Origin of the sequence: Pseudonocardia hispaniensis (genome assembly GCF_042658695.1) — a bacterium.
GTDB classification, from domain to species: Bacteria; Actinomycetota; Actinomycetes; order Mycobacteriales; family Pseudonocardiaceae; genus Pseudonocardia; species Pseudonocardia hispaniensis.
Genome location: NZ_JBHSQW010000007.1, coordinates 36,475 through 93,829, shown reverse-complemented (window position 1 = coordinate 93,829; position 57,355 = coordinate 36,475). Strand labels below are relative to the sequence as shown.

Annotated in this window: 55 protein-coding genes and 1 pseudogene (1 of these 56 cut by a window edge); 16 read left to right on the top strand and 40 right to left on the bottom strand. The window is 72.8% G+C overall.

Features of this window, described 5'->3' with window-relative positions; translation table 11 throughout:
* A protein-coding gene (locus ACFQE5_RS03155) for a LysR family transcriptional regulator (protein ID WP_379582531.1) crosses the window boundary here: on the top strand, positions 1-462 show its 3' portion. It extends 483 nt beyond the left edge of the window; 462 of the gene's 945 nt are visible here — the last part of the coding sequence; its start codon lies beyond the left edge, outside the window; it ends in the stop codon at positions 460-462.
* A gap of 210 nt (positions 463-672) precedes the next feature.
* Here the strand turns inward: ACFQE5_RS03155 and recX are convergent, their stop codons facing one another.
* From recX to ACFQE5_RS03140, 3 genes are all read right to left on the bottom strand, one after another.
* A complete protein-coding gene (gene recX / locus ACFQE5_RS03150) occupies positions 673-1,605 on the bottom strand; it encodes a recombination regulator RecX (protein WP_379582529.1) in 933 nt (310 codons plus the stop codon).
* Positions 1,606-1,626: 21 nt separating this feature from the next.
* Complete coding sequence (recA, locus tag ACFQE5_RS03145; RefSeq protein ID WP_379582527.1) at positions 1,627-2,673, bottom strand: recombinase RecA; 1,047 nt, start codon at positions 2,671-2,673, stop codon at positions 1,627-1,629.
* A 234-nt stretch (positions 2,674-2,907) separates the two neighbouring features.
* Entirely contained in the window at positions 2,908-3,102 is a 195-nt protein-coding gene (locus ACFQE5_RS03140) for a DUF3046 domain-containing protein (RefSeq protein ID WP_379582524.1), read from the bottom strand.
* Between the two features lie 43 nt (positions 3,103-3,145).
* Between ACFQE5_RS03140 and ACFQE5_RS03135 the strand changes: the two genes are divergently transcribed.
* Positions 3,146-4,459, top strand: a complete 1,314-nt coding sequence (locus ACFQE5_RS03135) for a CoA transferase (RefSeq protein ID WP_379582521.1) — start codon at positions 3,146-3,148, stop codon at positions 4,457-4,459.
* 10 nt (positions 4,460-4,469) lie between these two features.
* Positions 4,470-4,607, top strand: coding sequence for a hypothetical protein (locus ACFQE5_RS03130; RefSeq protein WP_379582519.1), 138 nt, complete (start codon positions 4,470-4,472; stop codon positions 4,605-4,607).
* Between the two features lie 21 nt (positions 4,608-4,628).
* Here the strand turns inward: ACFQE5_RS03130 and ACFQE5_RS03125 are convergent, their stop codons facing one another.
* The gene (locus ACFQE5_RS03125) at positions 4,629-5,891 is read right to left on the bottom strand and encodes an MFS transporter (protein ID WP_379582517.1); all 1,263 of its coding nucleotides are present in this window, start codon (positions 5,889-5,891) and stop codon (positions 4,629-4,631) included.
* Between the two features lie 108 nt (positions 5,892-5,999).
* Here ACFQE5_RS03125 and ACFQE5_RS03120 point away from each other — a divergent pair, with 108 nt between their 5' ends.
* Positions 6,000-10,832 (top strand): Lhr family helicase, encoded by a 4,833-nt coding sequence (locus tag ACFQE5_RS03120; protein ID WP_379582561.1) that lies wholly within the window; start codon positions 6,000-6,002, stop codon positions 10,830-10,832.
* Positions 10,833-10,937: 105 nt separating this feature from the next.
* Here the strand turns inward: ACFQE5_RS03120 and yidC are convergent, their stop codons facing one another.
* The 6 genes from yidC to ACFQE5_RS03090 all read right to left on the bottom strand — a co-directional run bounded on the left by yidC (position 10,938) and on the right by ACFQE5_RS03090 (position 16,142).
* Positions 10,938-12,029, bottom strand: a complete 1,092-nt coding sequence (gene yidC, locus ACFQE5_RS03115; RefSeq protein WP_379582515.1) for a membrane protein insertase YidC — start codon at positions 12,027-12,029, stop codon at positions 10,938-10,940.
* A 139-nt stretch (positions 12,030-12,168) separates the two neighbouring features.
* A complete protein-coding gene (locus tag ACFQE5_RS03110; protein ID WP_379582513.1) occupies positions 12,169-12,462 on the bottom strand; it encodes a DUF6412 domain-containing protein in 294 nt (97 codons plus the stop codon).
* A gap of 82 nt (positions 12,463-12,544) precedes the next feature.
* A complete protein-coding gene (locus tag ACFQE5_RS03105; RefSeq protein ID WP_379582511.1) occupies positions 12,545-13,201 on the bottom strand; it encodes a response regulator in 657 nt (218 codons plus the stop codon).
* Positions 13,198-14,463: a sensor histidine kinase gene (locus ACFQE5_RS03100; RefSeq protein WP_379582509.1), complete on the bottom strand. Its 1,266-nt coding sequence runs from the start codon at positions 14,461-14,463 to the stop codon at positions 13,198-13,200. The genes ACFQE5_RS03105 and ACFQE5_RS03100 overlap by 4 nt, the downstream gene beginning before the upstream one ends.
* 39 nt (positions 14,464-14,502) lie before the next feature.
* Positions 14,503-15,240 (bottom strand): ABC transporter permease, encoded by a 738-nt coding sequence (locus tag ACFQE5_RS03095; protein ID WP_379582507.1) that lies wholly within the window; start codon positions 15,238-15,240, stop codon positions 14,503-14,505.
* Complete coding sequence (locus tag ACFQE5_RS03090) at positions 15,237-16,142, bottom strand: ABC transporter ATP-binding protein (protein ID WP_379582505.1); 906 nt, start codon at positions 16,140-16,142, stop codon at positions 15,237-15,239. Before ACFQE5_RS03090 ends, ACFQE5_RS03095 begins: the two co-directional genes overlap by 4 nt.
* A gap of 114 nt (positions 16,143-16,256) precedes the next feature.
* Here ACFQE5_RS03090 and ACFQE5_RS03085 point away from each other — a divergent pair, with 114 nt between their 5' ends.
* Positions 16,257-17,066, top strand: a complete 810-nt coding sequence (locus ACFQE5_RS03085; RefSeq protein ID WP_379582503.1) for a DNA-formamidopyrimidine glycosylase family protein — start codon at positions 16,257-16,259, stop codon at positions 17,064-17,066.
* Between the two features lie 42 nt (positions 17,067-17,108).
* Here the strand turns inward: ACFQE5_RS03085 and ACFQE5_RS03080 are convergent, their stop codons facing one another.
* The 4 genes from ACFQE5_RS03080 to rimO all read right to left on the bottom strand — a co-directional run bounded on the left by ACFQE5_RS03080 (position 17,109) and on the right by rimO (position 20,866).
* Positions 17,109-17,924, bottom strand: a complete 816-nt coding sequence (locus tag ACFQE5_RS03080; RefSeq protein ID WP_379582501.1) for a PspA/IM30 family protein — start codon at positions 17,922-17,924, stop codon at positions 17,109-17,111.
* A 223-nt stretch (positions 17,925-18,147) separates the two neighbouring features.
* Entirely contained in the window at positions 18,148-18,543 is a 396-nt protein-coding gene (locus tag ACFQE5_RS03075; RefSeq protein WP_379582499.1) for a helix-turn-helix domain-containing protein, read from the bottom strand.
* Positions 18,544-18,702: 159 nt separating this feature from the next.
* Positions 18,703-19,293, bottom strand: a complete 591-nt coding sequence (pgsA, locus tag ACFQE5_RS03070) for a CDP-diacylglycerol--glycerol-3-phosphate 3-phosphatidyltransferase (RefSeq protein ID WP_379582497.1) — start codon at positions 19,291-19,293, stop codon at positions 18,703-18,705.
* A 73-nt stretch (positions 19,294-19,366) separates the two neighbouring features.
* Positions 19,367-20,866: a 30S ribosomal protein S12 methylthiotransferase RimO gene (gene rimO / locus ACFQE5_RS03065; protein WP_379582495.1), complete on the bottom strand. Its 1,500-nt coding sequence runs from the start codon at positions 20,864-20,866 to the stop codon at positions 19,367-19,369.
* Positions 20,867-20,909: 43 nt separating this feature from the next.
* On the opposite strand from rimO, the gene ACFQE5_RS03060 reads away from it, so the two are divergent.
* The 3 genes from ACFQE5_RS03060 (at position 20,910) to ACFQE5_RS03050 (ending at position 22,820) form a co-directional block, all read left to right on the top strand.
* On the top strand, positions 20,910-21,407 hold the full coding sequence (locus ACFQE5_RS03060; protein ID WP_379582493.1) for an amino-acid N-acetyltransferase: 498 nt from the start codon (positions 20,910-20,912) through the stop codon (positions 21,405-21,407).
* Positions 21,408-21,484: 77 nt separating this feature from the next.
* Complete coding sequence (locus ACFQE5_RS03055) at positions 21,485-22,297, top strand: helix-turn-helix domain-containing protein (protein ID WP_379582491.1); 813 nt, start codon at positions 21,485-21,487, stop codon at positions 22,295-22,297.
* Between the two features lie 52 nt (positions 22,298-22,349).
* Positions 22,350-22,820: a tRNA (cytidine(34)-2'-O)-methyltransferase gene (locus tag ACFQE5_RS03050; protein WP_379582489.1), complete on the top strand. Its 471-nt coding sequence runs from the start codon at positions 22,350-22,352 to the stop codon at positions 22,818-22,820.
* 32 nt (positions 22,821-22,852) lie between these two features.
* On the opposite strand, the gene ACFQE5_RS03045 is transcribed toward ACFQE5_RS03050, so the two are convergent.
* Both ACFQE5_RS03045 and ACFQE5_RS03040 read right to left on the bottom strand, forming a co-directional pair.
* The gene (locus tag ACFQE5_RS03045; protein WP_379582487.1) at positions 22,853-25,357 is read right to left on the bottom strand and encodes a DNA translocase FtsK; all 2,505 of its coding nucleotides are present in this window, start codon (positions 25,355-25,357) and stop codon (positions 22,853-22,855) included.
* 68 nt (positions 25,358-25,425) lie between these two features.
* Positions 25,426-25,866 carry an Lrp/AsnC family transcriptional regulator gene (locus ACFQE5_RS03040; RefSeq protein WP_379582485.1) on the bottom strand — a complete coding sequence of 147 codons (441 nt, stop codon included), beginning with the start codon at positions 25,864-25,866 and terminating at the stop codon, positions 25,426-25,428.
* Between the two features lie 80 nt (positions 25,867-25,946).
* Between ACFQE5_RS03040 and lat the strand changes: the two genes are divergently transcribed.
* Positions 25,947-27,254, top strand: coding sequence for an L-lysine 6-transaminase (lat, locus tag ACFQE5_RS03035; RefSeq protein ID WP_379582483.1), 1,308 nt, complete (start codon positions 25,947-25,949; stop codon positions 27,252-27,254).
* Positions 27,255-27,261: 7 nt separating this feature from the next.
* Here the strand turns inward: lat and ACFQE5_RS03030 are convergent, their stop codons facing one another.
* From ACFQE5_RS03030 to thyX, 4 genes are all read right to left on the bottom strand, one after another.
* Entirely contained in the window at positions 27,262-28,992 is a 1,731-nt protein-coding gene (locus ACFQE5_RS03030; RefSeq protein WP_379582559.1) for a ribonuclease J, read from the bottom strand.
* Positions 28,993-29,095: 103 nt separating this feature from the next.
* The gene (gene dapA, locus ACFQE5_RS03025; protein ID WP_379582481.1) at positions 29,096-30,103 is read right to left on the bottom strand and encodes a 4-hydroxy-tetrahydrodipicolinate synthase; all 1,008 of its coding nucleotides are present in this window, start codon (positions 30,101-30,103) and stop codon (positions 29,096-29,098) included.
* Between the two features lie 54 nt (positions 30,104-30,157).
* The gene (locus tag ACFQE5_RS03020; protein ID WP_379582479.1) at positions 30,158-30,784 is read right to left on the bottom strand and encodes a TIGR03085 family metal-binding protein; all 627 of its coding nucleotides are present in this window, start codon (positions 30,782-30,784) and stop codon (positions 30,158-30,160) included.
* A gap of 29 nt (positions 30,785-30,813) precedes the next feature.
* Positions 30,814-31,566 carry an FAD-dependent thymidylate synthase gene (gene thyX, locus ACFQE5_RS03015; RefSeq protein WP_379582477.1) on the bottom strand — a complete coding sequence of 251 codons (753 nt, stop codon included), beginning with the start codon at positions 31,564-31,566 and terminating at the stop codon, positions 30,814-30,816.
* A gap of 65 nt (positions 31,567-31,631) precedes the next feature.
* On the opposite strand from thyX, the gene ACFQE5_RS03010 reads away from it, so the two are divergent.
* Positions 31,632-32,144: a toxin-antitoxin system HicB family antitoxin gene (locus ACFQE5_RS03010; RefSeq protein ID WP_379582475.1), complete on the top strand. Its 513-nt coding sequence runs from the start codon at positions 31,632-31,634 to the stop codon at positions 32,142-32,144.
* Positions 32,145-32,149: 5 nt separating this feature from the next.
* Positions 32,150-33,094 carry a DUF4097 family beta strand repeat-containing protein gene (locus ACFQE5_RS03005; RefSeq protein ID WP_379582473.1) on the top strand — a complete coding sequence of 315 codons (945 nt, stop codon included), beginning with the start codon at positions 32,150-32,152 and terminating at the stop codon, positions 33,092-33,094.
* Between the two features lie 12 nt (positions 33,095-33,106).
* Here the strand turns inward: ACFQE5_RS03005 and ACFQE5_RS03000 are convergent, their stop codons facing one another.
* Together ACFQE5_RS03000 and ACFQE5_RS02995 are read right to left on the bottom strand one after the other, a co-directional pair.
* Positions 33,107-34,363, bottom strand: coding sequence for a winged helix-turn-helix domain-containing protein (locus ACFQE5_RS03000; protein ID WP_379582556.1), 1,257 nt, complete (start codon positions 34,361-34,363; stop codon positions 33,107-33,109).
* Entirely contained in the window at positions 34,351-35,298 is a 948-nt protein-coding gene (locus ACFQE5_RS02995) for an EamA family transporter (protein WP_379582471.1), read from the bottom strand. The genes ACFQE5_RS03000 and ACFQE5_RS02995 overlap by 13 nt, the downstream gene beginning before the upstream one ends.
* Before the next feature lie 83 nt (positions 35,299-35,381).
* On the opposite strand from ACFQE5_RS02995, the gene ACFQE5_RS02990 reads away from it, so the two are divergent.
* Positions 35,382-35,942, top strand: a complete 561-nt coding sequence (locus ACFQE5_RS02990; RefSeq protein WP_379582469.1) for a GNAT family N-acetyltransferase — start codon at positions 35,382-35,384, stop codon at positions 35,940-35,942.
* 99 nt (positions 35,943-36,041) lie between these two features.
* Here ACFQE5_RS02990 and dapB read toward each other — a convergent pair whose 3' ends face one another.
* From dapB to rimP, 17 genes are all read right to left on the bottom strand, one after another.
* Positions 36,042-36,809, bottom strand: coding sequence for a 4-hydroxy-tetrahydrodipicolinate reductase (gene dapB, locus ACFQE5_RS02985; protein WP_379582466.1), 768 nt, complete (start codon positions 36,807-36,809; stop codon positions 36,042-36,044).
* Between the two features lie 9 nt (positions 36,810-36,818).
* Positions 36,819-37,589 carry an alpha/beta hydrolase gene (locus tag ACFQE5_RS02980; RefSeq protein ID WP_379582465.1) on the bottom strand — a complete coding sequence of 257 codons (771 nt, stop codon included), beginning with the start codon at positions 37,587-37,589 and terminating at the stop codon, positions 36,819-36,821.
* Between the two features lie 121 nt (positions 37,590-37,710).
* Positions 37,711-39,051 (bottom strand): M16 family metallopeptidase, encoded by a 1,341-nt coding sequence (locus tag ACFQE5_RS02975; protein ID WP_379582553.1) that lies wholly within the window; start codon positions 39,049-39,051, stop codon positions 37,711-37,713.
* Between the two features lie 5 nt (positions 39,052-39,056).
* Positions 39,057-41,312, bottom strand: coding sequence for a polyribonucleotide nucleotidyltransferase (locus ACFQE5_RS02970; protein WP_379582463.1), 2,256 nt, complete (start codon positions 41,310-41,312; stop codon positions 39,057-39,059).
* Positions 41,313-41,531: 219 nt separating this feature from the next.
* Entirely contained in the window at positions 41,532-41,801 is a 270-nt protein-coding gene (gene rpsO, locus ACFQE5_RS02965; RefSeq protein ID WP_379582461.1) for a 30S ribosomal protein S15, read from the bottom strand.
* Positions 41,802-41,961: 160 nt separating this feature from the next.
* A complete protein-coding gene (locus ACFQE5_RS02960; protein ID WP_379582459.1) occupies positions 41,962-42,534 on the bottom strand; it encodes a helix-turn-helix domain-containing protein in 573 nt (190 codons plus the stop codon).
* A 97-nt stretch (positions 42,535-42,631) separates the two neighbouring features.
* Positions 42,632-43,558, bottom strand: coding sequence for a bifunctional riboflavin kinase/FAD synthetase (locus tag ACFQE5_RS02955; RefSeq protein WP_379582457.1), 927 nt, complete (start codon positions 43,556-43,558; stop codon positions 42,632-42,634).
* 46 nt (positions 43,559-43,604) lie between these two features.
* Positions 43,605-44,486, bottom strand: a complete 882-nt coding sequence (gene truB / locus ACFQE5_RS02950) for a tRNA pseudouridine(55) synthase TruB (protein ID WP_379582455.1) — start codon at positions 44,484-44,486, stop codon at positions 43,605-43,607.
* Positions 44,487-44,656: 170 nt separating this feature from the next.
* Positions 44,657-46,027, bottom strand: a complete 1,371-nt coding sequence (locus ACFQE5_RS02945; protein ID WP_379582453.1) for an MATE family efflux transporter — start codon at positions 46,025-46,027, stop codon at positions 44,657-44,659.
* Positions 46,024-46,665, bottom strand: coding sequence for a class I SAM-dependent methyltransferase (locus tag ACFQE5_RS02940; RefSeq protein ID WP_379582451.1), 642 nt, complete (start codon positions 46,663-46,665; stop codon positions 46,024-46,026). Before ACFQE5_RS02940 ends, ACFQE5_RS02945 begins: the two co-directional genes overlap by 4 nt.
* Positions 46,666-46,691: 26 nt before the next feature.
* Complete coding sequence (locus tag ACFQE5_RS02935; RefSeq protein WP_379582551.1) at positions 46,692-47,690, bottom strand: DHH family phosphoesterase; 999 nt, start codon at positions 47,688-47,690, stop codon at positions 46,692-46,694.
* Between the two features lie 74 nt (positions 47,691-47,764).
* Positions 47,765-48,223, bottom strand: coding sequence for a 30S ribosome-binding factor RbfA (gene rbfA, locus ACFQE5_RS02930; protein WP_379582449.1), 459 nt, complete (start codon positions 48,221-48,223; stop codon positions 47,765-47,767).
* Positions 48,224-48,244: 21 nt separating this feature from the next.
* On the bottom strand, positions 48,245-48,541 hold the full coding sequence (locus tag ACFQE5_RS02925) for a DUF503 domain-containing protein (protein WP_379582447.1): 297 nt from the start codon (positions 48,539-48,541) through the stop codon (positions 48,245-48,247).
* 63 nt (positions 48,542-48,604) lie between these two features.
* Positions 48,605-51,574 carry a translation initiation factor IF-2 gene (gene infB, locus ACFQE5_RS02920; protein ID WP_379582445.1) on the bottom strand — a complete coding sequence of 990 codons (2,970 nt, stop codon included), beginning with the start codon at positions 51,572-51,574 and terminating at the stop codon, positions 48,605-48,607.
* A gap of 93 nt (positions 51,575-51,667) precedes the next feature.
* A complete protein-coding gene (locus tag ACFQE5_RS02915) occupies positions 51,668-51,949 on the bottom strand; it encodes a YlxR family protein (protein WP_379582443.1) in 282 nt (93 codons plus the stop codon).
* 107 nt (positions 51,950-52,056) lie between these two features.
* Complete coding sequence (nusA, locus tag ACFQE5_RS02910; protein WP_379582441.1) at positions 52,057-53,097, bottom strand: transcription termination factor NusA; 1,041 nt, start codon at positions 53,095-53,097, stop codon at positions 52,057-52,059.
* Positions 53,094-53,639, bottom strand: coding sequence for a ribosome maturation factor RimP (rimP, locus tag ACFQE5_RS02905; protein WP_379582439.1), 546 nt, complete (start codon positions 53,637-53,639; stop codon positions 53,094-53,096). Before rimP ends, nusA begins: the two co-directional genes overlap by 4 nt.
* Positions 53,640-53,774: 135 nt before the next feature.
* On the opposite strand from rimP, the gene ACFQE5_RS02900 reads away from it, so the two are divergent.
* Positions 53,775-54,296: a hypothetical protein gene (locus ACFQE5_RS02900; RefSeq protein WP_379582438.1), complete on the top strand. Its 522-nt coding sequence runs from the start codon at positions 53,775-53,777 to the stop codon at positions 54,294-54,296.
* Positions 54,293-54,754 (top strand): ferritin-like domain-containing protein, encoded by a 462-nt coding sequence (locus ACFQE5_RS02895; RefSeq protein WP_379582436.1) that lies wholly within the window; start codon positions 54,293-54,295, stop codon positions 54,752-54,754. Before ACFQE5_RS02900 ends, ACFQE5_RS02895 begins: the two co-directional genes overlap by 4 nt.
* Before the next feature lie 153 nt (positions 54,755-54,907).
* Here the strand turns inward: ACFQE5_RS02895 and ACFQE5_RS02890 are convergent, their stop codons facing one another.
* Positions 54,908-55,942 (bottom strand): aminotransferase class V-fold PLP-dependent enzyme, encoded by a 1,035-nt coding sequence (locus ACFQE5_RS02890; RefSeq protein WP_379582434.1) that lies wholly within the window; start codon positions 55,940-55,942, stop codon positions 54,908-54,910.
* Positions 55,943-55,974: 32 nt separating this feature from the next.
* Here ACFQE5_RS02890 and ACFQE5_RS02885 point away from each other — a divergent pair, with 32 nt between their 5' ends.
* Positions 55,975-56,385, top strand: coding sequence for a YjbQ family protein (locus ACFQE5_RS02885; protein ID WP_379582432.1), 411 nt, complete (start codon positions 55,975-55,977; stop codon positions 56,383-56,385).
* 27 nt (positions 56,386-56,412) lie between these two features.
* Positions 56,413-57,355: pseudogene (locus ACFQE5_RS02880) on the top strand (hypothetical protein); the annotation flags it as partial.

Here is a 57,355-nt window from a genome sequence, read left to right as displayed (position 1 = left end):
CTGCTGCGAGAACGGCTGTCCGTGGCCTCGCCCCGTTCGGGGCGGCCGCCGTCGAGCCGCGGATCGATGTCGGTGACCGAGCTGTCCCGCCGCTCCCTGGTGATGTTCCGCCGCGGCTACGACCTGCGCGAGGTGACGCTGCAGGCCTACGCCGAGGCCGGGGTGGAGCCGAGGTTCGCCGTCGAGGGCGGTGAGATGGATGCGGTGCTGCGGATGGTCGAGGCAGGAACCGGGGTGGCGGTGGTGCCCGATCTCGTGTTCGCCGGACGCCCGCAGCTGCGCCGCACCGTGCTGACTCCCCCGCTCTACCGCACCGTCGCCCTGGCCCGGCGCGCCGACATCGCCGCAACGCATGCCGCCGAGGCGTTCTGCGCCACGATGCTGTCGTTCGTCGGCGAGGTCGCCGCCAGCGGCGGCCTGTCGACCGACGTGCAGGTGCTGTACCGCTGGCGGGAGAGGTGAGGGTGACATGCGCTGGGCCGACCCCGGCCCAGCCGTGACCCGTCCGGCGCTCGGCCGACCTGGCTCCGGCCGACCTGGCTCCCGGCCCGGCCCCGGCGGTCCCGAAGATGATCGGTGCCCGGGAGCCGAGAGCCGCGAACGGCGCGGTTCCCGCTGCCGAACCGCTGATCATGACCGGATGGGCCGCCCTGCATCCCGGCGCTCGGCGGGTCAGTCGTCCTCGCCGGAGGGCAGCCGTTCGGCCAGCTCGGCGGCGTGCTCGGCCAGCGCGTCCTTGACGACGCGGTAGGCGATGCCGGCCGGATAGCCCTTCCGGGCGAGCATGCCCAGCAGCCGTCGGGCGGCCGCCTCGTCGGGCGGGCCACGCAGGGTACGCAGCCTGCGGTCGATCAGCTCGCGGGCGCGCCGCTCCTCGGCCTCGGCATCGACCTCGGCGAGCGCCTCCCGTGCCGCCTGTTCGTCGACGCCCTTGCGGCGCAGCTCGACCGCGATCGCCCGGCGTCCCAGGCCACGGAAGGTATGCCGGGAACGCACCCATTGCTCCGCGAACGCGGCGTCGTCGATCAGACCGACCTCGCCGAACCGTTCCAGGACCGCGTTCGCCGCGTCCTCGGGTACCCCCCGCGTGCGCAGCGCCTCGGCCAGCTCGTGGCGGGTGCGTGCCCGCTCGGTGAGCAGTCGCAGGCAGATCGACCTGGCCACCGCCTCCGGGTCCGCCTCTGCCTCGGGCCGCTCGGACTCGCGGCCCTGGCCGCTCCCGGCACGCCCACGCCCGCCCTGCCGGTCGGCTCCCGTCCCGGGCCCGTCGCCGGAGGCCACCCTGCCCGACCGGCGATCCGCCCGGCGTGCCCTGGTCTCGAGGCGGGCGGTCGGGACCACCGGCCGACCACCGGCCAGATCCGCATCGTCGAGCAGAGCAACCGGGCGCGCGGGTCCGGGCGCGTCGAGCTCGTCGAACGTCGCCACCCGGGGCCGATCCGCCTCAAGGTCGTCGGCCTCGCCGCGGGCTCCTCCCGGAAGACCGGGCTCCGGATTGCCTCCCCCAAGGGCATCGAGGTGCGCGACGGCAGGTCGTTCCGCAGGCCGGTCGGCGTCGAGGTTCTCCAGCGAGACCACCCGAGCCGACCGTTCCTGATCGGTCATCCTCGACTCCGGCACCGGGAGTTAGAAGTCGACCGGTGCGGGCAGCGGCGCGGCCTCACCGTCGGCGTCGAGCACCGCTCCGATGCCGAGCTTCTCCTTGATGCGTTTCTCGACCTCAGCGGCGATGTCCGGGTTCTCCTTGAGGAACTTGCGGGCGTTCTCCTTGCCCTGCCCCATCTGATCGCCCTCGTAGGTGTACCAGGCACCGGACTTACGGATGATGCCCTGCTCGACCCCGACGTCGATGAGCGAACCCTCCCGGCTGATGCCGACCCCGTAGAGCACGTCGAACTCCGCCTGCTTGAACGGCGGCGCGACCTTGTTCTTCACGACCTTGACCCGGGTGCGGCTGCCGACCATGTCGGTGCCGTCCTTGAGCGTCTCGATGCGGCGGATGTCGAGCCGCACGGAAGCGTAGAACTTCAGCGCCTTACCGCCGGTGGTGGTCTCCGGGGAGCCGAACATCACGCCGATCTTCTCCCGCAACTGGTTGATGAAAATTGCGGTGGTGCCCGAGTTGCTCAGCGCGCCGGTGATCTTCCGTAACGCCTGGCTCATCAGCCGGGCCTGCAGACCGACGTGGCTGTCGCCCATCTCGCCCTCGATCTCCGCGCGAGGCACCAGGGCCGCCACCGAGTCGATGACGATGACATCGAGCGCGCCGGAGCGGATCAGCATGTCAGCGATCTCGAGAGCCTGCTCGCCGGTATCGGGCTGGGAGACCAGCAGGTCGTCGGTGTTGACCCCCAGCGCCTTGGCGTACTCGGGGTCGAGCGCGTGCTCGGCGTCGATGAACGCGGCGATGCCTCCCGCGGCCTGGGCATTGGCCACGGCGTGCAGCGCCACCGTCGTCTTCCCGCTCGACTCGGGTCCGTAGATCTCCACGACGCGGCCGCGGGGCAGCCCGCCGACCCCCAGCGCGACGTCGAGCGCGATGGAGCCGGTGGGGATGACGCCGATCGGCGGACGGGTTTCGTCGCCGAGGCGCATCACGGAGCCCTTGCCATGGTTCTTCTCGATCTGGGCGAGGGCGAGCTGAAGCGCCTTCTCGCGGTCAGGTGCGGTCATCTCGGTCTGCCACCTCGCTGTTGTGCGCTCGGTCTTGGCTGTTGAGGTCTTGCGGGGAGCCACGGATGAACCGTATTGGGTCCCACCGACAGTTCCGCCGATCGCTCGCCAGCTGCGAACAGCCGACCCACGATGCGACGGCGAGTCTATACGAACACGTGTTCGATCACCACCTCGGTGGCGCCGCCCCGCGACGGTGGGCGGCCTCGCCGGGGAGGCGGTCGCCCGGGCCGGTCAGCGGCGCTGCGCCGGCACGTCGTACTCGTCGCACACCGCATGCCACACCTTCCGCAGGTCGAGCCCGTCCTCGATCGCCTGCTCGACGGTCCGTCCGTCCAGCGCGGCGAAGACATGGTCGCGGGCGAGCGAGCCCGCCCGCATCCGGCCGAACTCGCTCTCCAGCAGCGCACGGAAATGGCTCAGTCGCACGCAGCCGAGGGTAGGCCCGGGACGGGAATGGCAGGCTGAGGACGTGCCACGGCTGCTCGACGAAGCCTGGGCCGCGATGGGCGGACCCCCCGGCGAGACCCACCGGCTGGTCGTCACCGGCCCGGCGGACACGCTCAGCTCGGCGTTCCCGGTCACTGCGGTGGGGACGGCGGCGGTCGGAGCGGCGCTGCTCGCGGCCCGTCCCGGACCGGTCGGTCTCGATACCCGCCAGCTCGCCGTCGCGCTGCGCAGCGAACGAGTCCTGCGCCGCGACGGCGCGAGCGCGGGCGACCCGTTCGACCCGCTGTCGGCCTTCCACCGCACCGCCGACGGCTGGATTCGCCTGCACACGAACTACCCCTGGCACCGAGCCGCGGCGCTGCGGGTCCTGGACGTCCCGGACCATCCGGACGCCGTCGCCGCGGCGATCGCCCGCTGGCCCGCCGAGGCACTGGAGACCGCGCTACACGCCGCGGGCGGGGTGGCCGCCGCGGTCCGCACCCCCGAGGAATGGGCCGCCACCGCGGCCGGGCGGGCCGCCGGCCTCCCGCTCGTCGAGGTCCGCGACCGCGGCCCCGCCCCGCCCCGCCCGCCCCGCCGCCCGCGGGTGCTCGACCTGACCCGGGTCATCGCCGGGCCGGTCGCGACCCGCACCCTCGCCGCCCACGGCGCCGACGTGCTGCGCCTCGATCCTCCCGACCGTCCGGAGCTCCCCCTGCAGTACTGGGACACCCTGCCCGGCAAGCGCAGCGCCCTGGTCGATTTCCGAACCGCCCCGCACCGGCTGGCCGAGCTGCTCGCGCAGGCCGATGTCGTCGTCGCCGGGTACCGGCCCGGTGCGCTCGACCGGTTCGGTCTCGCCCCCGACGAGCTCACCGCGCGCCATCCCGGGCTGATCGTGGTGACGCTGTCGGCATGGGGCCACCGCGGACCCTGGGCGGGCCGGCGCGGTTTCGACAGCCTGGTGCAGGCCGCCACCGGGATCGCCAGGGTCGAGGCGCCCGGCGATGATCGTCCGGGCGCGCTGCCCGCACAGCTGCTCGACCACGCCACCGGCTACCTGGCGGCCGCGGCCACGCTGCTGGCGCTGCAGCGGCAGCGGCACGACGGCGGCACCCCGCACATCCGGCTCGCGCTGGCCGGAACCGCGCAGTGGCTGCTGGCCCAGCCCCGCGCCGGACGGGTCGCCGCACCCGAGGTGGACCCGGCCCCGTACTGCGAACCGATCGCGGCGCCGGACGGCCTGCTCACCGTCGCCTCCCCGCCCGGCACCGTCGACGGGCACGGCCTGCGCTGGCCCGGCCCTCCGCCCGCGTTCGGCGCCGCGGAACCGGTCTGGCTGCCGCGGACGCCGTAACGTGGTCGCCATGTCGGTTGTCAGCTGCCTCGCCCAGGCCGATCCGACCGGCTTCTCCTCGCCGCTGGGCCGGGCCGTCGTCCTGCTCGTGCTGCTCTCGTCGCTGGTCGTGCTGCTGCGCTGGTGGTGGCAGCAGCGCAAGCGCTGAGCCGCCGCCGTCCGCCCCCGCTCAGGCGGCCCGCGCCGGGCGCAGCGCCGACGCACCCGCCGCGACCAGGAAGGGCAGCACGAGCACCGCGGACGCCACGCCGAGCACGCCGAACGACGTCGCGGCGACGATCAGGCCACCGGCGATTCCGCCGACGGCGCCCGCGATGTTCATCGTCACGTCCGAGAGCCCCTGCGCCCCCGGGCGCACCCCGGCCGGAAGCGACTCGGTGAGCAGCGCGGAACCCGCGATGAGCCCAGCCGACCAGCCCAGCCCCAACAGGATGAGCGCGATGGTGAGCAGCGCGTGGTCGCTGTGGCCCGCCAAGGCACTGAGCACGCCGGACATCGCCAGAAGCGCCGCCCCGACGGTCAGCACCGGACGCCGGCCGAGGCGGTCGGCGAGCCATCCGAACAACGGGCTGAGCGCGTACATGCCCGCCACGTGCAGGCTGATCACCAGTCCCACCGCCTGCAGCGACGCCCCGGCGTGATCCATGTGGACCGGGGTCATCGACATGACCGCGACCATGACCAGATGCCCGAGGGCCACCCCGACGAGCCCGAGCACGGCCGCCGGGCTCGCGCGCAGCGCCGCCCGGACCGCGGCCCCGGACACGACGGTGGGCGCGGTCCCGTCGCCGCGTCGGGCGCGGGCCAGCAGGAGGGGATCGGGCCGCAGCCCCAGCCAGGAGATGCCCGCGGCCAGCGCGAACGCCACGGTGCAGAGCACGAACGGACCGACCGACGGGTCCCAGCCGACCCGCTGCGCGACGTTCTGCGCGGGACCGGCGAGGTTCGGACCGGCCACCGCGCCGACCGTCGTCGCCCAGACGACCATCGCCAGCGCCCGGGCTCGTCGCTCCGGCGCGGCCAGATCGGTGGCGGCGAACCGCGCCGCGAGGCCCGCCGCCGTCGCGGCCCCTACCAAGATCAATGACACCAGCAGCGCGGCCGCGTTCCCGACGCTCACGCCGACGATCGCGCCCGCGCCGCCGAGCGCGCTTGCCGCGTACGCGACCGCGATCGAGCGACGGCGGCCGCTGCGCGCCGCGACCCGCGCGACCACCAGCGCCGCCGCCGCGGCACCGAGCACGACCATCGTCTGCGCCGCCCCGCCGACGGCCTCCGACCCCGACATCCGGGCCGCGGTCAGGGAGCTGACGGCGATCGCCGTAGCGACACCGACACCACCGAGCACCTGGCCCGACGCCAGCGTCAGGAGGACCCGGCGCTGCGTCGCGGCGACATCCGTGCTCGTTGCTGTCGTCACTGTCGTGTCCACGGTTCGATCCTGCCTGGCCGGCACGGTGCTTGGCAGCAACCCGGGCGTGAGAAGCGTGACGGCCCGTCCGGCGATCGCCACCGGAGTCTGTCGGTGGCACCCGGCACCATGGGTCGGGTGAACGCGCTCGACGGCTTCTCCCCCGCCACCCAGGCGTGGTTCCGCGGGGCCTTCGCGGCGCCGACCGCAGCCCAGGAGGGCGCGTGGCAGGCCGCGCAGGCGGGGCGGCACGCCCTGGTCGTGGCGCCGACCGGGTCGGGCAAGACGCTGGCCGCGTTCCTCTGGGCCCTCGATCGGCTGGCCACCGAGACCCTGCCCGCCGAGCCGCGGCACCGGTGCCGGGTGCTGTACGTCTCCCCGCTGAAGGCCCTCGCGGTCGACGTCCAGCGCAACCTGCGTGGCCCGCTCGCCGGGATCCGCCAGGCCGCGCAGCGGCTCGGTGTCCCGGTCCCGGACATCACCGTCGGGATCCGCACCGGCGACACCCCAGCCGACGAGCGCAGGCAGTTCGCCCGCACCCCGCCCGATGTGCTGGTGACGACGCCCGAGTCGCTGTTCCTGCTGCTCACCTCGGCCGCGCGGGAGTCGCTACGGGGGGTGCGGACCGTCATCCTCGACGAGGTGCACGCCGTCGCGGGCACGAAGCGCGGCGCGCATCTGGCGCTGTCGCTCGAACGGCTCGACGAGTCGCTCGACGCCCCGGCGCAGCGGATCGGGCTCTCGGCCACGGTGCGCCCCGTGGACGAGGTGTCGACGTTCCTGGCCGGCGCCCGGCCCGTCGCGGTGGTGCACCCCCCCATCCCGAAGACGATCGAGATCGCCGTCGAGGTCCCGGTGCCCGACCTCGCCGCGCTCGACGAGCGGCCCGCTCCGGGCACCGCCGACGAGGAGGTCATCGGGTCGGCGGCGGGTAGCGCACAGCGGCCGTCGATCTGGCCCGCCGTGGAGCGCAGGCTCCTCGACCTCATCCACGCGCACCGCTCGACGATCGTGTTCGCCAACTCCCGGCGGCTGGCCGAGCGACTGACCGCCCGGCTCAACGAGCTGGCCGCCGAACAGGTCGAGGGCGCGACGGAGCCCGGTCGGTTCCCCGCGGAGGCGGTCGGCCAGTCCGGGATCGCGGGCGGCGCACCGCCGATCGTGGCCAAGGCCCATCACGGCTCGATGTCGCGGGAACAGCGCACCGTGGTCGAGGAGGAGCTCAAGGCCGGAAACCTGCCGTGCGTGGTGGCCACCTCCAGCCTCGAACTGGGCATCGACATGGGCGCCGTCGACCTTGTCGTGCAGGTGGAGGCTCCGCCGAGCGTGGCATCGGGATTGCAACGGATCGGTCGGGCCGGTCATCAGGTGGGCGCGATATCGCGTGGGGTGGTGTTCCCGAAGTACCGGGGGGACCTCGTCTCCTGCGCCGCGGTCGCCGAGCGGATGGCCGCCGGCGCGATCGAGTCGTTGCGCTACCCACGCAACCCGCTCGACGTGCTGGCCCAGCACATCGTGGCCATGGTGGCGCTGCAGCCGTGGCAGCTCAGCGACCTCGCGTCCGTGGTACGCCGCGCGGCCCCGTTCGCCACGCTCCCCGACGCCGCGCTCCACGCCACCCTCGACATGCTCGCGGGGCGCTACCCCAGCGAGGAGTTCGGCGAGCTGCGCGCCCGGATCACCTGGGACCGGGTCACCGACCAGTTGCACGGCAGGCCCGGCGCACAGCGGCTGGCCGTCACCTCCGGGGGCACGATCCCCGATCGCGGCCTGTTCACCGTGATGACGCCCGGCGGTGCCGATGGGCGCGGCTCGCGGGTCGGCGAGCTGGACGAGGAGATGGTCTACGAGTCCCGGGTCGGGGACACGATCCTGCTCGGCACCTCCAGCTGGAAGGTCGAGGACATCACGCACGACCGTGTGATCGTCACCCCGGCCCCCGGCGAGCCCGCGCGGATGCCGTTCTGGAAGGGCGAGTCGATCGGCAGGCCGCTGGAGCTGGGCCGGGCGGTCGGCGCGTTCGTCCGGGAGATGAGCGGGCTCGGCGAGGACGCGGCGCGGACGCGGGCCGCGATGGCCGGGCTCGACGCATGGGCCACCGACAACCTGCTCGCCTACCTGCGCGAACAGCAAGCGGCCACCCGGCACGTGCCGAGTGATCGAACGATCCTCGTCGAGCGGTTCCGCGACGAGCTGGGTGACTGGCGGCTCGTGGTGCATTCGCCGTTCGGGTCACAGGTCAACGGCCCGTGGGCATTGGCGATCGCGGCCCGGATACGGGAGCGGCGCGGGGTCGAGGTGCATGCGGCCGGCGCGGACGACGGCATCGTGCTGCGGCTGCCCGACGCGGTGGACGACGCCGGGGGTGAGGTCGTCCCCACCGCCCAGGACGTGCTGCTCGACCCGGCCGAGATCGAGCAGATCGTGGTGGCCGAACTCGGCGGTTCCTCACTGTTCGCGTCCCGGTTCCGGGAGTGCGCGGCCCGCGCGCTGCTGCTGCCGCGCCGCGACCCGAAACGGCGCACCCCGCTGTGGCAGCAGCGGCAACGCTCCGCCCAGCTGCTCGCCGTCGCGGGCCGGTACGAGCAGTTTCCGATCACTCTCGAGGCGATGCGCGAATGTGTGCAGGACGTCTATGACCTCCCGGGCCTGCGCGAGCTGATGGCCCAGGTGGCCGCGCGGACGGTGCAGGTGGTCGAGGTGGCGACCCCGGCGCCGTCCCCGTTCGCGCGAAGCCTGCTGTTCGGCTATGTGGGGATGTTCCTCTACGAACTCGACGCACCGCTGGCCGAGCGCCGCGCGGCCGCGCTGTCGCTCGACTCCACGCTGCTGGCCGAGCTGCTGGGCTCCGAGGCGATCCGCGAGCTACTCGACCCGGAGGTGGTGGCCGAGGTCGAGGCCGCGCTGCAGCGACGCACCGCCGACCGGCACGCCCGCGACGCCGAGGACGCCGCCGACCTGCTGCGGTTCCTCGGTGACCTCACCGAGGCCGAGGCCGCCGAACGCGGGGTACGCCCGGAATGGCTGGCCGAGCTGGCGGCGACGCGGCGCGCGATCGACGTACGCATCGCGGGCGAGCAGCGCTGGCTGGCGATCGAGGACGCCGGCCGGGTGCGCGACGCGCTGGGCGTGGCGCTGCCGGTCGGGGTGCCCGAGGTGTTCACCGAGCCGGTGGCCGACCCACTGGGTGACCTCGTGCTCCGCTACGCCCGCAGCCACGGCCCGTTCGCGGCCGCCGAATGCGCCGCACGTTTCGGGCTCGGTGTCGCCGTCGTGACCGGGGTGCTCGACCGGCTCACCGGCCTGGGCCGGTTGGTCCGAGGTGAGCTGCGGCCGCCCGGCCTGCTCACGCCACACCCCGGCGACCATCGGGCCGGGCCCCCCGGCTCGGAGTACTGCGACGCCGAGGTGCTGCGCAGGCTGCGCCGGGCCTCGCTGGCCCGGCTGCGGGCCGAGGTCGAGCCGGTCGAGCAGCGCACCCTGGGCCGGTTCCTGCCGTCGTGGCACGGGGTGGAGACGGCCTCGGGTGGTGCCGGGCGCCGCGGCCGGATGCGCCGCGCCCCAGGGCCTGAGGATGTCCTGGAGGTGGTCGAGCAGCTGGCCGGGGCGCCGCTACCGGCCAGCGCCCTGGAGTCGCTCATCCTGCCCGCGCGACTGCCCGGTTACTCCCCCGCACTGCTCGACGAGCTGACCGCTGCCGGCGAGGTCACCTGGACCGGATGCGGACCGCTGGGCGGCAACGACGGCTGGCTGGCCGTGGCACCGGCCGACGTGGCCGACCTGCTGCTACCCGAACCCGCACCCGACCTCGTGGCATCGCCGCTGCACCGGGCCCTCCTCACCGCGCTCGGGCTACCCGGCTCCGGCGCACCCCCGGTCGACGACGGCGCGGCCGCGATGCGCGCCTTCTCCGGCGGCGCGGCGCCGATGGGCGCCTTCTCCGGCGGCGCGGCGCCGATGCGCGCCTTCTCCGGCGGCGCGGCGCCGATGCGCGCCTTCTCCGGCGGCGCGGTCTTCTTCCGGGATCTCGCCGACCGCGCCGGACGCGCCCTGATCGATGCGGGCGAACCGGCCCCGGCCGACGATGAGGTCGTTGCCGCGATCTGGGATCTCACCTGGGCCGGGCTGCTGACCAACGACACGCTCGCCCCGCTGCGCGCACGGCTGTCCGGTGCGCGGGGCGGCACACATCGAACCCGCCGGTCACCGCGGGGACGGTACGCGCGGCTGCGGCCCGGAGGTCCGGCGATGCCCAGCCGGAGCGGGCCCCCGTCGGTCGGTGGCCGCTGGTCGCCGGCCATCACCCGCGATCCCGATCCCACCCGGCGTGCGCATGCGCTCGCCGAAGCGTTCCTGGAGCGCCACGGGGTGCTGACCCGCGGCGCGCTGGCCACCGAACGGAGTGCGGGCGGGTTCGCCGGGGTGTATCGGGTGCTGCGCGCGATGGAGGACTCCGGCCGCTGCCGGCGCGGATACGTCATCGACGGCCTGGGCGCGGCCCAGTTCGCCATGCCGGGCGCCATCGACCGGCTGCGCGCGCTGTCCCGGCCCGACGACACGGCGCCGGGCGGTCCCCGGAGCCCGGTCGAGGGCCCGGCCGGGATCGTGCTCGCCGCCGCCGACCCAGCCCAGCCCTACGGTGCGGCGCTGGCCTGGCCCGAGACCGTCGGCGACACCAAGCATCGGCCCGGTCGCAAGGCCGGAGCCCTGGTCGTCCTGGTCGATGGGGCGCCCGCGCTCTACGTCGAGCGCGGCGGGCGCTCACTCCTGTCGTTCACCACCGACCGCGACGAGCTGCGCGCCGCCGCCGAGGCACTGGCCGGCGCGGTGCACGAGGGTTGGCTCGGAACGCTGGCGGTGGAGCGCGCCGACGGGACCGACTCCCGCGGTTCGGAGCTGACCGACGTGCTCACCGAGGCCGGCTTCCGGGTCACCCCCAAGGGCCTGCGGCTGCGGGCCTGACCCCCGCCGCGCCACCGCACCGGCAGGGCCGGGAGCAGGGCAACCCGCGGGATCAGCCATCCCCCGTCGCCCCCGCGACGATGCGGCAAACCCCACGACCCGGGCTCAGTGCCGACCGCCCTTGCGGCTCCGGGGCCGTCTGCGCCCCGCGGCGGCCTTGCCCCCACGGGCGGTCTGCCGCGCGAGTCCGGCCCGACCAGCCCGATCATGCGCATCGCCGGGCCGCTTCGGCCCCCGCTCCGCGGGCACCGGGCCTGCCCGGTCGGCGGCCGCGGCGACCACGGGTTTCGCGCCCGGCCGAAGGACGGGCTTCTGCCCGGGCCTCGGGGCGCTCACCCGCTCCGCCACCTGCTCGGTGGCACCCGCGGACCTGGCCTCCTCGGCGTCCACCTTGCGGAAGACAAGATGCTGCTGGGTCATCGTCCAGGCGTTGTTCGTCAGCCAGTAGAGCAGGATCGCGATCGGGAACGCGAAGAACAGTCCGCCGACGATCACGCCGAGCGGGAAGATCCACGGCGTCCATGTCATGAACGCCGCCATCTGACCTGCTTGGCGACCTGCGTCGAGCGACTGGCCCTGCTGGTGTCGCAGCGAGAACCGGGCGGTCAGATGCGTGGCCACCGCGGCCAGCACCATCAGCGGTACCGCGACGGCCACCACCTCCCAGCGCCCGACATGCGAGCCGAACGAGTCGAGCAGCGACTGGGGCATCGAGAGGTAGGCCGACAGCGGCGCCCCGAACAGCCGAGCCTCGAGGAAGGAGCGCACCTCGTCCGGGCTGAACACGTAGTTGGGGATCGCCGCGTTCTGCTCGAAGCTCAGGCCAGGCCGATTGAAGTAGCGCAAGACATGGTAGAGCGCGAGGAACACCGGCGCCTGGATCAACATCGGCAGGCAGCCGCCCATCAGGTTGACCCCGTGCTCGCGCTGCAGCTTCTGCGTCTCCTCGGCGAGCTTCTGCTTGTCGTGGGCATGCCGCTTGCGCAGTTCGGCAAGCTGCGGAGCCAGTTTCCGCATCGCGCGGCCGGACCGGACCTGCGCGATGAACGGCTTGATCATCAAGGCCCGGAGGGTGAGCACGAGGAACACCACCGACAGCGCCCACGCCATCCCGCTCGAGGGTCCGAGCGCGAGGCCGAAGACCTTGTGCCAGAACCACATGACCGCCGAAACGGGGTAGTAGAGGAAATTCAGCACGCCGGCACCTCGCTGGGCCGGACGCGACGGACGGGCAGGGGCATGACGGCGCTCCAGGGCATTCCGCGGGACGGGCAGGACGGCTTCGACCCAACGGTGCGCCGGCAAGGCCGCGCCCATGACCAGGGCACGGCGCGAGCTACACCGCCGGGAGCGGCCCCGACGGTGCGCGGGGGCGGGTATGCCCTGCCGCGTCCGGATCCTGCTGACGGGGTGCCGCGACTCTGGACCGCGACTGGCGCAACGCCCGCACGAGCACGGCCGGACCGGCGCCGGTTGCCGTGCGCAGCGCGACCCCGGCATGCCTGACCAGACCCCACGCCCACAGCGCCGCGCCCAGTACGCCGAGGAGCACGCCCGGCTCGCCCGCGACGAGAACGTAGCCGAGCACGAGCAGGGCAAGCGCCTGCGCGATCGTGCTCGTGCGAAGCATGCGGCCCTCCCGCTGGGCGTCGCCGTACCGGATGCTCGTCGTGTCGTGAACGGTACCGGACGCCGTGCCGGTTCGGCCGGAGTCAGGGCGGCAGCAGGCCCTGCCGGTAGGCCGCGGCGACCGCGGACGCGCGATCGCGGACGTCGAGCTTGGCGTACACGTGCAGCAGGTGAGTCTTGATCGTCGCCTCGCTGATGAACAGCTGCCGAGCCGCCTCGCGGTTCGTCGCACCGGCCGCGATGAGCCGCAGCACCTCCAGCTCACGCCCGCTCAACGGGTCGGCACTCGGCTCCCGGAGCCGTCCCATCAGCCGCCCCGCCACCGCCGGTGACAGCACCGCCTCGCCGCGGTGGGCGGCCCGCACGGCACGCAGCAACTCCTCGCGCGGGGTGTCCTTGAGCAGGTATCCGGTGGCCCCGGCCTCGATCGCCGGCAGCACGTCGCGGTCGGTGTCGAAGGTCGTCAACACCAGCACCCGGATCGACGCGGCGGTGCGCCGCAGCTCACGGATCGCCTCGACCCCGCCCATCGTCGGCATGCGCAGATCCATCAGCACCACGTCGACCGGGACGGCCGCCACCCGCGCCAGCGCCTCGGCCCCGTGTCCGGCCTCGCCGACGACCTCCATGTCCGGCGCACCGGACAGCACACCCCGCAGGCCGTCGCGGACCACCGGGTGGTCATCGACGATCAGTACCCGGATCGGGTTGGGCGACCCGTCCCCCGTCACGGCACTCACGCCTGCACCTCCGCCGGGATCGCCGGGACACTGGCGCTCAGCGCGGTCCCCTCACCGGGCGCGCTCTCGATCGTGCAGGCTCCCGAGACCCGGCGCAGCCGCTGCGTCATCGCCGTCAACCCGAACCCACCGGAGCGCTCACCCAGGGTGAACCCGCTGCCGTCGTCGCGCACATCGAGCACCACCACCTCGTCCATATACGACAGCGTGACGCCCACCGTGGTGGCTGCGGCGTGCTTGGCGACATTGGCCAGTGCCTCCTGCGCCACCCTGAACAACGTCACCTCCAGTTCGGGCAGCAGCGCCCGCGGCACCCCGGTCGTGTCCAGCCGCACCGCCACCCCGGACGTCTCGGACCAGCGGTGCGCCAGGTCTGCCACCGCATCGGGTAGCTGCGCGGCCTCCAGCGGCTCGGGGCGCAGCGCGTCGACCGACCGCCGGGCCTCGCGCAGGCTCTCCCGGGCGAGACCGCGGGCCAGGCCGATGTGCCGGTCGCGCAGCTCCTCGTCGGCGCCCGCGGCCATCGCCGCCTCGAGCTGCGTGACGATCCCGGTCAGGCCCTGGGCAAGGGTGTCGTGGATCTCCCGGGCCATCCGCTGCCGCTCGTCGAGCACCCCGGCCTCCCGGGCCTGAACCAGCAGCTGCGCGTGCAGCCCGGCGTTCTCCTCCAGAGCCGCCGCCAGCCGCGAGTTGGTCTGCGCGAGCTCGGTGATCACCTGTTTGCGCCGCTCGGTCTGGCGGGCACCCAGCGCGGAGAACCAGCTGAACCCACCCGCAACCACCATGTTGCCCGCGACGAGCGCGAGCAGTCCGGCCCACCAGCCCGGGCTCGGTTCGGCGAACCGGCCGCCCATCTGGGCGTACGCGGCGACCGCCGCGGCCGCCGCGACCGCCGCGAAGCGCCAGTGGCCGCGCAGGAACCGGAACGCGTGGACGTAGAGGGCGAGCACCAGGAACGCGAAGAACGGCGACAGCCAGGTGAGCGCGGCCGTCAACGCGAGCAGCCCGACCAGGTAGACCGCGCCGAACCACGGCTCGTCCGCCCGGACCGGGGGTAGCACGGCCAGAAGCAGAGTCCAGGCCAGCGTCACCGCCACCAGGGCACCGGTCACCGTCCAGAACCGCGAGCCCTCGAACGTCAGGACACCGATCGTCAGGATCAGTCCGAGGACGAGACCGAAGAACGGCGCGCCGCGTTCGATGAGGATCGCCGCCCGGCGCTCGATGACGTCGAGTCGGTCCTCGACGTGCTGCTCGGCCATCCGAGGCCTCCTCCTGCTCCCAGCCCCTTCTCCCAGCCCCTACTCCCAGCGGAACAACCTAGCCGCCAGCGCGCCCGCAATGACCGCCCACACGACCAGCACGCCCACCTGCGCCGGCTGGGGCCAGTCCCCGGCCGTCGCCGCCTGGACCGCGCCGACCCCCGCGCCCAGCGGCGTCCAGTCGCTGAACCGCCGCAGCACCTCGGGCATCGCCTCGCGCGGCAGCCACATACCCCCGAAGAACAGCATCGGGAAGAACACCAGCGACCCGATCGCGTTGCCCGACCGCCCGCTGGACGCGACGGCCGCGACCAGCAACCCGAGCCCGTAGAGCGCGGCCGCGGTCAGCACCAGCGCAACGGCGAAGGCCAGTGGAGCGGCGGGCAGCGCGACCCCGAACGCGACCCGGCCGACGGCCAGCACCAGCACCGTCGACACCACCGTGACACCCAGCATCATGATCAGGACCGCGGTGAGCAAGGTCTGCGGTCGCACCGGCGTCACGCGCAGCCGGCGTAGCACACCCTGCTCGCGGTAGGACGCCAACAACGACGGCAGACCCTGCAGCGCCACGGCCGCGAGCACCAGCGCGATCACGATCGGCACATACACCTCGATCAGCCGCGGGCCGCCGACGGTGACCGGCTCGCCGAAGTACGGGATCGATCCGAGCACCGCCAGCAAGAGTGCGGGAAAGCCGAGGGTGTAGGAGGCGCTCGCCCGGTCGCGCAGGAACAGCCGGGTCTCCGCGACGGTCAGCGCACGCAGCCCGGTCATCGCGCGGCCTTCCCGGTGAGCGCGACGAACGCGTCGTCCAGCCGGGCCTGGGTGATCCGCAGCTCGGCCGCGACGATCCGGCGCTGGGCCAGTTCCGCGGTCACCGCGGCCAGCACGTCACCGGTGCCGGTGATCTCGACGAGGCCGTGGCGCCGGGCCACGGCGGTGACCCCGGGCAGGGCGCGCAGCACCCCGTCGGACACCGGTCCGGACGGCCGGAACCGGATGACCTGAGGCGGCCGAGCCCGCTCGACGAGACCGCTCGGTGTGTCGATCGCGACGACGCGGCCGGCGTCGAGGAGTGCCAGCCGGTCGCAGAGCCGTTCGGCCTCCTCCATGAAATGGGTGACCAGCACGATGGTGACGCCGTCCGCGCGGATCTGTTCGACGAGCTCCCAGGTGCTGCGCCGCGACTGCGGGTCGAGCCCGGTGGTCAGCTCGTCGAGCACGGCGATGCGCGGGCGGCCGATGAGCGCCAGGACGATCGCCAGCCGCTGCTGCTGCCCGCCCGAGAGCGCCCCGAACCGGGTGCCCCGCATGCGGGCCAGCCCGAGCCGCTCGAGCAGCGCGTCGCCGTCGGCGGGATCCGGATGGAACGAGGCGTGCAGCGCGACCGCCTCCCCCACCGTCATCCGCTCGGGCAGCCTGCTGTCCTGCAACTGCACGCCCAGCACCCGGCGCAGCGCGGCGTCGTCGCGCCACGGGTCCAGACCGAGCACCCTGATGGTGCCGCTGTCGGGAACCCGAAGCCCCGCGATGCACTCGACCGTCGTCGTCTTCCCGGCGCCGTTCGGGCCGAGCACCCCGAAGATCTCCCCCTCCGCCACGCTGAAGGAGACCTCGTCCACCGCGACATGGTCGCCGTAGCGCTTACCCAACCCGTTGACCTCGATGACCGTCATGTCCGCCAGACTCGCGGGCCCGCGCGCGTCAGGGATCGACCGTGCGGCGCGGGAGGCGGATCGCGCCGGTGGATCGCCGCTCCACCGATCGGTGGATGCGCGTACCGTCGAGCCGTGCCCGAGGGCGACACCGTCCACCTCGCCGGCAAGCGGCTGCGCGCCGCGCTGACCGGTCAGCGGTTGCGGCGGGGCGAGCTGCGTCATCCGCGCTGGGTCGAGCACGACCTGGCGGGCCGGACCGTCACCGGGGTCGCCACCGTCGGAAAGCACCTGTTCACCCGCTTCGACGACGGCCGCAGCCTGCACAGCCATCTGCGCATGGACGGCGCCTGGCACCTCTACCGACCCGCAATGCGCTGGAAACGTCCGGCGCACCAGGCGCGGGTCGTGCTCGAAACCGATGATCGAGTCGCCGTCGGATTCGCGCTGCACGACCTCGTACTGCTCCCGACCGCGCAGGAGGACCGGCTCGTCGGCCACCTCGGCCCCGACCTGCTCGATCCCTGCTGGGACACGACCCATTCCGCGGAGGCGCTGCGCAGGCTCGCCGCGCGAGCCGATCACGAGATCGGGCTCGCGCTGCTGGAGCAACGAGTGATGGCGGGGGTGGGGAACCTTTACAAGACCGAGGTGTGCTTCCTGCTCGGTCTCTCGCCGTGGACGCCGGTACGCGACGTCCCCGAACCGTCCGCAGCGATCTCTCTGGCACGAGACCTGTTGCGGCGCAACGCCGATCGACCCCAGCAGAGCACGACCGGTTCGGCGAACCCCGCCGAGGCGCACTGGGTGTACGGGCGGGCCGGGCAGCCCTGTCGCCGCTGCGGCACCCGGATCCGCACCGCGATGCAGGGCAACGGCAGCCACGCGCGGGTGGCCTACTGGTGCCCGCGCTGTCAGCCGGGTCCTGCCCCACCCCCGAGTTGAGGGCGGCGCCTCATGGAGCCATGAGGCGCCGGCACGAATGGCTCAGGCGGTGCCGGGCTGCTGCTGACGCTGCGGCGCGGGCGCGGGCGCGGGTTGGGCCGGGTTGGGACCCGCCGTGACCTCACCGGCGACCGGGGCGCCGCGCAGCGAGGCGCGGATCTGCTCGAGGCGGTTCTGGCCCGCCAGATCGACAGTGGACTGCTGCACCTCGAGCATCCGGCCCTGCACCGAGTTCTGCGCCAGCTCGGCGGAGCCGATCGCGTTGGCATAGCGCCGCTCGATCTTGTCGCGGACCTCCTCCAGCGAGGGGGTGTTCCCCGGTGCGGACAGCTCGCTCATCTGCCGCAGCGAGGCCGCGGCCTGCTCCTGCATCTTGGCCTGCTCGAGCTGGCTGAGCAGCTTCGTCCGCTCGGCGATCTTCTGCTGCAACATCATCGAGTTGCGCTCGACGGCCTGCTTGGCCTGGGCAGCCGCCTGGATCGACTGGTCGTGCAGCGTCTTGAGGTCCTCGACCGACTGTTCGGCCGCGACCAGCTGCGTTGCGAACGCCTGCGCTGCCTGCTCGCGCTGCTGCGCGGTGGTCTCGTCGCCGGCGGCCCTGGCCTGGTCGGCCAGCACGAGCGCCTGGCGGGCCGAGGCCTGCAGCTTCTCGATCTCACCGAGCTGCCGGTTGAGCTTCATCTCCAACTGCCGCTGGTTGCCGATGACCGCCGCCGCCTGCTGGGAGAGCGCTTGGTGCTGGCGCTGAGCGTCCTCGATGGCCTGCTGGATCTGCACCTTCGGGTCGGCGTACTCATCGACCTTCGACGAAAACAGCGCCATCAGGTATTTCCAGGCTTTGACAAAAGGGTTGGCCATCTGTTCCGCCTACCTCCGAGTGCGACACCGTCTGCCACCGCGCCATGCCGGCCCCGCGGTACCGGTGCGCGCTCCGCCCATCGTGGCACCGCGCCGGTCCCGCTTTCCAGCGCCCACCGACGATATCGGGGATCTTCCGGAGGCCGCCCAGGGGGCAGCCCGAGGGCCAGGCTACCGAATCGGGTAGGAGAGCGCAGTCGGGCACCGTGACGGAAACCGGTCCTCAGGCGGCCGCGCTGACGCTGGCCATCGGGGCCGGCGGAGCGGTCGTCGGCTGCGGGCCGACGAGGGGGTTCGACGGGGCCTGGTCCAGCGACGTCGGTGCGCCCGCGATCCGCAGGTCGGCGTGGCGCAGGCCGATGGGCACGACCATCGGGAGGCGCATCGCGGCCGCCATGTCCTCGGCGGCCGTCGCCAGCAGGTCGGGCAGTGTGATCTCGAGCGCCTCACAGATCGAGGCGAGCAGCTCGCTGGACGGTTCCTTGACCCCGCGCTCGACCTCCGACAGATACCCCAGGCTCACTCGCGCGCGTCGGGACACCTCCCGCAGGGTCCGCCGCCGGGCGGTCCGGGCGCGCCGAAGGCTGCCGCCGATCGCTTCACGAAGCAGCACAGCCATGCCACCCTCCTCGTCACACCCGTCCGGCCCGGTCGCGCCAGGACACGCTGGCCTCACCGTACCGAGTCCGGCCGACCCTCGTCTCCGATCACCTGGCCACGCCACGTTCGCCCACGGCGAACGTCTCGGCGGCTCAGGGACTCACCGGCTCCGGGTCGCTCAGCAGCGGCGCAGCCGCATCGCCTGCAGGACATAGTCCAGCCCGCTGCCCACGGTCAGCACGATCGCGAGCGCGAGCACCGTCCAGCGCACGGTGACGACGACGAGATCACCGAACAGTTCCTCCAGCGGCAACAGGAACAGACCGATCGCCAGGGACTGCACCACCGTCTTGGCCTTGCCGCCGCGGCTGGCCGGGATCACGCCGTGGCGCAGCACGCACAACCGCAGCAGGGTGATGGCCAGCTCCCGGCCCATGATCACGATGGTGGCCCACCACGGGATGAGTCCGAGCACCGAGAGTCCGACCCACGCCGCCCCGGTCAGCGCCTTGTCGGCGATCGGATCGGCGACGGTGCCGAACGCGGTGACCAGTCCCCGGCTGCGGGCGATCCGACCGTCGAGCCGGTCGGTGAACGCGGCGACAGCGAACACGCCGAACGCGGCGAGCCGCCAGTCGACGCTGCGGCCCTGCTCGACGAGCAGCACGGCCAGGAACACCGGCACCAGCAGCAGGCGTAGCCCGGTGAGCACGTTGGCGATGTTGAGCAGCGGCGCCGGGCTGGACGCTCCCACCCCGGGCCTGCTCACGGACCCTCCCCGCGGCCGGGCACCTGCCGCGGCCGCCGGACCGGCGCGTCGCTCCCGGCGCGCGCGGACGCGGTCACGTCGAACCCTGCGTCGGCGGATCCGGCTGGGTCGGCGCGAGGACCTCGCGCGGCGAGACGACCAGGTCGGTGCCCTCGGTGTCGACGACCACCGCCCGTACGAGGTCACCGGGCACCAGACCCGAGCCGCGCTCGATGATGCACTCGCCGTCGACCTCCGGAGCCTGGTGCTCGGCGCGCCCGGTGCATTCGAAGTCCTCGTCCTCGGCGCTCTCGACCAGGACCGTCACCTCCGTGCCGACGCGATCCTCGGCCCGTTGCACCATCAGCTCGTCGACCAGCGCCGAGATCCGCGACACCCGCGCGGCGACGACATCGGCGGGCAGCTTTCCGTCGTAACCCGCCGCCTCGGTGCCCTCCTCGTCGGAATAGCCGAACACTCCCACCGCATCGAGCCTGGCCTCGGTGAGGAACGCCTCCAGCTCGGCCAGGTCGTCCTCGGTCTCGCCGGGAAACCCGACGATCACGTTGCTGCGGATGCCCGCCTCGGGATTGATCGCGCGGATCCGCTCGCACAGATCGAGGAAATCGGCCCGCGAGCCGAACCGGCGCATGCGGCGCAGCACCGACGGGCTGGCATGCTGGAAGGACAGGTCGAAGTACGACGCGATGCCCGGGGTGGCCGCGATGACCCGCAGCAGGTCCGGCCGCAGCTCAGCAGGCTGCAGATAGCTCACCCGGACCCGATCGATGCCCGGGACCTGCGCCATCCGCGGCAGCAACTCGACCAGCGCCCGCGTGCCACCGGGTAGGTCCTTGCCGTAGGACGTGGAGTTCTCACTGACCAGGACGATCTCCCGGACGCCCTGGCGGGCCAGCCAGGCCGCCTCGGCGAGGACGTCGTCCGGCCGCCGGGACACGAACGCGCCGCGGAAGGACGGGATCGCGCAGAAGGCGCAGCGCCGGTCGCAACCCGACGCCAGCTTGAGCGGCGCGACGGGGCCCTCGGAAAGCCGCCGCCGCGACAGGTCGGGGACCCACGCGTGCCCGGGGACCGAGACCTCAGCCGCGGCGTCCGGACGGTGCACCGGCGAGATCGGCAGCAGCGTGCGGCGGTCGGTGGGCACGTGCGGGGCGGGCGCATGACCGCTGAGCAGATCGCCGAGGCGCTGCGCGAGGTCGGGATAGGCGTCGAAACCGAGCACGGCGTCGGCCTCGGGCAGGCTTTCGGCCAGCTCGGCGCCGTAGCGCTCGGCCAGACAGCCCACCGCCACGACCTTCGCGCCGCCGTCCTTGGCGACGTCCGCCGCGGCGAGCAGGGTGTCGATCGAGTCCTTCTTGGCCTGCTCGACGAAGCCGCACGTGTTGACCACGATGACGTCCGGCGTTGGACCGCCCGCGGACGAGTCGGCCTCCACGAGCTCCCACCCGCTGCCGACCAGGCGGCCGGCGAGCTCCTCGGAGTCGACCTCGTTGCGCGCGCAGCCCAGGGTCAGCAGGGCGGCGCGCCGCGGGACGGTTCCGGGGCGCGCATCGGCACGACTGGGTGTTGACACGCCGGTCAGGGTATCCGTCGGCCGGTGATCTACCCTGCGTGCCGTGGCAGAGGTGCTCGTACGGCGAGCTCGGACCGCCGACGTGACGGCCATCAAATCCCTGGTGGACGCCTATGCCGGGCGGGTCCTGCTGGCCAAGGAGATCATCACCCTGTACGAGTCCGTGCAGGAGTTCCTGGTCGCGGAGCTGGACGAGGAGGTGGTCGGCTGTGGCGCGTTGCACGTGCTGTGGGAGGACCTCGGGGAGGTCCGCACGGTCGCTGTGCACCCGCGCCTGCTGGGCCACGGCGTCGGACACGCCATCGTCGACGGGCTCATCGCCAACGCCCGCGAGCTCGGGCTGAGCCGGCTGTTCGTGCTGACCTTCGAGCGCTCGTTCTTCGGCAGGCACGGGTTCGCCGAGATCGACGGAACACCGGTGTCGCCGGACGTCTTCGCCGCGATGTTGCGCTCCTACGACGCCGGTGTCGCGGAGTTCCTCGACCTCGCCCACGTCAAGCCCAACACGCTGGGTAACGTCCGCATGATGCTCCACCTGTGAGTGCGTAACAGTGTTCCCACACTGTTACGCACTCACAGCCCGCGTCGAGCTGCGCAGATCCGTCGTATCCTGCCGCCGTGGGCGACACCCGCGGCGAACTGGTGTGGACGCAGCCATCACCGGCGCTGCGGGACTACGTCACCGGCTACACCGGTTATCGCATAGCCCCCACCCGACCGGGCACCCACCAGGGCGTCCCCTCGGCGCATCTGACGTTCCTGCTCTGCCTCGACGGCACCGTCGAACTCCTGCGCATGCCCGACCCCACCCGCGCCCCCGGTTCGTTCGCGGCACTGGTCGGCGGCCTGTCCGACGCACCGGCCGTGATCGCACAGAACGAGCCGCAAACCGGGCTGCAGCTGCAGCTGACCTGGCGCGGCGCCCGGGCCCTGCTCGGCGCCCCGGCCGGGGTGCTCGCGGGCGACGTCGTCGACCTCGCTGAGCTACTGGGGCGCCGGATCGACCCGCTCCTCGACCGGCTCGCCACCATCCCGTCCTGGCCCGAGCGGTTCGCCCTGCTCGATGCCGCGCTGACCCGGCTGGCCGAGGGCCGGCGGCGCCGCGAGCCTCCGCCCGAGGTCGGGTACGCCTGGGACCGGCTGGCGGCCACCGGTGGCAGGCTGCGGATCGAGCGGCTCGCCCGCGAGGTGGGCTGGAGTCGGCGGCACCTGGCCGACCGGTTCCGCCGGGAGATCGGCCTGGCCCCGAAAGCCGCCGCCCGGGTCATCCGCTTCGAGCGGGCCTGCGACCTGCTGCGCCACCCCCGACGGCCCGCCCTCGCCGCGGTCGCCGCGGACTGCGGCTACGTCGACCAGGCGCACCTGGCCCGCGAGTTCCGCGACCTCGCCGGCATCACCGCCACCGCCTGGCTGGCCGAGCGACCCGGCTGAGCAGCACGACCCCGCCTCCGCCGCGGACCGGCGCAGGAGCAGGATCGGTCGCGTGTTCCGGATCGTGCTGCTCGCCCCCGAGATCCCACCCAACACCGGGAACGCGATCCGCTTGGCGGCCAATACCGGCGCCGAACTGCATCTCGTGGAGCCGCTCGGGTTCTCCCTGGCCGCCCGCCATGTGCGGCGGGCCGGGCTGGACTACCACGATCTTGCTCAGGTGCAGGTGCACGCCGACCTCGACGCGGCCTGGGCCGCGCTGCTACCGGCGCGGGTGTTCGCGTTCGCCACGACGGCGAGCCGCTGCTACGCCGACGTCGATTACGCGCCGGGCGACGTCCTGCTGTTCGGCCCGGAGTCGACCGGCCTGCCCGTGCCGGTGCAGCAGGCCCCGCAGGTCACCGCCCGGGTGCGGCTGCCGATGGTGCCGGCCTCCCGGTCGCTGAACCTGTCCAACGCGGTCGCGATCGCCGTCTACGAGGCCTGGCGGCAACAGGGTTTCGCAGCTCAGCAGGGGTTGTGAGGGCCGAGCGGTGTTCGCACACCGTTCTGCACTCACGGGGGATCGCCGCCGGGCTCGGGGCCGTTCCCGCCCCGGATCAGCCAGAGCACGTTCTCCAGCTCGTCCGGCTTGATCAGCACGTCGCGGGCCTTCGACCCCTCCGATGGCCCCACGACGCCGCGGGACTCGAGCAGGTCCATCAACCTGCCCGCCTTCGCGAACCCGACCCGCAGCTTGCGCTGCAGCATCGACGTCGAGCCGAACTGCGAGGAGACGACGAGCTCGGCGGCCTGCAGCAGCAGGTCCAGGTCGTCGCCGATATCAGGGTCGATCTCCTTCTGCTCGCCCGCCTTGGCCGCGGTGACGCCCTCGGTGTAGGTCGGCTCGGCCTGTTCCTTGGTGAACGTGACCACCTTGGCGATCTCGTCGTCCCCGACGAACGCGCCCTGCATCCGCACCGGTTTGCTGGCACCCATCGGCAGATACAGCGCATCACCCATCCCGATGAGCTTCTCCGCGCCCGGTTGGTCGAGGATCACCCGCGAGTCGGTGAGCGACGAGGTGGCGAACGCCAGCCGCGACGGCACGTTCGTCTTGATCAGACCGGTGACGACGTCGACCGACGGCCGCTGGGTCGCCAGCACCAGGTGAATGCCGGCTGCGCGGGCCTTCTGGGTGATCCGCACGACCGCATCCTCGACGTCGCGTGGCGCGGTCATCATCAGGTCGGCGAGCTCGTCGACGATGCACATGATGTACGGGTACGGGCGGTACTCGCGTTGGCTGCCCGGCGGAGCGGTGATCTCGCCGGAGCGCACCTTGCGGTTGAAGTCGTCGACGTGGCGCACCCGGCTGGCCTGCATGTCCTGGTAGCGCTGCTCCATCTCCTCGACCAGCCAGGCCAGCGCCGAGGCCGCCTTCTTCGGCTGGGTGATGATCGGCGTGATCAGGTGCGGGATGCCCTCGTACGGGGTGAGCTCCACCATCTTCGGGTCGATGAGGATCATCCGCACCTCGTCCGGCGTGGCCCGCGACAGCAACGAGACCAGCATCGAGTTCACGAAGCTGGACTTGCCGGAGCCGGTGGAGCCCGCGACCAGCAGATGCGGCATCTTCGCCAGGTTCGCGACGAGGAAATCGCCCTCGATGTCCTTACCCAGCCCGATCACCATCGGATGCTGCTCGCCCCGCGCGGCGGACGAGCGCAGCACGTCGCCGAGTCGGACCATCTCGCGGTCGGTGTTCGGAACCTCGATGCCCACGGCCGACTTCCCGGGGATCGGCGCGAGCAGCCGGACGTTGTCGGTGGCCACCGCGTAGGCGAGGTTGCGGGTCAGCTGGGTGATCTTCTCGACCTTCACTCCGACGCCGAGCTCGATCTCGTAGCGGGTGACGGTCGGGCCTCGGGTGAAGCCGGTGACCTGCGCGTCGACGTTGAACTGCACCAGCACGCCGCTGATCGCCTCGATCATCGCATCGTTCGCGCGGCTGTGGGTCTTGGGCGCCGGGCCGCTCGGCAGCAGGTCCGACGGCGGCAGCAGGTACTCCGAGTCGCTCGCGGGCTCCCGGACGGCCATGGCGAGCTGCTCCCCCGCGGCCTGCGCCGGCTCGGACGCGGCCGCCGGGCGGGCCGTGGGCCGGCGGGGGCTCTCGCCTGCCTGGGTGTCCTCGGTCGCCTCGTCGGGCTCGTCGCGGAACGCGTCCGCCTCGCGGGCCTGGCGCCGTCGCGACGGCCGCCGCAGCGGCTCGACCTCGGCCTCCAGCACCGGGTCCGTTCCGTCCTCGGCGGCCTGCTCGTCGTCCCCGGGCTCGGGAACGGGGCGGCCGAGCAACCGGCGGACCCGGTCGGGGATCTCCGTCACCAGCGTGTCGGTGAGGACCGTGACGGCATAGCCCGACAACAGGACGAGCACCGGCGTGGCCACCCAGCCGGTGAGCCCACTGGCCAGCGGCGTCGCCGCGAGGTAGCCGAGCGCCCCGCCGCCCCGCGACCAGTTCGCGGGATCGTCCGGCAGCCCGGTGAACAGGTGCACCAGGCCCTGCACACCCAGGCTGAGCAGCAGCGTCCCCAGGATCAGCCGAGACCGCGCCTCCGGATGCGGTTCGGAGATCATCAACACGATCCCGACGCCGAGCAGCACCACCGGCAGCAGCGCCCCGGTCACCCCGAGGACCGCGCCGACGGCCGCGGACAGCCCGGCCCCGACCGGTCCGCCCGCGCCCCACCAGACCCCCGCGGCCACCACCACGGCGAGCACGATGAGGGCGACGCCGAGGCCGTTGCGCCGATGCGCGGGGTCGATCTCCCGGGTCCGCTCCACCGCCCGGCCCGCCGCCCACCGAGCCGCCTTCCCGAGTCGGAGCACGCCGTGCCCGACCGCGTCCATCCCGCGGTCGAGCAGATCGGGGTTGCGCCGCGGCGGAGGCTTGCGGGCGCCGGGACGCCGGGTGGCGCCCGACGAGCGGCGGGTCCGCCCGGACGAGCCGGCGCTCCTGGAGCTGCGGGACGACCGCGCCGCGGTCGGTTTACCCCCGCCTGCGGTCGTCCGTCGTGCCATCCGCCCACGGTATCCGGGACGACGCCCCGCTCCGGGGACCGACACCCGGGCCCCCGGAGTCGTCCCGCTCACGCGTAGCGCGTCAGCACCACCCACGTCGTGGTGCGGACCGTCGCCGGCCAGCCGGAGATCCGGTCGAGCACCGCGTCGAGCTCCCCCGCGGTCGCGGCGGTGACCTGCACCATCAGGTCGTACTCTCCGGTCACCGTCTCGATCTCGCTGAGGCCGGGGAGGTCTCGAAGCCGCCGCACGTACCCGGCGACGTCAGGGGTGTGGATGACGATGCCGACCCGGGCCCGGTGCGCCGTCGCGTCCCCCGGCAGCACCACCTCGGCGTGATAGCCGCGGATCACCCCGTCGCGCTCGAGGCGCTGGACCCGGGCGAGCACCGCGGTGCGGGACAGCCCGACGACGCGCCCCAGCTCCGCCATCGGCGTACGCCCGTCGGCCGCAAGCAGCGCAAGCAACCTGCGGTCGAGGTCGTCGAGCTGACGATCCGTCGGTCCCACAGCCCACATCGTGGCACTTCGCCCGCCAACATCGACGTTCGGCGTCGTGCGTCGCCGCAGATCACGTCCACACTGGAGGTATGGCCGTCACCTTCCCGGTTCCGCCCGAACGCGTTCCCGAGACGCTGCGCCGCCACCTGCTCCTGGACGGCTTCGACCTGGTGCTCGACACCCGGGCCAGCCAGGGGTCCTGGCTGGTGGATGCCCGTGACGGACACCGCTACCTGGATCTGTTCAGCTTCTTCGCCTCGGCCCCGCTGGGCATCAACCCCGCGGCGCTCACCGGGGATCCGGCGTTCCTCGACGAGCTGACCGAGATCGCGGTCAACAAGCCGTCCAACTCGGACGTCTACACGAGCCAGCTCGCCATGTTCGTCGAGACCTTCGAACGGGTGCTCGGTGACCCGGCCCTGCCGCACCTGTTCCTCATCGAGGGCGGGGCGGCCGCCGTCGAGAACGCGCTGAAGGTCGCGTTCGACTGGAAGCGAAGGCATAACGCGCTGTGCGGACGTCCGGCCGAGCTCGGGACGAAGGTCCTGCATCTGCGCCGGGCGTTCCACGGCCGCAGCGGCTACGCTCTCTCGCTCACCAACACCGACCCGGTCAAGACGGCGTTGTTCCCGACGTTCGACTGGCCGCGGATCGACGTTCCCGCGATCCGGTTCCCGATCGACCTCGCGCAGGTCGAGGCCGCGGAGCGGCGTGCGCTCGCCCAGGCCCGCGCCGCGTTCGCCGCGCATCCGCACGACATCGCCTGCTTCATCGCCGAACCGATCCAGGGCGAGGGCGGCGACAACCACATGCGCGGCGAGTTCCTCCAGGCGATGCAGGCGCTCTGCCACGAGCACGACGCTCTGTTCGTGCTCGACGAGGTGCAGACCGGAGCCGGGACGACCGGCACCGCGTGGGCCTACCAGCAGCTCGGCGTGCAGCCCGACATCGTGGCGTTCGGCAAGAAGGTGCAGGTCTGCGGAATCATGGCGGGCGGGCGGGTGGACGAGGTGCCGGACAACGTCTTCCGGGTGTCCTCGCGGATCAACTCGACGTGGGGCGGTGGCCTCACCGACATGGTGCGGTCCCGGCGCTACCTGGAGGTGATCGAGTCCCAGGGACTGATCGAACGGGCCGGGGTGCTCGGCAAGCGGCTGCTCGACGGGCTGGCCACCGTCTCGGGGATCGACAACGTGCGCGGTCGCGGCCTGTTCGTCGCGGTCGACCTTCCCACTCCCGAGGCCCGCGACGCCACGCTGACCCGCTTGCTCCGCGACGAGAAGGTGCTGGTCCTCGGTTGCGGGGAACGCTCGATCCGGTTCCGTCCCGCGCTGACGATCGGCGAGGACGAACTGGACCTCGCGGTCGCGGCGCTGGCCCGGGCGGTACGGCCGTGACCGCCGCTCAGACCGCGATCACCGTCGGAACGATCATCGGTCGGCGCCGGTAGGTCTCCCCCACCCACCTGCCGACCACGCGGCGCACGGCCTGGGCGATGCGGTGGGTGTCGGTGATTCCCTCGATCTCGGTGCGCGACAGCTCGTCCTCGACCAGCGGGAGCACCGCGTCGAGCGCCTTGGGGTCGTCGGAGAATCCCCGCCCCGACACCGTGGGCCGGGACCGGGCGCGTCCGGTATGGGCATCCACCGCCACCGTGATCGCGATGAACCCGCCCTCACCCAGCACCAGCCGGTCGGTCAGCGTGGTCTCGCCGATGTCGCCGACCGCGAGGCCGTCGACGTAGACCCGGCCGACCTCCACCCGGCCGGTGATCCGGGCGCACCCGTCCACGAGGTCGACGACGACGCCGTCCTCGGCGAGCACCACGGCCTGTTCCGGCACCCCGGTCTGCACCGCGAGCCTGCCGTTGGCTCGCAGGTGGCGCCACTCGCCGTGCACCGGCATGACGTTGGACGGCCGCACCGCGTTGTAGAGGAACAGCAGCTCACCGGCCGAGGCATGGCCCGAGACATGGACCCGCGCGTTGCCCTGGTGCACCACGGTCGCGCCGAGCCGGATCAGCCCGTTGATCACCCCGAAGACGGCGGTCTCGTTGCCCGGGATCAGCGAGCTGGCCAGGATGACCGTGTCCTGCGGCTGGATCCGCACCGAACGGTGCTCGCCGCGCGCCATCCGCGACAGCGCGGAGAGGGGCTCGCCCTGCGACCCGGTGGACACCAGGACCAGCTCGTCGTCGGGCAGCGTCATCGCCTCGTCGAGATCGACGAGCAGCCCGTCGGGGATCTCCAACAGCCCGAGCTCAGCCGCCACGCCCATGTTGCGCACCATCGAGCGACCGACGAAACACACCCGGCGCTCATGTCGGACCGCCGCGTCGATCACCTGCTGCACCCGGTGCACGTGGCTGGCGAAGCAGGCCACGATGATCCGCGACGGTGAGCGGTGGAACACCCCGTCGATGATCGGGCCGATCTCCCGTTCCGGGGTGACGAAGCCGGGCACGTCCGCGTTGGTGGAGTCGACCAGAAACAGGTCCACGCCCTCGTCGCCGAGCCGCGAGAAGCCCGCGAGATCGGTGAGCCGCCCGTCGAGCGGGAGCTGGTCGAGCTTGATGTCACCGCTGTGCAGCACCAGCCCTGCCCGGGTGCGGATCGCGACGGCCAGGGCGTCCGGAATGGAGTGGTTGACGGCGAAGTACTCGCAGTCCCAGATGCCATGCCGAGACCGGTCGCCCTCCTTCACCTCGAGCAGGTGCGGGCTGAGGCGGTGCTCCTTGCACTTCTCGGCGACGAGCGCGAGCGTGAACCGCGACCCGACGATCATCAGGTCGGGGCGCTGACGCAACAGGAACGGCACCGCGCCGATATGGTCCTCATGGCCGTGGGTGAGCACAAGGGCGTCGATGTCGTCGAGCCGGTCCTCGATGGCCCGGAAGTCGGGCAGGATCAGGTCCACCCCGGGTGAGTCCTCGGCCGGGAACAACACCCCACAGTCGACGACGAGCAGCCGGCCGGCGTGTTCGAAGACCGTCATGTTGCGACCGATCTCGCCGATGCCGCCGAGCGCGAACACCCGGAGCCCGCCGTCCGGCAGGGGCGGCGGTGGTCCGGTCGGTAGTTCGGCGGGACTGACCTCATCCGCGGCCCTCGGCGCCGGGCGCTCCCGGTGCTCCATGCGGGGCCGCCGATCGGACCGGGCCCGGTCCCCCCGGCCGCGTGGCCGGCTCACCGCGAGTCCTGCGGTGTCGCCGAACGGCCGGGTATGCCGATAGCGATGATCACGGGAGCGCAACCTCCGCGCCGAGATCGGCCGCCGCGCGCGCCCCCAGCGCCCCGTAGCCCCGTCGGCCGTCGCCAGGAAGCGAGACGTCCGGGTCGAGCGCGACGCCGGCGGTGGCGAGATGGGTGGCGATGGCCGCGACCTGCTCCGGCGTCGCCGGCGGCAACGGCAGCCGAGGCTCGCCGACGTCCAGGCCGCGCAGCCGCATCGCCGTCTTGGCGAATACCGCCCCGCCGACCCGTCCCATCGCCCGGATCACCGGCAGGGTCCCGTAGTGCAGGGCCCGAGCCCGGTCGTGCTCACCGGTCTCGAAGGCCACGAGCATCGCCCGCAGCCGGTCGGCGACGACGTGACCGATCACGCTGACGAAACCGACCGCACCGACGGACAGCCACGGCAGGTTCACCGGATCGTCACCGGAGTAGTAGGCCAGGGTCGTCGTGGCCAGCACCTCGGTGCCGGCGCGCAGGTCGTTGCGCGCGTCCTTGACCGCGACGATCCGAGGGTGCTCGGCGAGCCGCTGCAGCGTCTCGACCTCGATCGGGATCACGCTGCGCGGCGGGATGTCGTAGAGCATCACCGGCAGGTCGGTCGCGTCGGCCACCGCGGTGAAATGCAGCACCAGGCCCGACTGCGGGGGCCGCGAGTAGTACGGCGTCACCACCAGCAGCCCGTGTGCGCCCGCCTTCTCCGCCTCGCGCGCCAGGTGCACGCTGTGGGCGGTGTCGTAGGTGCCCGCACCCGCGACGACCGTTGCGCGGTCGCCAACCGCGCCGACCACCGCGCGGATCAGCTCCGACTTCTCGGCGTCGGTGGTCGTCGGGCTCTCCCCGGTGGTGCCGTTGACGACGAGACCGTCGTTGCCCAGCTCAACGAGGTGGTTGGCCAGTTCCTCGGCGGTGGCCAGATCGAGCGCCCCGTCGGAGTCGAACGGGGTGACCATCGCGGTCAGCACCTGACCGAACGGGCGGCCCGGCGGACGCTGCGGAGCTGGGGTCGGCGTCATGGTCCATGACCGTACCTCCCGCACCGGCGATCGCATGTCGGCGGACGGCCGCCGTCACAGACCGCGTGGGGCGCTGCGATACGCGTCCAGGTCGGCTGCCGAGCCCTCCAGCTCGATCCGTGCCGCGGACCGGCCGAATGCGTGCAGCACGAGTTCGCCCGGCTCACCGACGACCGTGACGAGGCCGCGCCCGGTGCGCACGACCTGCTGCTCGCCGTCGGGCCTGCGCAGCAGCACCCCGGTCGGAATGCGGCGCAGCAGCACCCGGCCGATTCGCCCGAGCACCGTCCAGAGCTCGGCGTCGCGGTCCGCGTCGGGTCCGCGGGGCGCCCAGCCCGGCTCCCCGCGCCGGACATCCTCGTGGTGCACGAAGAACTCCGCACCGTTGGCGCGCTCATCGACCTTGGTGATCCAGTAGGGCGACCAGGGCGGCGGGCCCGCACGCAGCTCGTCGATCATGTGCTGCCACGGGGTGTCGGCATAGCTCTGCATGGCGCGCTCGGTGATCGGGGCGAACAGTGGCAGCACGATGCCGGGGGCCGCCCACGGCTGGCGCTCCCGGACGAGCAGGTGTGCCAGCAGGTCGCGGGACGTCCAGCCCGAGCAGAGCGTCGGCCGGTCGGGACCGGATCGCTCGAACTCGTCGCAGATCGCTGCTCGTTCCGTCGTCGCGAGGCTCACGTGCCCAACGTACCGATGCGCCGCGCGGGTCACCCCTCGGTGACGAACGGGCTCGAAGCGATCTCCGTTCCGTCCGGCAGCTCCTGGATCTCGAAGTCGCTGAAGGCGTTGGGCACCTCGCGCTGCAGCTGACGCAGGCATTCGATGGCCAGGCCACGGATCTCGACATCGGCGTGTTCCGTTGCGCGCATCCCGATGAAATGCCGCCATGCCCGATAGTTGCCGGTGACGACGATGCGGGTCTCGGTCGCGTTGGGCAGCACGGCGCGCGCCGCCTGCCGCGCCTGCTTGCGGCGCAGGGTGGCGTTGGGGACGTCGGCGAAGCGCCGCTGCAAGCCTGCCAGCAGCTCCTCGTAGGCCTTGACCGACGCCGCCGTGGCCTCGAGGAACAGCGCGTGCAGCTCCGGATCGTCGGCGATCACGGCGGGCTCCACCATCGCCGCGTCGCGTTCGGGCACGTAGCGCTGCGACAGCTGGCTGTAGGAGAAGTGCCGGTGCCGGATCAGTTCGTGGGTGAGGCTGCGCGAGACGCCCGTCAGGTAGAAGCTGACCGTGCCGTGTTCGAGGACCGACAGATGTCCGACCTCGAGGATGTGGTGCAGATATCCGGCGTTCGTGGCGGTGGCGGGATTGGGTTTGGACCACGATTGGTAGCAGGCCCGCCCGGCGAACTCGGCCAACGCCTCGCCACCGTCGGCGTCGGTGCTCCAGGGCACGTCGGCCGGTGGGAGGAACTCCGTCTTGGCGACCAGTTGCACACGCAGGGGCACGGTGTCCGGCATGCGGCGAGCGTAGCCGGGTGGCCCGACAGCTTGCCGTGACATCACAAAGACGCCATAGTGGCGTCATGGATGTCAGCCAGTACGTCACCCAGCTGCGTGAGGATCTCTCCGCGGCTGCGGCTGCCGGCGACGAGCAGACCAGACGAACGGCCGCGCTGCTCGGGGCCGCGCTCGAACCCGCCGCCCGTTTGTCGATCATGAATGCCCTCGCCGATCTCGCCGCCGAGGTGACCGCGGCGCTGGGCGACCGCGTCGTCGAGGTCCGGCTCGACGGGCGTGAGGTACGCGTCTCGGTCAGCCCGGAGACCACCGAGCCGGAGACCGAGCCGTCGGCACCGCACCTTCCGCCGACGACCGGCCCGGATGCCGGCGACATCAGCCGTATCACCCTGCGGCTGGTGGAGCAGATCAAGAGCCAGGCCGAGCAGGCGGCGGCGGCACAGGGGGTGTCGCTGAACGCATGGGTGTCGCAGGCCGTGCAGGGAGCACTGCTGGGCAAGGCCGGCAAACGAGCCGGCCGCGGCGACTGGGGCCGCGCAGACGACGGACGCCGCCTACGCGGCTGGGTGCGGGGGTGAACGGCATGACCGAGGACGCGATGAACAGCGCGGCGGACGACATGGACCACGACGTGGTGCGCCAGCAGAGCTGGCCGGCCACCGGGCCCGCAGAGCTCGAACTCTCGATCGACGTCGGCCGGATAGGCGTGCACCTGCAGGATATCGACGAGGTACGGGTCGAGGTGCGCCACGAGCCGTCCGCGGGCAGCCCGTGGACCCAGGGCCTCAGCGGCCTGTTCAACTGGATCGGCAGCGCGGCGGGCGCGCCGGAGGGCCTGTTCACCGACCACACCGACATGGTCAACGAGGCCGTGCGGGCCACCGAGATCAGCTGGTCGGAGACCGGCCGCCGGCTGGTCGTGCGCTCCCCGCAGCAGCTCCCGCTGCGGATGGTGCCCCTGGCCGTCACGGTCAGCGCACCGGCGCGTTCGCGGCTGGCGATTCGCACCGGGGCCGGAGACGTCCAGGTGACCGGCCTGGCCGGCTGGACCGCGGTGCGCACCGGCTCGGGCAACGCGCGGGTGGAGACGATCGACGGCGACGCGGACGTCACGGCGGGCTCCGGCGAGGTGGATCTGGGCCCCGTCCACGGGCGCGCGCGGGTGCGCACCGGCTCGGGGAACATCACGGTGGCGGCGCTGGCGGGCAAGAGCGAGATCAAGGCGGGCAGCGGCGACGTCCGGCTCGGCGAGGTGACAAGCGACATCGGTGTGCGCACCGGGTCCGGCGAGGTCACCGTGGCCGACGCGGTATCCGGCCAGTTCGACCTGACCACCGGTTCGGGCGGGCTGCGGATCGGGGTGCGCTCCGGGGTGACGGCCGAGCTCGACCTGTCCTCGGGATCGGGCCGCGTCCGCAGCGACCTCGAGGTCGGCCACGTGGCTCCGCAGGAGCCCGCGGCGGTGCAGATCCGCGGCCGCACGGGCACCGGCAACATCCTGCTCACCCGCGCCTCGATCGTCGTCTGAGGCCGGCTCCGTTCAGCTCAGCGCCCGCTGCAACGGGGCATGGAGCGAGCCGCGCGAGCCGACCCACACGGCGTCCAGCCCGAGCCAGCTCGCCATCAGTCGAAGTTCGGCGGCGAGTTCGGCGGCGACCCGCGGGATGTCGGTGCCCGGCTCGGCGAACGCGCCGGGCACCCGCAGCACCCCGGCGGCGCGGTCGGCCTTGAGGTCGACCCGGGCGACCAGCGCGTCGTCGAGCAGGGACGGAAAGACGTAGTAGCCGAACTCACGCGCCCGTTCGGGCACATAGATCTCGATCCGATAGCGGAAGTCGAAGATCCGCTCGGTGCGGGTCCGCTCCCAGATCAGCGGATCGAACGGACACAGCAGCGCGCGACCGGCGATCCGCCGCGGGGTGCGCGCCGCCGGATGCCGGTATGCCGGATGCCGCCAGCCGCGGACCTGGACCGGCTCCAGGTCGCCCGCCTCGACCAACTCCGCGACCGCCCGTTTGCTGCGCTGCGCGTCGAGCCGGTAGTAGTCGCGCAGGTCGGGCTCGGTGGCGACGCCCAGGGCCGCCGCGGCCATGCGGATCAGAGCCCGGGCCGACTCCCCGGGGTCGGCCGGATGCCGGGCCAGCACCTCGGGCGGCAGGACCCGTTCGGGCAGGTCGTAGAGCCGTTGGAAGTTGACCCGGGCACCGGTGGTCAGCTGGCCCGTCCCGAAAAGGTACTCGCAGATCCGTTTGACCTGCGAGCGCTGCCACCAGGACGCCCCCGGCGGACGCGGAGTGCCGGGCCCGCCGAGCACGGACTCCAGGGTCCCGGCCCCGACCGGACCGATCTCCTTGACCGCGGTCAGCACGTCCTCGACGAGTCCGGGCTCGCGGTCGGCCAGCGCGCCGTAGCGCGACCACCAGCCGGGCCGCTTGGCGCCCGACAGCAGCAACGGCCAGTCCGCCAGCGGAACCAGACTGGCCTCGTGCGCCCAGGACTCCGCGAGCAGCCGGGGCCGGCGCGCCGAATGCGTCCACGCCGCATCGTCGAGCAGGGCCCGGTCATAGCTGCCGAGTCTGGAGAACAGCGGCGCATAGTGCGCCCGGACCGCCACATTGACCGAGTCGAGTTGCAGGAGCCGGATGCGCCCGATCGCCCTCACCAGGTGGCGCCGCGTCACCGGCCCGGCGGGCCGCGGGTCGGCGAAGCCCTGCGCGGCCAGCACGGTGCGCCGGGCGGCGGCGGGGCTGAGGGTCTCGCCGGGGGACCCGACGTTCGGTGCGGTCACGAACGGGATGCTGCCAGCTCCCCCCGACGATCCGGGGCCCGCCGCTCGGCCAGGATGACCAGCACCACCGCGAGCAGCACGACGGCGCCGGCGACCAGATGTGTCACGGAGAACCGCTCCCCCGCGATGACCACGCCCAACACCACCGCGATCACCGGGTTGACGTAGGCGTAGGTCGCGACCGTCGAGACCGGCAGATGGGCCAGCGCGTAGGCGTACGCGCCGAACGCGCCGAACGACACGACGACGGCCATGTACCCCCAGGCCCACCACGACGCCGGCGCGACGGCGTCGAGCTGGAGCCGTTCCCCGGCCGCCGCCCCCACCGCAAGCATGATCACACCCCCGGTCAGCATCTGCACCGCGGCCAGCGCGAACGGGTTCGACGGCACCGGGAGCCGGGTGGTGGCGAACGTGCCGGTCGCCCACCCCAGCGCGGCGAGCAGCACCACCCATGGTCCCCACCACGCGCTGCCGAACACTCCGCCCGCCCCCTCCGACGGTCCGGCGAGCACCAGCACCGCGAGGCCGACCACCCCCACCGCGACACCGCCGACCGTCGCGCGCCGCGGCCGGTCACCGGTCAGCGCGCGCAGCACCACGATGTGCAGCGGCACCGAGGCGATGAGCAGCGCGGTGAGCCCGGATGCCACGTACTGCTGGCCGATGACGACCAGCCCGTTTCCCCAGGCCGGCAGCAGCAGTCCCGACAGCGCAGTGGTGCCGAACTGCCCGAGAGTCATCCGGAACGCCCGTGGCCCGGCGACCGCGAGCACCACGATCCCCAACAGCAGGCCGCCGACCAGGAAGCGGTAGCCGCCCGCGGTCAGCGGCGGGACGGTCTCGATGATGTAGCGGTTCGCCAGATAGGTCGAGCCCCACAGCACGTAGACCACCCCGAGCGCGATCCACGCGAGCGAGGCCGGCGCGCGGGCACTCCTCACTCCGGAGACGTTGCCATAGCAAACCTCCCGTGCGCGACCGGCCGCGCGTTCACCGTTCCGGTCTGTCGGGTATGCATGCACCCATGGCCATCGCCACGGTCCGCCCCGCCGCCGCCGCCGACATCGACGAGATCGTCCGGATCCAGGCGACCGTCTGGCGCACCGCCTACGCCGATCTCGTCCCGGCCGAGGCACTGGACCGGCTCGTCGGTCCCGCCGCCCGGCAGGCCTGGGCGGCGGCGCTGAACGCCGGCCCGGGCTACCACGTGCTGGTGGCCGGGGAGGGCGCCTGGACGGTCGGCTTCTGTGCGGCGGCCTGCTACACCGGCGAGGGCGGGGTGCTCGCCGAGATCAACACGCTGCTGGTGGAGCCGCGCTGGGGCAGGCGCGGGCACGGGGGCCGGCTGCTCGCGGCCGCCGCCGCGCACCTGCGGGCCGACGGCGCCCAGCGCGGACATGCCTGGGTACCCGAGACCGACCTGGTGGCCCAGCGGTTCTATGCCCGCGCGGGCTGGGAGCCCGACGGCGCCGCCCGCACCCTGGACACCGGCGACGGCCCGCTGCGCGAGGTCCGGCTCGCCGGCACGCTGGACCTGCGGCTGGCGGGCGAGGCGGAACCGCCCCGAGCCTCGCTCGGAGGATGAGCCGCACCCGCCACCGCCCGTTCGTGCCCGCACAGGCGACGGAACCGACGTGCGATCACACGAAGGCCGGTGAGCCCGCCCGACACACCAGCGGCCGGGTCAGCCGAGCCCGAGCAACGGCTCCAGCCCGATCGTCAGCCCGCGGCGGTCGCGCACGTTCCGCACCGCCATCAGCACCCCAGGCATGAACGACGTGCGGTTCATCGAGTCGTGCCGGATGGTGAGGATCTCGCCCTCGGCGCCGAGGATGATCTCCTGGTGGGCGACCAGCCCGGGCATCCGCACCGAATGCACCCGGATCCCGTCGACGTCGGCGCCGCGCGCACCGGGACGCTCCTGGGTGGTCGCGTCGGGCACCGGCCCGGCGCCGGCCTCCGCGCGCGCCGCCGCCAGCAGCTCCGCGGTCCGCGCCGCCGTACCCGACGGGGCATCGACCTTTCCGGCGTGATGCAGCTCGATGACCTCGCAGGAATCGAAGAACCGTGCGGCCTGCCGTGCGAAGTGCATCGACAGCACCGCACCCACACCGAAGTTCGGGGCCACCAGCACACACGCCCCCGGCTTGTCCTGCAGCCAGCCGCGGATCGTGGCGAACCGGTCCTCATCGAAGCCGCTGGTCCCGACGACCGCGGCGATGCCGTGATCCACGCAGAACCGGACGTTCTCCATCACCACATCGGGCCTGGTGAAGTCGACGGCCACCTGCGCACCCGCGTCGGCGAGGGCCGACAGCGGGTCGCCCACGTCGACGCTCGCCACGAGCTGAAGGTCCTCGACCGCCTCGACCGCCCGGCACACCTCGACACCCATCCGGCCCCGGGCCCCCAGCACCGCCACCCGGATCCGGTCCGACTTCGCGTTCCCCACGCGGGCAGCCTAGGACGCCCCGCACGACCACCCGTCGCTGCCCTCGCCCGGCCGGCCATCACCGAGCTCGCTCAGCGCCGACACGACGACCGGCCAGGCGGGGTTTCGCGGGTCGATCAACGCGAAGTGCCCGGCATCGACACGGCGCAGCACCGCCGCCGGATGGGCGCACCGGAAGGACTCGCTCACCGAGATCGGGACGATCTCGTCCGCCCCGCCGTGCACGATCCGCACGGCACACGCCGGGGCAGCCCGGCGCACCGGGTCGAGGTCGGGACGAGCGGCCGCGGGCGTGCCGAGAAAGGCGGCGACCGCGCCGTCGCCCAGCCCCTTCCCCTCGGCGAGCACCAGATCCGCCACGGGGGCCAGGGCGAGCACCCCCGCGAACACCGCACCCGGCTCGGCCGCGGCGTGCAGCACCAGATGCCCACCGGCCGAATGGCCCACCAGCAGCAACGGCCGTCCGGTCAGGTCCGCCAGCGCGCGCAGGGCGGCGGCGACGTCGGACACGGCCAGGTCGGGCCGCCCGGGGACGCGGCGGTACTCGATCGCCGCGGTGGACCACCCGGCCTCGGCCAGCTCCGCCGTCATGGGCCGCAGGTGGATCCGGTCGTAGCGCGGGCGCCAGAACCCGCCGTGTACGAGGGCGAGCAGCGGACGGCCACGATCGCCCCCTCGCCCGTCGCGGACGTCGACGACGTGGTCGGGTTCGGGGCCGTAGCGCAGCACCCGGTCCGGCGGCGGCGCCTCGCGGGTCAGTACCGATCGATCCTCGGACATGAATGTCAACTCTGGCACACCGACCGTCGACCCACAGCGACGATGCGTCGCCGCAGGTCACCCCCCGCTGTGAGTGCGTAACAGTGTTCTAACACTGTTACGCACTCACAGCGGGTCGTCATCAGGCCAGTTCGCGCAGCACGGCCGGAAGCTCGTCGAGACCGTCGTAGGGGCCGACCACGGCGCCGGTGAGTGGCACCGACAGCAGCTCGCGGGCCACCCTCGACACCTCGTCGCCGGTGACCGCCGCGATCCGATCGAGGCTCTCCGAGATGCTGCGCTGGCGGCCGTGGTCGAGCTCGGATCGTCCCAGCCGGTTCATCCGCGAGGCGGTGTCCTCACAGCCCAGCACCAGCCCGCCGCGCAGCGAGCCCTTGGCCCGCGTCAGTTCGGCCTCGGTCAGCCCGTCGGCGGCTACCGCGTCGAGCACGCCGCGGATGACCGCGACGACCTCGCTGAGCCGCTCCGGAACGCAGCCGGCATAGACGGCGAGGCTTCCGGCGTCGGCATAGGTCGTGGCCGCCGAGTAGACCGAGTACGCAAGCCCACGCTGCTCGCGGACCTGCTGGAACAGCCGGGAACTCAGCCCACCGCCCAGCGCCGCGTTGAGCACGAGCAGCGCGTGGCGTCGCGGGTCGTGCCGGTCGAACGCGGGCACCCCGAGCATGAGATGGGCCTGCTCGGTGTCGTTGCTGCGCAACACGAGCCGCGGCCCGGTCACGGCGGGCGGCCGCGTCGCACCGGTCCGCGGCGGCACCGGCACCGAACCGGGATCGAAGCGGGCGGCCGCCGCGGCCAGCGCCGCCCCAGCCAACTCCTCGACCCGCTCGTGCACCAGGTTTCCCGCCGCGGTGACGACCATCCGCGGCGCCGTGTACTCCCCGCGCCAGAACTCGTACAGGGTGTCGCGGTTCATCGCGCGGATCGACTCCTCGGAGCCGATCACCGGTCTGCCGAGCGGATGCCCGGCGAACAGAGCCTCGTCGAACAGCTCGCCGACCAGGCCCTCGGGATCGTCATCGCGCATGGCGATCTCCTCGAGCACCACCCCGCGTTCGAGCTCCACATCGGTGAGCGCGAGCCGAGCGTCGGTGACGACGTCCGCGAGCACGTCGACCGCCAGCGGCAGGTCGGCGTCGAGCACATACGCGTAGTAGCAGGTGTGCTCCTTGGCGGTGAACGCGTTCAGCTCACCGCCGACGGCGTCGATCTCCTCGGCGATCGCCGCCGCCGTCCGCCGCCCGGTGCCCTTGAACAGCAGGTGTTCGAGGAAATGCGCGGCGCCGACCTGGTCGGGTCGCTCGTCGCGGGACCCGATGGCGATCCAGATTCCGAACGCCACCGAATGCACCCCCGGCAGCGTCTCGGTGAGCAGCCGGATCCCACCGGGCAGATCGGCGCGGGTGACGGTGCTGCGTGCGCCGGGGGCGGGATCACTCGCTCCCGCCCCCGGCGTCACCAGAGCGGTCAACTCGACGGAATCTCCGCGGCCGCGTCGGCGGAAGCACCCTCCCCGGGCTCCTCGGCCGTGCTCTCCTCCGACACCGGCAGGAGGCTGATCTTGCCGCGGTTGTCGATGTCGGAGACCTCGACGCGGATCTTGTCGCCGACGTTGACGACATCCTCGACCTTGCCGATCCGCTTGCCGTTGCCCAGCTTCGAGATGTGGATGAGGCCGTCCTTGCCCGGCACCAGGGACACGAATGCGCCGAACGCGGCGGTCTTGACCACCGTGCCCAGGAACCGCTCGCCGACCTTCGGCAGCTGCGGGTTGGCGATCGCGTTGATCATGCCGATCGCGGCCTCGGCCGACGGGCCGTCGGCGGCACCCACGTAGATGGTGCCGTCGTCCTCGATCGAGATGTCCGCGCCGGTCTGCTCGGTGATCGAGTTGATCATCTTGCCCTTTGGCCCGATCACCTCGCCGATCTTGTCGACCGGCACCTTGATCGCGGTGACCCGAGGTGCGTAGGTGCTCATCTCGTCGGGGCGGTCGATCGCCTCGCCGATGACCTCGAGAATGGTCAGCCGGGCGTCCCTGGCCTGCTGGAGCGCCGCGCCCAGCACCTCGCTCGGGATCCCGTCGAGCTTGGTGTCCAACTGCAGCGCGGTGACGAAGTCCGCGGTTCCGGCGACCTTGAAGTCCATGTCGCCGAAGGCGTCCTCGGCGCCGAGGATGTCGGTCAGCGCGACGTAGTGCGTCGCGCCGTCGACCTCATCGGACACCAGGCCCATCGCGATGCCGGCGACCGGCGCCTTGAGCGGCACACCCGCGTTGAACAGCGACATCGTCGAGGCACAGACCGAGCCCATCGACGTCGATCCGTTGGAACCCAACGCCTCCGAGACCTGCCGGATGGTGTAGGGGAACTCCTCGCGGCTGGGCAGCACCGGGATCAGCGCCCGCTCGGCCAGCGCGCCATGGCCGATCTCCCGGCGCTTCGGCGAACCCACCCGGCCGGTCTCCCCGGTGGAGTACGGCGGGAAGTTGTAGTGGTGCAGGTACCGCTTGTGCGTCTCCGGCCCGAGCGAGTCGATCTGCTGCTCCATCCGCAGCATGTTCAGCGTCGTGACGCCGAGGATCTGCGTCTCGCCGCGCTCGAACAGGGCCGAGCCGTGCGCCCGCGGAACCACCTCGACCTCGGCCGACAGCGGCCGGATGTCGGTGAGGCCGCGGCCGTCGATGCGGACCTTGTCGCGCAGGATGCGCTGGCGGACCAGCTTCTTGTTCAGCGACCGGAATGCGGCGCCGAGTTCCTTCTCCCGCCCCTCGAACTCGGCTCCGAGCCGCCCCAGGACGGCGAGCTTGACCTCGTCGAGCCGGGCCTCGCGCTCCTGCTTACCGCCGATCGTCAAGGCCTGGGCCACGTCGTCGGTCGCGGCCGCGGCGACGGCGTCGTAGGCGTCGGGCTCGTACGCGGGGTAGAGCGGGAACTCGCCGACCGGCTTGGCCGCGGCGTCGGCCAACTGCTGCTGGGCCAGCGCCAGCGTGCGGATGAACGGCTTGGCCGCCTCCAGGCCGGCGGCGACGATCTCCTCGGTCGGCGCCTGCGCGCCCTCGGTCACCAGGCCCACCGTCTTGTCGGTGGCCTCGGCCTCCACCATCATGATCGCCACGTCGGAGTTCTCGCCGGAGCCGACGATGCGGCCGGCGACGACCATGTCGAACACGGCGCGTTCGAGCTGCTCGTAGGTCGGGAAGGCCACCCACTGGCCATCGATGAGCGCGACCCGGACACCGCCGATCGGCCCGGAGAACGGCAGCCCGCCCAGCTGGGTGGACGCCGATGCGGCGTTGATCGCGAGCGCGTCGTACGGGTCCTGCGGGTGCAGCGACAGCACCGTGACGACGATCTGGATCTCGTTGCGCAGGCCCTCGACGAACGACGGGCGCAACGGGCGGTCGATCAGTCGGCAGATCAGGATCGCCTCGGTGCCCGGACGGCCCTCACGGCGGAAGAACGAGCCCGGGATCCGGCCCGCGGCGTACATCCGCTCCTCGACGTCGACCGTCAGCGGGAAGAAGTCGAAGTGCTCCTTGGGCTGCTTGGACGCCGTGGTGGCGGACAGCAGCATGGTCTCGTCGTCGAGATAGGCGACGACGGATCCGGCGGCCTGGCGGGCGAGCCGCCCGGTCTCGAACCGGATGGTGCGCGTGCCGAACCGGCCGTTGTCGATGACGGCGGTGGTTTCGTGCACGTCGCTCTGGATGGGGTCGGTCATGAAGTGGTGTCCCCTCACAGGAGGAGCACTCGAACCACCACTCCCGGCGGATCCTCGGCGGAGCCGGTCTTCGATCGAAGCCCCCGGCAGCGAACGTGTCCGGGAACCACTACCGAGGACCGGCGGATCACCGTCCGGCACGGTGGCGCGGGTGCTGGGTTGAGTTGTGTGACCGACGCCCCGGGGTGGCTCGTCGGCCGCCCCGGGGGCCGGGATGGGTCAGCGGCGCAGGCCGAGACGCTCGATCAGTGACCGATAGCGCGTGATGTCGACCGAGGCCAGGTACTTCAACAGGCGACGACGGCGGCCGACCATGAGCAGCAGTCCGCGGCGCGAGTGGTGATCGTGCTTGTGGTGCTTGAGGTGCTCGGTAAGATCGCTGATCCGCTTGGTCAGCAGGGCAACCTGCGCCTCGGGCGATCCGGTGTCGCCCTCGTGGACCCCGTAGGTGTCCAGGATCTTCTTCTTCTCAGCGGCGTCCAGGGCCACGGATGGTGCTCCTCGTTCGTCTGTGCCGTGTTCTGCCCGCACCGGGAGACGCTCCGGGCGGCGGAGATTCCAGGACGGCCACCACGGACCGCAGCCGTACCCAGTCGGTCAGGTTACCAGTGCGGACTCCCCGACCGCCCCGTGACGGCACCCTGCCACGTCAGGGGCGTCCCGCCGCGGCCTGACGGAACACCGCGGCCAGCTCGGGGAACATCGGGTCCAGCCGCGCCGCCGCGGCGACCAGGCGCGACGGTCCGGCGACGGCGCGCAGCGCGTCGGCCGCCGTGCGCCGGGGCTCCGGGGGCTGGCAGCGGGGCCGACGCTCGGCGGCCCGCGCCGGGTCGGCGGAGCTGTGCGACGGCGCCGGACCGGTCGGCGCCACGCTCGGCTGCGGCCCCCCGGTCCAGTGCAGCCGCGCGTCGCGGATCTCGGTGAGCAACTGCTCCACCGCCTCCGGACCGGGCCCCGGATCGGCCGCCGGACATCGCTTGTCGATCAACATCAGCCGGGCCAGCACCGCCGGGTCGCCGATCTTCACCCGGCGACCGCTCACCAGTTGACTGAGCATGGCCGGGCTGAGGCCGAGCGTTCGGGCGAGCCTGCTCTGGGTGATGCCGAGCACGCCGGTCACCCGGCGGACCCGCTCGCCCAGCGGGGCGCCATAGAGTTCGCGCTGCCGATCGCGATTGGCCGCCAGCTGACCCGAGCCCACCCACTTGTTGTCCACGTCCACGGCTGCATGCTCGCAGCTGGGTGCAGCCCTGCGGGCGGAATTGGCGCAATCCGACCGCTCGTCACCGATCCCCCGGAATCGACGACAGCCGGGCCCGTCACCCGCTCAGCAGCACCCGGGTCCGCACGACGTCGCGATGCATCTGCTCCACCAGCGCCTCGACCCCGTCGTAGCGTTCCTGCCCCCGAAGCCGGTGGGCGAACTCGATCGAAACCTCGTGACCGTAGAAGTCCTCGTTGACATCGAGGACGTAGGCCTCCAGCGTGCGCTCACGCCCGGAGAAGGTCGGGTTGGTTCCCACCGAGATCGCGGTGGGCAACCGCCGCCCGCCGTGCAGGAACCACCCGGCGTAGACGCCGTCGGCGGGCAGCGCGGTGAACGGGGCGCAGGACACATTGGCGGTGGGAAAGCCCAGGTCCCGCCCGCGGCGGGCGCCGTGAACGACGACCCCGTCGACCCTGTGCAGCCGCCCGAGTGCGGCCGCCGCCGCGACGACATCACCCGCGTCGATGCAGGCCCGGACGTAGGTCGAGGAGAAGGTGACGCCGTCGTCGGTGATCAGGTCGAGGCCCTCGACAGCGAAACCGAAGCGCCGGCCCAGCTGGCCCAGCTGCTCGACGTCCCCGGCGGCGCGGTGTCCGAAGCGGAAGTTGCTGCCCACCACGACCAGCACTGCGTGCAGCCGGTCGACCAGCACCTCGTGGGCGAACTCGGCGGGATCCATCCGGGAGAGCTCGACGGTGAACGGCAGCACCAGGAACGCGTCGACGCCCCGCTCGGCGACCAGCTCGGCGCGCCGGCTCAGGCTCGTCAGCCGAGCCGGGTGGCTCCCGGGCCTCACCAGCTCGGCGGGATGCGGGTCGAACGTCACGAGAACCGTGGGCAGCCCTCGCTCCTGGCCGCGGCCCACCGCCTGGTCGATCAGTTGTTGATGGCCGCGGTGGACGCCGTCGAAGATTCCGATGGTGACCACGCTGCGGCCCCAGTCTGTGGGCACAGCCTCGAGTCCACGCCAGCGCTGCACGTCCGCGAGCCTACGGAACGGCCCGGCGGACCCGGCGGGCGACACCTCAGCCTCCGGCCGGGGCCAGAACGACCAGCGGCCGCGCGGCGCCGTCCCGCTCGGCGACCAGGCCGAGCACCTGCCCGTCGGGGTCGAAGACGCCGTACGTGCGGGTCAGGCCCGCGGGCGGCAGCGGCCGCCCATGCCGAAACGCCGCGGCGTCGGCACGCTCCACGTCGCGACGCGGGAACGCCAGCGCCACGGCGCCGGACAACGACAGCGACAGCATCGGCTCGTCCGCCAGCGTTTCGAGCGGGCGCGCGTGCTGCAGGGTGAACGGCCCGACGCGGGTCCGGCGCAGCGCCGTCAGGTGGCCTCCGACCCCGAGTGCCGCACCGAGGTCACGGGCCAGCGCCCGGACGTAGGTGCCCGCGGAACACTCGACCTCGACGTCGAGATCGGTCACCGCGTCCCCGCGCCGCAGCTCGCGCAGGGTGAACGCCGACACCGTGACCGGACGTGCGGGCAGCACCACCTCCTCCCCGGCGCGCACCCGCGCGTAGGCCCGCCTGCCGTCGACCTTGATCGCGCTCACCGAGCTGGGCACCTGCTGGATCGCGCCGGTGAGGGCCGCCATCCCGGCCCGGATGGCGGCCTCGCCGACGTCCGCGGCGTCGGCGCCACCGATCGGGGCTCCCTCCGCGTCGTCGGTCGTCGTCGCGGCCCCGAGCCGGATCGTGGCGGTATAGGCCTTGGTGTCGAGCGCGAGATGGCCCAGGAGTCTGGTCCCGCGTTCGACACCGCAGACGAGCACGCCGGTGGCCATCGGGTCGAGGGTGCCGGCGTGGCCGATCTTGCGCGTACCCAGGATGCGCCGCAGCCGGGCCACCACGTCGTGCGAGGTGAACCCGCCCGCCTTGTCGACGATCACCAGTCCAGGAGGAGACACGTCGACCGATCCTGCCCGCTCGGTTCGGGAGGCCGGCGCGGACCCCGCCCGGCACGTCCGTCTCGGCACCCCGACTCGCGCTCGGAAATACCCCGACTCGCGCTCGGAAATACCCCGACTCGCGCTCGGAAATACCCCGACTCGCGCTCGGAAATACCCCGACTCGCGGGCTAGGGGGTGGGCGCGACGTGGGCGCCGGGCACGGCCCAGCGGCCGGACCGAGTTCGCAGGGTCACCGCGACCAGCCGGACGAGCATGAATGCGGTCAGCCCCGTCCAGATCCCGACCAGCCCCCAGCCCGCCACCAGCGACACCCAGATCAACGGCAGGAAGCCCGACCCGGCGGCGAGAAGCGTCGAGTTCCGCAGGAAGGCGGCGTCGCCCGCGCCCAGCAGTACGCCGTCGAGCGCGAAGACCACCCCGGCCACCGGCTGCATGGCGGCGAAGAACCACCACGCCAGCGGGACGGCCGCGAGCACCGCGGCATCCGTGGTGAACACCCCGGGTAGCGTCGTGCTCAGCGCGGCGAACAGCACCCCGAACCCGACCCCCAGGCCCAGCCCGTAGCGCGCCACCTGCCGGGCCAGCGTCCGCGCCCGGTCGGCGCCCCCAGCCCCCAGCGCGGCCCCGACCAGGGCCTGCGCGGCGATCGCGATCGCGTCGAGCACCAGGGCCTGGAACGTCCACAGTTGCAGCACGATCTGGTGCGCCGCAACCGCTGGGGCGCCGAACCGGGCCGCCACCGCGGTCGCCGACAGGAAGCAGGCCTGGAACGAGAGACTGCGCAGCACCAGATCGCGGCCGAGACCGAGCTGGGCACGGAGCAACCGTGGCTCGGGGCGCAGCGGCAACGGCTGGCCGGGCGGTGCGGTGGCCCGTTCCCGCAGCAGCGCGGCCAGGAACAGCCCGGCGACGATGGTCTGGGCCAGCACGTTGGCCACCGCCGAGCCCTCGAGGCCCCACCCGTTCCACGACCCGGCGCCGTGCACCAGAAACGGGCAGGCCAGCGCCGAGAGCCCGTTGCCCACCAGGACGTAGCGCATCGGCCGCGCGGTGTCCTGGACCCCGCGCATCCAGCCGTTCCCGGCCAGCGTGACGAGCACCAGCGGAGCGCCGAACAGCGCGATCCGCAGCCACGACACGGCGGCATCGGCGACCGCGCCGCCGGCACCGAGAGCACCGGCCACCGGTCGCGCGATCACCTGTCCGACGACCAGCACCACCACCCCGACCGCCAGCGCCAGCCACGTGGCCTGGACTCCCTCGGCGACCGCCGCGTACCGCCGCCCCGCACCGTGCAGCCGCGCCGCGCGCGCCGTCGTGCCGTAGGACAGGAACGTCAGCTGCGTGGTGACCTGCGCGAAGATCACCGCTGCGACCGCGAGGCCGGCCAGCGGGACGGCGCCCAACCGACCGACGACCGCGGTGTCGACCAACAGGTACAGCGGCTCGGCGGCCAGTACCGGCAGCGCCGGAGCCGCGAGCCGGACCACCGCGCGGGCCGAGACCGGGCCGGTCGCCGCGGATCCGGCCGAACTCACCGGGCAGCGGCACCGGCGGGACGGCGGCAGACGTAGCCGAAGGCCGGTGGCACGTTCCGCCATACCGTCCGCGTGATGAGGACCTCCTCGAAGACCTCGTGCAGGATCCGCCGGAACCGCCGGGCCGCCGCCATCGGCATGGCGTGCCGGTAGGCGAACGTCGTGAAGCCGCCGGTCCGTCCGACCACCTCGGCGACCTGATCGAGGATCGAGCGCTGAGCCACACCGTCGAACAGCGCCCACGGCAGCCCGCTGACCACGGCGTCGACGCTGCTCACCCCGCGGTCGGCGAGTAACGCGGCGAGCTGCGCCGCATCACCCTGCACGACCTCGAGGCCGGGCCGGGACCGGCGCAGGTACTCGGACAGCTCGGGGTCGACCTCGATCGCCAGATGACGCGCCCCGGCCGGCAACCGAGCGGCGATCATGTCGCTGATCGCTCCGGTGCCCGCCCCGAGCTCGACGACGACCGGATTGCCACGGCACGGCACGATCGACGCCAGCACGGCGCCCAGCCGGCCGGAGCTCGGCGCAACCGCGCCGATCTGGGCGGGATGACGTACCGCGGCGGCCAAGAAGGCGCGCCGCGCGGCCCGTCCGTCGGCGGGTTCGGGTCGCAGCTCTGGTGCGGATGTCACTGCTCCTCCTCGATTCAGCGCTCACGCTAGTCGGAACCCGAGAGCGAGCCGCTGCTGCGGGGACCGCTGCGGGCCGCGGCGTCGAGCGCGGACCGCAACGCGTCGAGGAGAGCGTCGCGCCCGCCGTCCCAGGTGAAGCCGGCGGCGTTGCGGTGCCCCCCGCCACCGAGAGCGACCGCAGCCGCCGCGACATCGATGGTTCCCTTGGCCCGCAACGAAACCGACCAGCGCTGCGGACCGGTCTGCTTGACGACGGCGGCAACCTCGGCCTCGGCGGCGGTGCGGATCTGGTCGATGACGCTGTCGATCTCCTCAAATCGGAAGCGGGCGACGAGGTCGGCGGAGACGACCGCATGAACCAGCCCGTGCCCGGCCGCGGCGGCCGGCTCGAGGGCGGCGTCGCGCAGCACCCCGGCGAGCGCCCCCAGCCAGCCGAACGGATGCGTGTCCATGATCGGCCGGACGAGCGGTTCGACTCGCACCCCGGCCTCCAACAGCGTCGCGGCCAGCCGGTGCGCGCCGGGTCCGGCGGTGCGAAACCCGACGGTGTCGGTGACGAGCCCCACGTAGAGACAGTTCCCGATGGCCTCATCGATCGGCGTGCCCAGGGCGGTCAGGATGCGGTGCACGAGAATCACGGTGGCCTCGGCGCCCGGGTCGACGACCCGGTGGGTACCGAACCCGTGGTTGGACGCGTGGTGGTCGATGAGCAGCGTCGCCCGGGCGGCCTGCACCCGGTCGCCGAGTCCGCCCAGCCGCCGCACGCTCGCGGTGTCGCAGGCCACGAGGACGTCGGGCTGCGCGGGAACCCCCCCGGCGGGCACATACAGGTCAAGGACGTCGAGCGGGCGCAGCGACTCGGGTATCGCGTCGGGCTCGGCGAAGGAGACCCGGACCGTCGCGCCGCGCCGCCGCAGCGCGATCCCCAGCGCGAGTGCGCTGCCGAGCGCGTCGGCGTCGGGCTGGACATGGGCCAGCAGCGTGACGTCGCGGGCGTCGGCGAGCAGCGCGGCGGCTGCGGCCACATCGGCGTCGATGCCCGCGAGGGCGGGTTCGGGGCCTGCCGGATCCCAGTGTGGCGGCGAGCCGCGGTAGGCGCTCACTCGTCGGCGTCGGCGGCGTCGAGGGAGCGCGGTGGCCGGTAGGGGTCGGCGTCACCGGCGAACCGGGCGGTCGCGGCGAGCCGGGCCACCTCGGCGTCGGACTCCCGGGTGCGGGCCAGCAACTCCTCCAACCGCCGTGCCTCGTCCGGCACCTGGTCCAGCACGAACGCGAGGCTCGGGGTGTATCGGATGCCGGTTCGCTGGCCGACCATGGTGCGCAGCACGCCGGTGGCGCTGGCCAGCGCGGCGGCGGCACCCGCGGTGTCCGGCGCCTCGTCAACCGAGCGACCCAGTACCGTGTAGTAGACGGTGGCCTCGCGCAGGTCGCCGGTGACGCGGGCATCGGTGATCGTGACCATCGACAGCCGCGGGTCCTTCACCTCGTGCTCAAGGGCGGCGGCCACGATCTGGGAAATGCGCTTGGCCAACCGCCGCGCACGCGCATGGTCCACCACGATTGCCCTCCTCGGGTCAGGCTAGTCGTCCTCGGGGCCCAGCATCCGATGCCGGGCCGAGAGCAGCTGGAGCTCGGGGCGGTCGGCCACCAGGCGCTCGCAGCGGTCGAGCAGCGCGGTGACGTGACCGGCGTCCGGGGCGACACAGCTGACCCCGATCAGTGCGCGCCGATGCACGTCGAGATGGCCTGCCTCGGCCACCGCGACCTCGAACCGCCGTCGAAGCTCGGCGACGATCGGCCGGACCACCGATCGTTTCTCCTTCAGCGAGTGGACGTCCCCGAGCAGGATGTCCAGCTCCAACGCGCCGACATACATGCATGCGCTCCGGGCCCGGGAGTGCTGGGTACCGCCCGCGCGGCACCCAGCACTCCCCGAGCGTCAGCCCCTGGGCTTCTCGCGCATCTCGAAGGTCTCGATCACGTCGCCGACCTTGATGTCGCTGTAGTTGCCGAGCGTCATACCGCATTCGAAGCCCTCGCGGACCTCGACCACGTCGTCCTTGAACCGCCGCAGCGAGCTGACCGGCAGGTTCTCCACGACGACCACGTTGTCGCGCAGCAGGCGAGCCCTGGCGTTGCGCCGGATCTCCCCGCTCATCACCAGACAGCCGGCGATCGTCCCGAACCGGGAGGACTTGAAGACCTCGCGGACCTCCGCCCGACCGAGGTCGACCTGCTCGTACTCGGGCTTGAGCATGCCCTTGAGTGCCTGCTCGATCTCCTCGATGGCCTGGTAGATCACCGAGTAGTAGCGGATCTCGACGCCCTCACGGTTGGCCAGCTCGGTGGCCTTGCCCTCGGCCCGGACGTTGAAGCCCAGAACGATGACGTTGTCCGCGATGGCGAGGTTGATGTCGCCCTCGGTGATCCCACCGACGCCGCGGTGGATGACCCGGAGTTCCACGTCCTCGCCGACGTCGATCTTCATGAGCGCGTCCTCGAGCGCCTCGACGGTACCCGAGTTGTCGCCCTTGATGATCAGATTGAGCTGGCTGGTCTCCTTGAGCGCCGCGTCCAGGTCCTCCAGGCTGACCCGCTTGCGACGGCTCGCGAGCTCGGCGTTGCGCTCGCGGGCCCGGCGGCGGTCGGCGATCTGCCGGGCCACCCGGTCCTCGTCGACGACGAGGAACGTGTCGCCCGCACCGGGCACCGAGGTGAACCCGATGACCTGCACCGGACGCGACGGGAGCGCCTCGGTGACGTCCTCGCCGTTCTCGTCGACCATCCGGCGCACGCGGCCGGAGGCATCGCCGGCGACGATCGAGTCGCCCACCCGCAGCGTGCCGCGCTGCACCAGCACCGTCGCGACGGGACCGCGGCCGCGGTCGAGGTGCGCCTCGATCGCGACGCCCTGCGCGTCCATGTTCGGGTTGGCCCGCAGGTCGAGCGTGGCGTCGGCGGTCAGCAGGATCGCCTCGAGCAGCTGGTCGATGTTCGTGCCCTGCTTGGCGGAGATGTCGACGAACATCGTGTCGCCGCCGTACTCCTCCGCGACCAGGCCGTACTCGGTGAGCTGCTGACGGATCTTCGCCGGGTTCGCGCCCTCGACATCGATCTTGTTCACCGCCACCACGATCGGCACGTCGGCCGCCTGGGCGTGGTTGATCGCCTCCACCGTCTGCGGCATCACGCCGTCGTCGGCCGCGACCACGATCACCGCGATGTCCGTCGACTTCGCTCCACGGGCACGCATGGCGGTGAACGCCTCGTGACCCGGGGTGTCGATGAACGTGATCAGCCGATGTTCGCCTTCCAGGTCGGTCATGACCTGGTAGGCACCGATGTGCTGGGTGATCCCGCCGGCCTCGCCCTCCCGGACGTTGGTCTTGCGGATCGTGTCCAACAGGCGCGTCTTACCGTGGTCGACGTGACCCATGACGGTCACGACCGGCGGGCGCACCTCCAGGTCCTCCTCGCCGCCCTCGTCCTCACCGAACGAGATGTCGAAGGAGTCGAGGAGCTCGCGGTCCTCCTCCTCCGGGCTGACGACCTGGACGGTGTAGTTCATCTCGGTACCCAGCAGCTCGAGCACCTCATCGGACACCGACTGGGTCGCGGTGACCATCTCGCCGAGGTGGAACAGCACCTGCACCAGCGACGCCGGGTTGGCACCGATCTTGTCGGCGAAGTCGGTCAGCGATGCCCCACGGGGAAGCCGGACGGTCTCGCCCCGGCCCTTCGGCAGCCGAACGCCGCCGACCGTAGGGGCCTGCATCGAGTCGAACTCCTGGCGCTTCTGCCGCTTCGACTTGCGGCCCTTGCGCGCCGGACCACCGGGACGGCCGAACGCGCCGGCCGCGCCACCGCGGCCGCGGCCACCGCCACCGGGACGACCAGGGCTGCCCCGGAAGCCGCCACCGGCACCGGCCGGTGCGGCGCCACCGCCACCGCCACCGGGACGGAAGCCGCCACCACCCGGACGGCCGCCACCGCCGGGGCGACCACCGCCGCCGGGACGGCCACCGGGACCACCCCGGCCGGGAGCGCCCGGACGGCCCGCCGCCGGACGCGCGGGCATCATGCCCGGGTTCGGGCGCGGCGGCATGTTACCCGGCGACGGACGCGGACCACCGCGACCCGCTTCACCGCCGGGACGCGCGCCACCGGCGGGCGGGCCGGGACGCGGAGCGGGCTGGCCGGAAGCGGCTTGCCCCTGCCCGCCGGGCGGCGGGCCGGGACGCGGCGGGATCGAACCGGGCCCCGGACGGGGCGGGGCGCCGGAACCGACGCCGAACGGGTTGTTACCGACCCGTGGGGTGCGCGGACCGGGCTTGGGCGCCCGCGGGCGCGGCGGAACGGTCTGGGCCTCCGCGGCCGCCGCAGGCGCGGCGGGCGGGGACGCGGCCGGTCGCGGAGCGGGTGGGCCGGGTCGCGGGCCGGGACGCGGCACCGCGGTCGGTTGGGCCGGGGCCTGGGCGGCCGCCGGCTCCTTCTGCGGGGGCGGGCCGGGACGCGGGCCCGGACGCGGACCGCTGGGCCCCGGACGTGGCTGGCGCTCGGCCGCCGCGACCGAATCGGCCGGCGCGGCCGGGCGCTGCGGCGGACCGGGGCGCGGGCCGGGAACGGCACCGGACCGGGGTGCACCCGGGCTCGCCGACGGTGCCGGGGAGGGTGCGGAGCCCGCACCCTGCCGTGGGCGGCCGCCGCCGCCGGGACGACCGCGACGCGCGCCGTTGCCGCCCTCACCGCCGCCTGCCATCGCCTCGCGCAGCTTGCGCGCGACCGGGGCCTCCACGGTGGAGGAGGGGGACTTCACATACTCACCCAGGTCCTGCAGCTTGCTGAGGACCTGCTTACTGCTGACGCCGAGCTCCTTCGCGAGCTCATGTACGCGGGCCTTGCCTGCCACTGCTCTCCTTGCAATCAGGAGGCCGGGCGGCGGTCCCGCTCGACCTCGAACCTAGTGTCGAAGCGCGTTCATGGTGCGATCTTCACGACTGGCTCATGACGGGTCGACCTTGCCTTCGTGACGGACGGGCACGAGCGTCTCTCGTGCCCCTGTGGGCTGCAGGTGGGACCGTACCTCGGAGACGTCCAGCGATCCCGGCACACGCAGTGCGCGCGAGAACGCCGAGCGACGCTCGGCACGGCCGAGGCACTCCAGGTCGGGGTGCAACCAGGCACCCCGGCCGGGGAGCCGCCGCCGCGGGTCCGGGACGAGTACCCCATCCACCGCGACGACACGCAACAGACCATCGGACGACGCCCGGGTCCGGCATCCCACGCACGAACGAACCGGAGCGACACCAGTGCGGACACCGGCTCCGGCGGCCGGGCGTACGGAATTCGGGCCCTGGCGACAGGCCGAGGACAAGTGTAGCGCGTCGCGATTCAGCCGATCGACTCCGTACCTGAGGCCCTCGCGGTCACCGAGGGGTGCGCGTCGAGGGTGTTTCGCGGGTCGGCATCGCTGCGGATGTCGATGCGCCACCCCGTCAGACGGGCGGCCAACCGGGCGTTCTGGCCCTCCTTGCCGATCGCGAGGGAGAGCTGGAAATCCGGCACAACGACCCGGGCGGTCTTGGCCCGGGCATCGAGGATCGTGACCGATACCACCTTCGAGGGCGACAGGGCGTTGCCCACGAACGTCGCCGGGTCATCCGACCAGTCGATGATGTCGATCTTCTCCCCGGCCAGTTCACTCATCACTCCACGCACCCGGGCCCCCATCGGACCGATGCATGCGCCCTTGGGGTTGACCCCCGGCACCGTCGAACGGACCGCGATCTTCGAACGGTGCCCGGCCTCGCGGGCCACCGCAACGATCTCCACGGAGCCGTCGGCGATCTCCGGCACCTCGAGCGCGAACAGCTTGCGCACGAGATTGGGATGCGTACGGCTCAACGTGATCTGGGTTCCGCGCATTCCCCGGGTCACCCCGATCACATAGCAGCGAATCCGCTCGCCGTGGACGTACTTCTCCCCGGGTACCTGTTCGGCCTGAGGGAGCACCCCCTCGGTCGAACCAAGGTCGACCACCACCACGCCGCGGGCGTTGGCATGCGCATCACGCTGCACCTGACCGGCGACGATCTCGCCCTCCTTCGCGGAGAACTCGCCGAACGTCCGCTCGTGCTCGGCGTCGCGCAGCCGCTGCACGATGACCTGGCGGGCCGTGGTCGCGGCGATCCGTCCGAAGCCTTCCGGGGTGTCGTCCCACTCGTGCTGGACGGTGCCGTCGGCGTCGAGCTCCTGGGCCAGCACCCGGACCTGACCGGACTTGCGGTCGATCTCGACCCGCGCGTGCGGATGGTGGCCCTCGGTGTGCCGGTAGGCGGTGAGCAGCGCCGTCTCGATGGCCTCGATGACCATCTCGAACGGAATGTCCTTGTCGCGTTCGATCGCACGCAGGGCAGCGATGTCGACGTTCATTTCTCGTCCTCCGTCCCGGCAACCCCCTGGTCCTGCCCACTCCGACCGCCCAGCAGCGCGATCTCGGACTCCGGGGGCGGGCGGAACTCGACCTGCACGCCCGCACGCGCGATGTCGGTGTAGCGCAGCTCGCGCAGCGTCCCGTCGACGAGTACCTGCACAGCATCCTCCCCGGCGTCGCCGACCCGTCCGATGATCGTCTGCCCGTCGAGCAGCCGGACCTCGACCAGTCGCAGGCGCGCCCGCCGCCAGTGCCGCGGCCCGGTGAGCGGGCGATCGACGCCGGGTGAGGTCACCTCGAGGGTGTAGGAGCCCGCAATGAGATGTTCGTGCTGATCGAGTTCGGCCGAGGCCGATCGGCTCAGCCGCGCGATGTCATCGAGGCCGACGCCGTTGTCCGAGTCCACCACGACCTTCACGGTGTGCCTGCGACCAGCTGCGCGCACGTCGAGCTCGTCGAGCTCGAAGCCCGCCGCAAGAACGATCGGCTCAAGCACCCCGTGCAGCTGCCCGGTGAGCTGCTCGGGGCTGGGGGTGGGCATCAGGATCACTCCAGGGATCGAGGGCCGGCTGACCGCCACCCGGCGGCCGGAGTCCCGCGGAGATCGCCAGACGACCGGGTGGTCACTCAGGGTATCGCGCCCCGCCCGGGTGTCGGCCTGGCAGGATGGGCCGTCGTGAGCACCCGGGACCTGCTATTGGACGAGGGCCCCGCCTCGTCCCGACACCGTGGTCCGGCGTTCTCGCGCCGCCGCCTGCTCGTGCTGGCCGCGCTCGTCCCAGCCGCCGTCGCCGCCCTCGCAAGCTGCTCCGCGACGGCGTCCGGCTCCCAGCGCCCGGACCCGCTCATCGCGCTGGCCGATCAGGCCCGGGCGGATGCGGCCCTCGCCGCGGCCGCGATCGCCGCAAAGCCCGCCCTGACCAACCGGCTCGAGCCCGTCCGCGCCGCCCGCGCCGAGCATGCCGCGGCCCTCGACACCGAGATCTCTCGACTCGATCCGGCTGCGCCCTCCACCCCCCCTGGCCCACCCTCCGCTGCGCCGGGACCGCAGCAACCCACGCTGGCTGCGGTGATCGAGGCGCTCGGCGGGTCGGCCAAGGCGGCCTCCGACCTCGTCGCGACCGTGCCCGTCGAGCGCGTCGGACTCGTCGCCGCGGTCGCCGCGTGCTGCAGCACCTATGTGGCGGTGCTCGGATGAGCCCGCCGCCGGTCTCGACGATCGACGAGGCCGCCGCGGGCGCGCTGCAGGACGCGCTGGCCGCCGAACACGCGGCGCTGTGGGTGTACCCGATGATCGTCGTGTACCTGCCCACGGGCCAGGCCGATCAGGCCCGTGCCGATGCGTCGGCCCACCGCACGCTGCGCGCCGCGATCGAGCAGACCCTCACCGACATCGGTGCGCGGCCGGTGTCCGCCCTGCCCGCCTACGCCCTCCCGCGACCGGTGACGGACACAGCGTCGGCCGCCGCGCTGGCCGTCGTCGCGGAGACCGACACCCTCGCCGCCTGGCGATCCGTGCTGGAACACACGACCGACGTCCCGCTGCGCGCGGCCGCCCTCGCCGCCCTGACCGAGGGGGCCTTGCGCTGCACGCGCTGGCGCCGGATCGCCGGCCAGACTCCCGCGGTCCCGGTCCTGCCCGGCCTGCGCCCCTGAACCACCTCCCCCGCGAGTCGGGGTATTTCCGCGCGCGAGTCGGGGTATTTCCGCGCGCGAGTCGCGGTGCTGCCGGCCGACCCCCATCGATCATGATCGACGTTTCGGAGGCGAGAGCCCCGATGTGCGCGGTTACCCGGGCCCAAATGCCGATCAAGAACGAGACGTCCGGCACAGCGCGTCGAGCGCAGCCTCGACGTCGGCTTCGGTGTTGTAGAGGTGAAAGGACAGCCGAGCGCCCCCGGCCCGGCCCGCCACGACGAGGCCCGCGTCCGACAGCCGCCTCAGCGCATCCGGCTGCTGAACCGAGACGATCGCCGAACCCGCAGGTTCCAGGCCCAACCCTGAACGAAAGGAGTCGGCCAGCCCCACGCTGTGGGACCGGACCGCCGTGAGGTCCAGGCTCGCCAGCCAGGGCAGCGCGACGGCGGCGCCGACATGACCGAACCACACCGGTGACGTGTCGAGTGAGCGGGCGTCGCCGGCCAGCCGCAGCGGCAGCCCGTAGATGCTGTCCCAGGGATCGGCGCCCGCGTACCAACCTGCGGCGTGCGGAACGAGTTCCCATTCGGGGCGCACCGCCATCCAGGCCACACCGCGCGGGCTCAGCAGCCACTTGTACCCCGCACCCGCCACCGCGTCGGCCCAGCCCAGGTCCAGCGGCATCCAGCCGGCCGCCTGGGTGACGTCGAGGACGACTCGGGTTCCGGATGCCCGCGCACGGCGCAGCGCCTCGAGATCGACGATCCGCCCGTCGGCGGACTGCACGACGCTCACCGCCACGACGTCGAAGTCCGCCGCACGTGATCCGACCTCGTCCAGCGGCAGCTCGGTGACGGTCACGCCTCGCCCGGCCTGTGCCGCGAACGGGAAGCTGACGCTGGTGAACTCCCCCGCCGCCACGAGCACCCGGCTGCCGTCCGGCACGCTCGCGGCCACCAGCCCGATCAGCGGTGATACCGCGGCGCCGATGGCGACCCGATCGGTCTCGGCGCCGATGAGCGCCGCGAAGCCGCGACGGGCGAGCGCGACCGACTCGTCGAACTCGTCGGCGCGGCCGGCACCGGTTCGCCACTCCCGCACGGCCCGTTCGACGGCCTCGGCGACGGCCACCGACGGCGTCCCGATGCTCGCGGTGTTGAGGTAGCCGTCAGGGACGTCGAACTGCTGGCCGAACGCGGTGCGCATGAGATCGACCCTACGGCCGTAGGGTCGGGCCCGTGCACAGCGAGCTGATCGAGGTCCGCACCGGTTCGGCGGAGACCGTGGTCGACCTGACGAGCCAGGTGACGTCGTTCCTGCGCGGCATCGACGCCGGCGACGGGCTGCTCAACGTCTGGGTCCCACACGCCACCGCCGGACTGGCGGTGATCGAGACCGGGGCGGGCAGCGACACCGATCTGCTCGCTGCTCTGCGCGACCTGCTGCCGGCCGACGACCGTTGGCAGCACCGGCACGGCAGCCCGGGGCATGGCCGCGACCACGTTCTGCCCGCGATCATCGCGCCCTCGATCTCACTGCCGGTGCTGGGCGGACGTCCGGCGCTGGGCACCTGGCAGTCGGTGTGTCTGGTCGACACCAACCGGGACAACGCCGTCCGGAGTGTCCGGTTCTCGTTCCTCACCGGCTGACCCGGGCCCGGCGCTACCCTGGCGGTCGTGACGACGCCGCTCGGCTCGCCGCCCGAACCTGAGCGCCCACCCGAGGATGCGACCGCCGATGCGGCCCGCCAGGCCGGCGAACAACCGGTCGGGTACGGCACGGAGATCACCTGGGACGTGCGGCACCGTGCTGGGTCGCCGCCACCCGGTCGGCCCGTGGCTGACCCACACGGCTGGCCGTCCCCGGGCTGGAACACCGTGCGGGACGACGGCGCCCCCGACTACCCCGGCCAGCACTACCCCGCACTCGGGCATCCCGCACCGACCTGGGTTGGGCCGCCCCCGCCCTCGTGGCCCGAACCTGCTGCCCCCGAGCACACCCGAGGCACGATCGCCGCAGTGCTCGCGGTGATCGCGGTGGTGCTCACGGGCCTGGGGGTCGGCGGGTATCTCCTGCTGCGCGGCGGCGGGACGGAGACGACCCCGGCGGACTTCCAGCCGATCCGCACCCCGACGCTCGTCTACGCCGTGCCACCGGATTGGACCACCACGCCCCAGGGTGGATTCCCGGGGACGTTCGGTGTGACGTTCCAGGGCGTCGCCGAAGGCCCGGGCTACTCGTGCAAGGGGGCGGACTACGCGCGCGGGACCGTCTCCAGCACGCTCGTCGCCGACGGGTCGGTCGTGCCGGTGGAGGTTGCGCAGGCGTTCGCCGAGACGCTGGGCGAGCGCTACTACACCGCGGTCGACCGGACACCGCCGCGGGTGGTGGTGGGGGCGCCCGAGCGACTCGAGGTCGACGGCGTCCCGGCCACCCTGGTCGAGGCCACCGCGACCACCCCATCGGACGACGGCTGTCTCGCCACGACCGGCACGGTGCTGGTACTCGCGGTCCCGACGACCTCGCGGGCGGGAGATCGGGCCGTCGCGGTGCTCGTGGTCAACGGCGATGTGACCGGCGGCCCCGCCGACCCGCCTTCACCCGACCGGACAACGCTCG

Excerpts from the sequence above, each read along its gene's own strand:
- ACFQE5_RS03095 (WP_379582507.1), bottom strand. The coding sequence starts at position 15,240 with ATGACCGGGCTGCGTGCGCTGACCGTCGCGGAGACCCGGCTGTTCCTG.
- ACFQE5_RS03045 (WP_379582487.1), bottom strand. The coding sequence starts at position 25,357 with ATGGCACGACGGACGACCGCAGGCGGGGGTAAACCGACCGCGGCGCGG.
- rimP (WP_379582439.1), bottom strand. The coding sequence starts at position 53,639 with ATGCCCACCCCCAGCCCCGAGCAGCTCACCGGGCAGCTGCACGGGGTG.
- lat (WP_379582483.1), top strand. The coding sequence starts at position 25,947 with ATGGCCGTCACCTTCCCGGTTCCGCCCGAACGCGTTCCCGAGACGCTG.
- nusA (WP_379582441.1), bottom strand. The coding sequence starts at position 53,097 with ATGAACGTCGACATCGCTGCCCTGCGTGCGATCGAACGCGACAAGGAC.
- ACFQE5_RS03120 (WP_379582561.1), top strand. The coding sequence starts at position 6,000 with ATGGGTCGGGTGAACGCGCTCGACGGCTTCTCCCCCGCCACCCAGGCG.
- ACFQE5_RS02890 (WP_379582434.1), bottom strand. The coding sequence starts at position 55,942 with ATGCGCACCGCGTTCGGCCAGCAGTTCGACGTCCCTGACGGCTACCTC.
- ACFQE5_RS02895 (WP_379582436.1), top strand. The coding sequence starts at position 54,293 with ATGAGCCCGCCGCCGGTCTCGACGATCGACGAGGCCGCCGCGGGCGCG.
- ACFQE5_RS03005 (WP_379582473.1), top strand. The coding sequence starts at position 32,150 with ATGACCGAGGACGCGATGAACAGCGCGGCGGACGACATGGACCACGAC.
- ACFQE5_RS03010 (WP_379582475.1), top strand. The coding sequence starts at position 31,632 with ATGGATGTCAGCCAGTACGTCACCCAGCTGCGTGAGGATCTCTCCGCG.
- ACFQE5_RS03030 (WP_379582559.1), bottom strand. The coding sequence starts at position 28,992 with ATGGAGCACCGGGAGCGCCCGGCGCCGAGGGCCGCGGATGAGGTCAGT.
- ACFQE5_RS03090 (WP_379582505.1), bottom strand. The coding sequence starts at position 16,142 with ATGACGGTCATCGAGGTCAACGGGTTGGGTAAGCGCTACGGCGACCAT.
- ACFQE5_RS02980 (WP_379582465.1), bottom strand. The coding sequence starts at position 37,589 with ATGTCCGAGGATCGATCGGTACTGACCCGCGAGGCGCCGCCGCCGGAC.
- dapA (WP_379582481.1), bottom strand. The coding sequence starts at position 30,103 with ATGACGCCGACCCCAGCTCCGCAGCGTCCGCCGGGCCGCCCGTTCGGT.
- ACFQE5_RS03100 (WP_379582509.1), bottom strand. The coding sequence starts at position 14,463 with ATGGCCGAGCAGCACGTCGAGGACCGACTCGACGTCATCGAGCGCCGG.
- ACFQE5_RS03075 (WP_379582499.1), bottom strand. The coding sequence starts at position 18,543 with ATGGCTGTGCTGCTTCGTGAAGCGATCGGCGGCAGCCTTCGGCGCGCC.
- ACFQE5_RS03080 (WP_379582501.1), bottom strand. The coding sequence starts at position 17,924 with ATGGCCAACCCTTTTGTCAAAGCCTGGAAATACCTGATGGCGCTGTTT.
- recX (WP_379582529.1), bottom strand. The coding sequence starts at position 1,605 with ATGACCGATCAGGAACGGTCGGCTCGGGTGGTCTCGCTGGAGAACCTC.
- recA (WP_379582527.1), bottom strand. The coding sequence starts at position 2,673 with ATGACCGCACCTGACCGCGAGAAGGCGCTTCAGCTCGCCCTCGCCCAG.
- ACFQE5_RS02925 (WP_379582447.1), bottom strand. The coding sequence starts at position 48,541 with ATGTATGTCGGCGCGTTGGAGCTGGACATCCTGCTCGGGGACGTCCAC.
- thyX (WP_379582477.1), bottom strand. The coding sequence starts at position 31,566 with ATGCCGGACACCGTGCCCCTGCGTGTGCAACTGGTCGCCAAGACGGAG.
- ACFQE5_RS03130 (WP_379582519.1), top strand. The coding sequence starts at position 4,470 with ATGTCGGTTGTCAGCTGCCTCGCCCAGGCCGATCCGACCGGCTTCTCC.
- ACFQE5_RS02990 (WP_379582469.1), top strand. The coding sequence starts at position 35,382 with ATGGCCATCGCCACGGTCCGCCCCGCCGCCGCCGCCGACATCGACGAG.
- ACFQE5_RS02970 (WP_379582463.1), bottom strand. The coding sequence starts at position 41,312 with ATGACCGACCCCATCCAGAGCGACGTGCACGAAACCACCGCCGTCATC.
- ACFQE5_RS03110 (WP_379582513.1), bottom strand. The coding sequence starts at position 12,462 with ATGCTTCGCACGAGCACGATCGCGCAGGCGCTTGCCCTGCTCGTGCTC.